The 57,215-nt window shown below is 60.8% G+C and carries 50 protein-coding genes (1 of these 50 running past the window's edge); 31 read left to right on the forward strand and 19 right to left on the reverse strand.

Annotation, left to right across the window (positions count from 1 at the left end):
• Nucleotides 1-83: 83 nt before the first annotated feature.
• The gene (locus PSCI_RS29260) at nt 84-827 is read left to right on the forward strand and encodes a hypothetical protein (protein WP_144403310.1); all 744 of its coding nucleotides are present in this window, start codon (nt 84-86) and stop codon (nt 825-827) included.
• A gap of 183 nt (nt 828-1,010) precedes the next feature.
• On the opposite strand, the gene PSCI_RS22655 is transcribed toward PSCI_RS29260, so the two are convergent.
• A complete protein-coding gene (locus tag PSCI_RS22655; RefSeq protein ID WP_045491312.1) occupies nt 1,011-1,952 on the reverse strand; it encodes a LysR family transcriptional regulator in 942 nt (313 codons plus the stop codon).
• A gap of 166 nt (nt 1,953-2,118) precedes the next feature.
• Here PSCI_RS22655 and PSCI_RS22660 point away from each other — a divergent pair, with 166 nt between their 5' ends.
• Nucleotides 2,119-3,618 (forward strand): CoA-acylating methylmalonate-semialdehyde dehydrogenase, encoded by a 1,500-nt coding sequence (locus tag PSCI_RS22660; protein ID WP_045491314.1) that lies wholly within the window; start codon nt 2,119-2,121, stop codon nt 3,616-3,618.
• A gap of 57 nt (nt 3,619-3,675) precedes the next feature.
• Here the strand turns inward: PSCI_RS22660 and PSCI_RS22665 are convergent, their stop codons facing one another.
• The gene (locus tag PSCI_RS22665) at nt 3,676-4,188 is read right to left on the reverse strand and encodes a MarR family winged helix-turn-helix transcriptional regulator (protein WP_045491316.1); all 513 of its coding nucleotides are present in this window, start codon (nt 4,186-4,188) and stop codon (nt 3,676-3,678) included.
• 63 nt (nt 4,189-4,251) lie between these two features.
• On the opposite strand from PSCI_RS22665, the gene PSCI_RS22670 reads away from it, so the two are divergent.
• From PSCI_RS22670 to PSCI_RS22685, 4 genes are all read left to right on the forward strand, one after another.
• A complete protein-coding gene (locus PSCI_RS22670) occupies nt 4,252-5,124 on the forward strand; it encodes an EamA family transporter (RefSeq protein ID WP_045491318.1) in 873 nt (290 codons plus the stop codon).
• A gap of 355 nt (nt 5,125-5,479) precedes the next feature.
• Nucleotides 5,480-6,874 (forward strand): amino acid permease, encoded by a 1,395-nt coding sequence (locus PSCI_RS22675; protein ID WP_045491320.1) that lies wholly within the window; start codon nt 5,480-5,482, stop codon nt 6,872-6,874.
• Nucleotides 6,875-6,882: 8 nt separating this feature from the next.
• The gene (locus PSCI_RS22680) at nt 6,883-8,253 is read left to right on the forward strand and encodes an NAD(P)/FAD-dependent oxidoreductase (protein ID WP_045491322.1); all 1,371 of its coding nucleotides are present in this window, start codon (nt 6,883-6,885) and stop codon (nt 8,251-8,253) included.
• Nucleotides 8,254-8,267: 14 nt separating this feature from the next.
• Entirely contained in the window at nt 8,268-8,618 is a 351-nt protein-coding gene (locus tag PSCI_RS22685; RefSeq protein ID WP_045491324.1) for a cupin domain-containing protein, read from the forward strand.
• On the opposite strand, the gene PSCI_RS22690 is transcribed toward PSCI_RS22685, so the two are convergent.
• A complete protein-coding gene (locus PSCI_RS22690) occupies nt 8,593-10,053 on the reverse strand; it encodes a PucR family transcriptional regulator (protein WP_045491326.1) in 1,461 nt (486 codons plus the stop codon). The two genes, PSCI_RS22685 and PSCI_RS22690, sit on opposite strands and share 26 nt — an antisense overlap.
• Nucleotides 10,054-10,206: 153 nt before the next feature.
• Here PSCI_RS22690 and imuA point away from each other — a divergent pair, with 153 nt between their 5' ends.
• From imuA to PSCI_RS22715, 5 genes are all read left to right on the forward strand, one after another.
• Entirely contained in the window at nt 10,207-10,839 is a 633-nt protein-coding gene (gene imuA / locus PSCI_RS22695) for a translesion DNA synthesis-associated protein ImuA (protein ID WP_045491328.1), read from the forward strand.
• 6 nt (nt 10,840-10,845) lie between these two features.
• A complete protein-coding gene (locus PSCI_RS22700) occupies nt 10,846-12,255 on the forward strand; it encodes a Y-family DNA polymerase (protein ID WP_045491330.1) in 1,410 nt (469 codons plus the stop codon).
• Nucleotides 12,252-15,320 carry an error-prone DNA polymerase gene (locus tag PSCI_RS22705; protein ID WP_045491332.1) on the forward strand — a complete coding sequence of 1,023 codons (3,069 nt, stop codon included), beginning with the start codon at nt 12,252-12,254 and terminating at the stop codon, nt 15,318-15,320. The genes PSCI_RS22700 and PSCI_RS22705 overlap by 4 nt, the downstream gene beginning before the upstream one ends.
• Before the next feature lie 227 nt (nt 15,321-15,547).
• Complete coding sequence (locus PSCI_RS22710) at nt 15,548-16,099, forward strand: hypothetical protein (protein ID WP_045491334.1); 552 nt, start codon at nt 15,548-15,550, stop codon at nt 16,097-16,099.
• Nucleotides 16,089-16,271, forward strand: a complete 183-nt coding sequence (locus PSCI_RS22715) for a hypothetical protein (RefSeq protein ID WP_045491336.1) — start codon at nt 16,089-16,091, stop codon at nt 16,269-16,271. The genes PSCI_RS22710 and PSCI_RS22715 overlap by 11 nt, the downstream gene beginning before the upstream one ends.
• A 99-nt stretch (nt 16,272-16,370) precedes the next feature.
• Here the strand turns inward: PSCI_RS22715 and nadE are convergent, their stop codons facing one another.
• The 3 genes from nadE to PSCI_RS22730 are packed head-to-tail and all read right to left on the reverse strand — an operon-like array spanning nt 16,371 to nt 19,087.
• Nucleotides 16,371-17,195, reverse strand: a complete 825-nt coding sequence (nadE, locus tag PSCI_RS22720) for an ammonia-dependent NAD(+) synthetase (RefSeq protein ID WP_045491338.1) — start codon at nt 17,193-17,195, stop codon at nt 16,371-16,373.
• Complete coding sequence (gene pncB / locus PSCI_RS22725) at nt 17,195-18,430, reverse strand: nicotinate phosphoribosyltransferase (RefSeq protein WP_045491340.1); 1,236 nt, start codon at nt 18,428-18,430, stop codon at nt 17,195-17,197. The genes nadE and pncB overlap by 1 nt, the downstream gene beginning before the upstream one ends.
• 9 nt (nt 18,431-18,439) lie before the next feature.
• Complete coding sequence (locus tag PSCI_RS22730) at nt 18,440-19,087, reverse strand: nicotinamidase (protein WP_045491342.1); 648 nt, start codon at nt 19,085-19,087, stop codon at nt 18,440-18,442.
• 195 nt (nt 19,088-19,282) lie between these two features.
• On the opposite strand from PSCI_RS22730, the gene PSCI_RS22735 reads away from it, so the two are divergent.
• Both PSCI_RS22735 and PSCI_RS22740 read left to right on the forward strand, forming a co-directional pair.
• The gene (locus PSCI_RS22735; protein WP_045491344.1) at nt 19,283-19,819 is read left to right on the forward strand and encodes an adenylyltransferase/cytidyltransferase family protein; all 537 of its coding nucleotides are present in this window, start codon (nt 19,283-19,285) and stop codon (nt 19,817-19,819) included.
• 1 nt (nt 19,820) lies between these two features.
• A complete protein-coding gene (locus tag PSCI_RS22740) occupies nt 19,821-20,528 on the forward strand; it encodes an NUDIX hydrolase (RefSeq protein ID WP_045491346.1) in 708 nt (235 codons plus the stop codon).
• A gap of 192 nt (nt 20,529-20,720) precedes the next feature.
• On the opposite strand, the gene PSCI_RS22745 is transcribed toward PSCI_RS22740, so the two are convergent.
• Nucleotides 20,721-23,237, reverse strand: coding sequence for a PAS domain-containing protein (locus PSCI_RS22745; RefSeq protein WP_045491348.1), 2,517 nt, complete (start codon nt 23,235-23,237; stop codon nt 20,721-20,723).
• 217 nt (nt 23,238-23,454) lie between these two features.
• On the opposite strand from PSCI_RS22745, the gene PSCI_RS22750 reads away from it, so the two are divergent.
• On the forward strand, nt 23,455-26,052 hold the full coding sequence (locus tag PSCI_RS22750; RefSeq protein WP_045491350.1) for a patatin-like phospholipase family protein: 2,598 nt from the start codon (nt 23,455-23,457) through the stop codon (nt 26,050-26,052).
• A 143-nt stretch (nt 26,053-26,195) separates the two neighbouring features.
• Nucleotides 26,196-27,158, forward strand: a complete 963-nt coding sequence (locus tag PSCI_RS22755) for an endonuclease (protein WP_045491353.1) — start codon at nt 26,196-26,198, stop codon at nt 27,156-27,158.
• An 11-nt stretch (nt 27,159-27,169) separates the two neighbouring features.
• On the opposite strand, the gene PSCI_RS22760 is transcribed toward PSCI_RS22755, so the two are convergent.
• The 4 genes from PSCI_RS22760 to PSCI_RS22770 all read right to left on the reverse strand — a co-directional run bounded on the left by PSCI_RS22760 (nt 27,170) and on the right by PSCI_RS22770 (nt 30,306).
• A complete protein-coding gene (locus PSCI_RS22760) occupies nt 27,170-28,123 on the reverse strand; it encodes a DUF559 domain-containing protein (RefSeq protein WP_045491355.1) in 954 nt (317 codons plus the stop codon).
• A 178-nt stretch (nt 28,124-28,301) separates the two neighbouring features.
• A complete protein-coding gene (locus PSCI_RS28825; protein WP_084710080.1) occupies nt 28,302-28,448 on the reverse strand; it encodes a DUF2256 domain-containing protein in 147 nt (48 codons plus the stop codon).
• The gene (locus PSCI_RS22765; protein WP_045491357.1) at nt 28,445-30,001 is read right to left on the reverse strand and encodes a cryptochrome/photolyase family protein; all 1,557 of its coding nucleotides are present in this window, start codon (nt 29,999-30,001) and stop codon (nt 28,445-28,447) included. Before PSCI_RS22765 ends, PSCI_RS28825 begins: the two co-directional genes overlap by 4 nt.
• Nucleotides 29,995-30,306, reverse strand: coding sequence for a DUF6482 family protein (locus PSCI_RS22770; protein WP_045491359.1), 312 nt, complete (start codon nt 30,304-30,306; stop codon nt 29,995-29,997). The genes PSCI_RS22765 and PSCI_RS22770 overlap by 7 nt, the downstream gene beginning before the upstream one ends.
• 334 nt (nt 30,307-30,640) lie before the next feature.
• On the opposite strand from PSCI_RS22770, the gene PSCI_RS22775 reads away from it, so the two are divergent.
• Together PSCI_RS22775 and PSCI_RS22780 are read left to right on the forward strand one after the other, a co-directional pair.
• Entirely contained in the window at nt 30,641-31,192 is a 552-nt protein-coding gene (locus PSCI_RS22775) for a lipocalin family protein (RefSeq protein ID WP_045491362.1), read from the forward strand.
• 45 nt (nt 31,193-31,237) lie between these two features.
• A complete protein-coding gene (locus PSCI_RS22780; protein WP_045494771.1) occupies nt 31,238-31,993 on the forward strand; it encodes an alpha/beta fold hydrolase in 756 nt (251 codons plus the stop codon).
• A gap of 58 nt (nt 31,994-32,051) precedes the next feature.
• Here the strand turns inward: PSCI_RS22780 and PSCI_RS22785 are convergent, their stop codons facing one another.
• The 3 genes from PSCI_RS22785 to PSCI_RS22795 are packed head-to-tail and all read right to left on the reverse strand — an operon-like array spanning nt 32,052 to nt 34,479.
• Complete coding sequence (locus PSCI_RS22785) at nt 32,052-32,927, reverse strand: metal ABC transporter substrate-binding protein (RefSeq protein ID WP_045491365.1); 876 nt, start codon at nt 32,925-32,927, stop codon at nt 32,052-32,054.
• Nucleotides 32,928-32,932: 5 nt separating this feature from the next.
• On the reverse strand, nt 32,933-33,793 hold the full coding sequence (locus PSCI_RS22790; protein WP_045491369.1) for a metal ABC transporter permease: 861 nt from the start codon (nt 33,791-33,793) through the stop codon (nt 32,933-32,935).
• On the reverse strand, nt 33,787-34,479 hold the full coding sequence (locus tag PSCI_RS22795; RefSeq protein ID WP_045491372.1) for a metal ABC transporter ATP-binding protein: 693 nt from the start codon (nt 34,477-34,479) through the stop codon (nt 33,787-33,789). The genes PSCI_RS22790 and PSCI_RS22795 overlap by 7 nt, the downstream gene beginning before the upstream one ends.
• Before the next feature lie 86 nt (nt 34,480-34,565).
• Here PSCI_RS22795 and PSCI_RS22800 point away from each other — a divergent pair, with 86 nt between their 5' ends.
• Entirely contained in the window at nt 34,566-35,708 is a 1,143-nt protein-coding gene (locus tag PSCI_RS22800) for an N-acetylmuramoyl-L-alanine amidase (protein WP_045491375.1), read from the forward strand.
• A 52-nt stretch (nt 35,709-35,760) separates the two neighbouring features.
• Here the strand turns inward: PSCI_RS22800 and PSCI_RS22805 are convergent, their stop codons facing one another.
• The 4 genes from PSCI_RS22805 to PSCI_RS22820 all read right to left on the reverse strand — a co-directional run bounded on the left by PSCI_RS22805 (nt 35,761) and on the right by PSCI_RS22820 (nt 39,153).
• Complete coding sequence (locus PSCI_RS22805; protein WP_231906477.1) at nt 35,761-36,051, reverse strand: hypothetical protein; 291 nt, start codon at nt 36,049-36,051, stop codon at nt 35,761-35,763.
• 134 nt (nt 36,052-36,185) lie between these two features.
• Nucleotides 36,186-37,481, reverse strand: a complete 1,296-nt coding sequence (locus PSCI_RS22810) for an NAD(P)/FAD-dependent oxidoreductase (RefSeq protein ID WP_045491381.1) — start codon at nt 37,479-37,481, stop codon at nt 36,186-36,188.
• A 33-nt stretch (nt 37,482-37,514) separates the two neighbouring features.
• Nucleotides 37,515-37,937: a RidA family protein gene (locus PSCI_RS22815; protein WP_045491384.1), complete on the reverse strand. Its 423-nt coding sequence runs from the start codon at nt 37,935-37,937 to the stop codon at nt 37,515-37,517.
• A 76-nt stretch (nt 37,938-38,013) separates the two neighbouring features.
• Nucleotides 38,014-39,153: a tyramine oxidase subunit B gene (locus tag PSCI_RS22820; protein ID WP_045494774.1), complete on the reverse strand. Its 1,140-nt coding sequence runs from the start codon at nt 39,151-39,153 to the stop codon at nt 38,014-38,016.
• A 115-nt stretch (nt 39,154-39,268) separates the two neighbouring features.
• Here PSCI_RS22820 and PSCI_RS22825 point away from each other — a divergent pair, with 115 nt between their 5' ends.
• From PSCI_RS22825 to PSCI_RS29265, 3 genes are all read left to right on the forward strand, one after another.
• Nucleotides 39,269-40,120 carry an AraC family transcriptional regulator gene (locus tag PSCI_RS22825; RefSeq protein ID WP_045491387.1) on the forward strand — a complete coding sequence of 284 codons (852 nt, stop codon included), beginning with the start codon at nt 39,269-39,271 and terminating at the stop codon, nt 40,118-40,120.
• Nucleotides 40,121-40,461: 341 nt separating this feature from the next.
• Nucleotides 40,462-43,863 carry a toxin VasX gene (locus tag PSCI_RS22830; protein WP_045491389.1) on the forward strand — a complete coding sequence of 1,134 codons (3,402 nt, stop codon included), beginning with the start codon at nt 40,462-40,464 and terminating at the stop codon, nt 43,861-43,863.
• 68 nt (nt 43,864-43,931) lie between these two features.
• Nucleotides 43,932-44,633, forward strand: coding sequence for a hypothetical protein (locus PSCI_RS29265; protein ID WP_144403311.1), 702 nt, complete (start codon nt 43,932-43,934; stop codon nt 44,631-44,633).
• Between the two features lie 96 nt (nt 44,634-44,729).
• On the opposite strand, the gene PSCI_RS22840 is transcribed toward PSCI_RS29265, so the two are convergent.
• Entirely contained in the window at nt 44,730-45,605 is an 876-nt protein-coding gene (locus PSCI_RS22840) for an AEC family transporter (RefSeq protein WP_045491391.1), read from the reverse strand.
• Nucleotides 45,606-45,827: 222 nt separating this feature from the next.
• On the opposite strand from PSCI_RS22840, the gene dapA reads away from it, so the two are divergent.
• The 10 genes from dapA to PSCI_RS22890 form a co-directional block, all read left to right on the forward strand.
• Nucleotides 45,828-46,703 carry a 4-hydroxy-tetrahydrodipicolinate synthase gene (gene dapA, locus PSCI_RS22845; protein ID WP_045491393.1) on the forward strand — a complete coding sequence of 292 codons (876 nt, stop codon included), beginning with the start codon at nt 45,828-45,830 and terminating at the stop codon, nt 46,701-46,703.
• 14 nt (nt 46,704-46,717) lie between these two features.
• Entirely contained in the window at nt 46,718-47,878 is a 1,161-nt protein-coding gene (locus tag PSCI_RS22850) for an iron-containing alcohol dehydrogenase (RefSeq protein WP_045491395.1), read from the forward strand.
• Nucleotides 47,875-49,155: a four-carbon acid sugar kinase family protein gene (locus PSCI_RS22855; RefSeq protein WP_045491398.1), complete on the forward strand. Its 1,281-nt coding sequence runs from the start codon at nt 47,875-47,877 to the stop codon at nt 49,153-49,155. The genes PSCI_RS22850 and PSCI_RS22855 overlap by 4 nt, the downstream gene beginning before the upstream one ends.
• The gene (pdxA, locus tag PSCI_RS22860) at nt 49,148-50,170 is read left to right on the forward strand and encodes a 4-hydroxythreonine-4-phosphate dehydrogenase PdxA (RefSeq protein WP_045491401.1); all 1,023 of its coding nucleotides are present in this window, start codon (nt 49,148-49,150) and stop codon (nt 50,168-50,170) included. The genes PSCI_RS22855 and pdxA overlap by 8 nt, the downstream gene beginning before the upstream one ends.
• Nucleotides 50,171-50,226: 56 nt before the next feature.
• Entirely contained in the window at nt 50,227-51,642 is a 1,416-nt protein-coding gene (locus tag PSCI_RS22865; protein ID WP_045491404.1) for a sodium:solute symporter family protein, read from the forward strand.
• Entirely contained in the window at nt 51,629-52,753 is a 1,125-nt protein-coding gene (locus PSCI_RS22870) for a sialidase family protein (RefSeq protein WP_045491406.1), read from the forward strand. Before PSCI_RS22865 ends, PSCI_RS22870 begins: the two co-directional genes overlap by 14 nt.
• A 307-nt stretch (nt 52,754-53,060) precedes the next feature.
• Nucleotides 53,061-53,747, forward strand: a complete 687-nt coding sequence (locus PSCI_RS22875; protein WP_084710082.1) for an SDR family NAD(P)-dependent oxidoreductase — start codon at nt 53,061-53,063, stop codon at nt 53,745-53,747.
• A gap of 83 nt (nt 53,748-53,830) precedes the next feature.
• Nucleotides 53,831-54,595, forward strand: a complete 765-nt coding sequence (locus PSCI_RS22880) for a DeoR/GlpR family DNA-binding transcription regulator (protein ID WP_045491410.1) — start codon at nt 53,831-53,833, stop codon at nt 54,593-54,595.
• A 71-nt stretch (nt 54,596-54,666) separates the two neighbouring features.
• Nucleotides 54,667-55,371 carry a metallophosphoesterase gene (locus PSCI_RS22885; RefSeq protein ID WP_052483487.1) on the forward strand — a complete coding sequence of 235 codons (705 nt, stop codon included), beginning with the start codon at nt 54,667-54,669 and terminating at the stop codon, nt 55,369-55,371.
• Between the two features lie 131 nt (nt 55,372-55,502).
• Nucleotides 55,503-57,215 carry the 5' portion of an ATP-binding protein gene (locus PSCI_RS22890; protein WP_045491412.1) on the forward strand. 1,140 nt of this gene lie beyond the right edge of the window, so only the first 1,713 of its 2,853 coding nucleotides appear in the window; it begins with the start codon at nt 55,503-55,505; the stop codon falls past the right edge of the window.

Genomic DNA, 57,215 nt, shown 5'->3' on the forward strand with positions numbered 1-57,215 from the left:
TTCATCAGAGGGGGAGAAAATTCCGATGACCGAAGAGCTTATGATTTCTGCTATTTGCTGGGAACTGCAGGGTAATGTGTCTGTTGAGTTTGCTCACGAGAATGACTTGTATTTTTTTCTGCCCCGATCAGCGTTGTCTCGCAGAAGTCATACCGGCAAAGAAAAAGAACTATTTCTTTCGCGCTCCCCAGTCTCATGCATCAGGATGCCGGAACGAAAAGAAGAAGACCGAATCAGGCTCCCTCTCTGGTGTGCGTAAGCAGTTTGCAGCAGATGAGCCAGTTTCAGTTGTTCCTAGTCATTTGGGGAAGCTACCGAAGCAAGACAAAAAATCCAGGCCGTCAGTCGAACAAATGCGGACGTTAGCCATACAGGTGCGTACGTCACCAATCCAGCATCCAGGTACGCTAGAGGAAGTGATTGATGCTTGGCACAGGATGAGCATCAACAAGCGTCACTCCACATCATTGGATATTGGTGGGCAGGCGCTCAATTATTTCAGTGCCTTTGCAGCTTTCAGTACATTGACAGACGACGTTGACAAACTGACAACCGGGCCGCATATCGCATTCGGCGATGCGAAGGTTAATCTTTTCAAAGGGGATTACTACGTTAAAAGCCTGTGCAAATTCAAAGACCATACACCTGCGAAACCCTTGATTTTCAGAGTGAGACAGGGGCACTCCCTGTTCAACGAGCTAAAAGACGGTCAAACGGTATCCTTATTTGTTCGGGGGCCGGTGAGCATCAGAAGTGCTGAGCGTAACTCTGTCGACTTGCAATGCCGCGATGCTTACAGCGGTATTGTGGTGCGCCCCAAGAACTGAATGGTCGTTAGCCCCCATAGACCGGTGGGAGCTGGCTTGCCAGCGAAGACGGCGGCACATCCGCAGCAGATGTAGTGTTTTTACTGGCCTCTTCGCGAGCAAGCTCGCTCCCACTGGGGGCTCACAGTACCTAAGTGACCAGTATTGGCGTTAGCCCGGATCCTCGGCGATGTACAGGTCTGTCTATGCGTGAAAACCTTTCCCTAGCCGCTCACGTAGATAACTGACCAGCGCCCCCACCGCCTTGGGCACGTGCGGCGAGTACGGGCGGATCAGGTGAATTTCGCCCGCAAATGCCCCTTTGAGCGTCCAGTCTGGCAGCACCCGTTGCAGCGAGCCCTGGGCCAGCGCCGCCTGAGCGCTGAAGTCGGGTAGCAGGGCTATCCCGGTGTCCTGCAAAGCGGCATCGCGCAGGGCTTCACTGTTATTGGTGGCGAAGTTGCCGGTGATCGGCACGCTAAGGCGCTCTGGCTCAGTGCTACCCCGCTTGGCGCGTTCGAAAGTCCACACCGGTTGATCACCGCCACGCGGGTAAAACAGGCAGTTATGGCTGGCCAGTTGTTCCGGGCTGTGTGGTTCCCCATGGCGTGCAATGTAGCCCTGACTGGCCACCAGCACTGAAGCGGTGTCGCACAGCTTCCAGGCCACATGGGTGTCGGGGATCTGAAAACTGTGGCGGATCGCCAGGTCGAAGCCTTCGGCGGCGATAGAGGTCAATGCGTCGGAGACTTCCAGTTGCACCCGCACTTGCGGGTAGCGTTCGAGAAACGCCGGCAGCAGCGGCACCAGTTGCTGGCGGGCGAAGGCCACTGGAGCGGTGAGGCGCAGCAAGCCACGCAGCGTGCCGGATGATTCGCGTACCGCCGAGAAGCTGCGGGCGATCTGCGCGTAGGCGTCGCGCACCTCGCGGGTCAGGGCTTCACCGGCCTGGGTCAGGCGCACACTGCGGGTGGTACGGTTTACCAGTTGCGTACCGGTGGCCTTTTCCAGTTCCGCAATTCGCTGGCTGACCACCGACTTGCTGACCCCCAGGCGCGTCGCTGCGGCGGTATAAGTGCCCTGCTCTTCCAGTACAGCCAGCCAGCGGATATGGGTCCAGAGGCCTTCGATTTCTGTATGTTCCATTGAGCACCTCTAAAATGACCTTCGTTGCCATCGCTGCGTTAAAACCGGATCCGACGATGCCTATTGTTCGCTATTCAAAACAATGAGTTCGCTATTCTGGTCTGGTTGCGAACAAATTCAAGGGTTATCGTGAATCCATCTTGCGAACAACAACCAAGAGGTACTCATGAGCCAGACCATCGAACATTACATCAATGACGCCCGTGTCAGCCGCGACGACCGCTATCAGGACGTTTACAACCCGGCTACCGGTGAAGTGACCGGCAAAGTTGCGCTCGGCAGCCGCAAGACGGTCGACGAAGCCGTTGCTGCGGCCAAGGCGGCATTCGCTGAATGGAGCGAGACGCCGCCAATCCGTCGCGCCCGGGTACTGTTCCGTTACCTGCAATTGCTGCAGGAACGTAAAGATGATCTGGCGCGCATCATCACCGCCGAACACGGCAAGGTGTTCACTGATGCCCAAGGCGAAGTCGAGCGCGGTATCGACATTATCGAATTCGCCTGTGGTATTCCGCACCTGATGAAGGGCGACCATACCGACCAGGTCTCCCGGGGTATCGATAACTGGACCGTACGCCAACCACTGGGCGTGGTGGCCGGCGTAACGCCGTTCAACTTCCCGGTGATGGTCCCGATGTGGATGTACCCGATCGCCCTGGCGGCTGGTAATACCTTCGTCCTCAAGCCAAGCCCGACCGACCCGAGCGCGTCGCTGTTCATGGCTGAGCTGCTGCGTGAGGCCGGTCTGCCCAAAGGCGTGTTCAACGTGGTGCAAGGCGACAAGGAGTCGGTCGACGCGCTGCTGGAGCACCCGGACGTCAAGGCACTGAGCTTCGTCGGCTCGACACCGATTGCCCAGTACATCTACGAGACCGGCGCCCGCAATGGCAAGCGTGTCCAGGGCCTGGGCGGTGCCAAGAACCACATGGTGGTGATGCCCGACGCCGATATCGAGAAAACCGTCGATGCCTTGATGGGCGCCGCTTACGGCAGTGCGGGTGAGCGCTGCATGGCGATCTCGGTGGCCGTATTGGTCGGTGATGTGGCCGACAAGATCATCCCGGCCCTGATCGAGCGCGCCAAGCAACTGCGCGTCACCGATGGCCGTGACCTGAAAGCCGAAATGGGCCCGATCGTCACTGATGTGGCCCGCAAGCGCATCACCGGCTACATCGCACAAGGTGTGGCTGCCGGTGCCAGGCTGCTGCTTGATGGCCGCGACTTCAAACCTGCCGAAGCCGGTCTGGAAAACGGTTTCTGGCTTGGCGCGACACTGTTCGACCATGTCACCCCGGAAATGTCCATCTACCGCGAAGAGATTTTCGGCCCGGTGTTGAGCTGCGTGCGCGTGGATGACTTCGGTCAGGCAGTGGAACTGGTCAACAACCACGAGTTCGGCAACGGCGTCAGCCTGTTCACCGCCGACGGCAACATCGCCCGTGAGTTCGGTCGCCGCATTGAAGTCGGCATGGTCGGTATCAACGTACCGATTCCAGTACCAATGGCCTGGCACGGTTTCGGCGGCTGGAAAAAGAGCCTGTTTGGCGACATGCACGCCTATGGCAGCGAAGGCGTACGCTTCTACACCAAACAGAAGTCGATCATGCAGCGCTGGCCGGAAAGCATCGAGAAAGGCGCTGAGTTCGCCATGCCGGTTGCCAAGTAATCTGCTTTCGCGGCTGAAGCGGATCACCGCTTCAGCCGCGAAAAACCGCAACTTGTTCTACCCCTCCAACACCCGCAACAACCGCGACAAGCTGGCATCCAGCTCAACCAGCACGTCAGCCGGCAATGTCTCCAGCAGGCGCCGCTCATTCTCCACATGGCTTTCAACTGCCCGATCAATCAACGCCAGGCCCTGCGCCGTCAACTGCACCAGCAGGCTGCGCGCGTCATCGGGGTTGGCCACGCGCTCGATCAACTGACGGGTTTCCAGACGCTTTAACCGGTGGGTCATGGTTCCGGAGGTCACCATCAGGGTCGAGAACAACGCCGTGGGGCTCAGGCAATACGGCGCGCCGGAGCGACGCAGGGTGGCGAGCATGTCGAACTCCCAGACGCTCAGGTCGTAAGCGGCGTAACCTGCTTCCAGGCGCGGGGTCAGCAGCGCTGCGCAGCGATTGATCCGCCCGATCGGCCCCATGGGCGTGGTGTCCAGCTCGGGGCGTTCGCGGTGCCACTGTTCCAGGATGGTGTCCACCGCATCGCGGGGTCGTTGCTTGGCCGAATCTGTCATTTATCTTGACTTCAAGGTAGTTGTTGAGCAACGATCATATTACCTTGAGTTGAAGATAAAATCATGACCGCAACCCATACTCACCCACAATGGCGCGATATCCTGCTGACCGCTCTGGCACCCGCCATCTGGGGCTCGACCTATATCGTGACTTCAGAAATCCTGCCGCCTGACCGGCCCTTCACCGCAGCGCTCATCCGGGTATTGCCGGCGGGTCTGTTGTTGCTGCTCTACACCCGGCAAATGCCCTCCCGGCAAAACGTCTGGCGCCTTCTGGTGCTGGGTGCGCTGAATATCGGGGTGTTCCAGGCCCTGTTGTTCGTCGCAGCCTATCGCTTGCCGGGTGGTTTGGCGGCGGTATTGGGTGCGATCCAACCGTTACTGGTCATGCTGCTGGCCTGGGCGGTGGAGCGCCGTTCACCCGCATTGGCGACCTGGTGTTCGGCGCTGCTCGGCGTCATGGGCATGGCTGTACTGCTGCTGTCGCCGCAGACGATCTTTGAACCGGTGGGTATGGCCGCTGCCTTGCTGGGCGCCACGTGTATGGCGCTGGGTGTATGGCTGACCCGGCGCTGGCAGTTGCAGATGCCAGTCCTGGCCCTCACCGGCTGGCAACTGGTGATTGGCGGCGTACTGCTGGCACCGGTCGCCTGGCTGGCCGATGCCCCTCTGCCGCCGTTGACCCTCGCGCAATACGCGGCCTACGCCTACCTCAGCCTGGCCGGTAGTCTGCTCGGTTATGTGCTGTGGTTTCGCGGGGTAATCCGCCTGCCGACCGTGGCGGTGGCATCACTGGGCCTGCTGAGCCCATTGTCGGCAGTGTTGCTGGGCTGGGCACTGCTTGGCCAGTCAATGACCGGCAGCGCCCTGATCGGCCTGGTCATCGTGCTGGCCAGTGTGTTTGCGGTGCAATGGACGGCGGCACGGGGGCGTTAAACCGTCCTCGGCCAACTGCGCTCTGCCGCCGGGCGCATCGTCAATCTTTCGACCTCATCGGTTCGCAGGAAGAGGCAGCACGTGAATCGGTGCGCCTGCCCCTGCTGGGACCGACAGCCGGTCGTGGACTTTCTCCAATGTCGAGGGCTACTGGCCTGGTAATGATTGCAGCCCATGGGCGATGAGTGCCAAGGATGGCACCCCGTTCGACTCTCAAGCACCACCTGCACGTATACATTCATACATTTGTACAAGTCCTCTCCCCGCACTGCGCATTTTTACGCTATTCCCCTCGTTGCAACCGCCCTAGTCTCCTGTTCCAGGCAAGCACCAATAACAACAACGGAGACGCCCCATGCCTGTTCAACACGAGCACGACCCGCGGTTGAAGAAATCCTTGAAAACCCGCCATATCAGCATGCTGGCCCTTGGCGGAGTCATCGGTGCCGGACTGTTCGTCGGCTCCAGCGCAGTGATTGCGTCCACAGGCCCTGGCGCCTTTCTGACCTATATCGTGACCGGCATCATCGTTGCGCTGGTCATGCGCATGCTCGGCGAAATGGCCGCCGCCCATCCCAGCAAAGGCTCCTTCGTCGATTACGCGCGCATGGCCTATGGCAACGCCGCCGGCTACGCCACGGGCTGGCTGTACTGGTACTTCTGGGTCATTGTCGTCGGCTTCGAAGCCGTAGTCGGAGGGCAGATCATCAATGAGTGGCTGCCGGGCTTTCCTGTGTGGGCCATCGCCTTGGGGTTGATGGTTATCATGACCCTGCTCAACCTGATGTCAGTGCATTCCTTCGGTGAGGCAGAATACTGGTTCGCTGGGGTCAAGGTCGCTGCCATCGTTGCCTTTCTGGTGGTCACCGGCGCTTACATCAGCGGTGGCTGGCCTGACTCCCAGGCAAGTTTCAACCATCTCACAGACCACGGCGGCCTGTTCCCGAACGGCATTGCTTCGCTGTTTTCCGGCGTGGTGGTAGTGATTTTCTCGATGACCGGGGTCGAGGTGGCGACCATCGCAGCGGCTGAGTCTGAACACCCGGCGCAGAATATACGCCGTGCAGTCAACACTGTAATGGCCCGGATTCTGGTGTTCTTTGCGCTTTCAACCCTGTTCATCGTCGTGGCCCAACCGTGGACCGACATCGTGCCGGGCAAGTCGCCGTTCGTGACTACTCTGGAACACATCGGTATTCCCGGTGCAGCGCTGGTGCTCAAGGTGGTGATCCTGATCGCCGTACTGTCGGTGCTCAATGCCGGGCTGTACACCTCCTCACGCTTGCTATTCGTGCTGGCCAGTAATGGCGAGGCTCCGGCCAGTATCGCCAGCGTGAGTAAACGCGGTGTACCAGCACGGGGCGTCATCACTTCAACGCTGGTGGGTTACGGCTGTGTGGTGATTGCAGCAATCTGGCCAGACACCGTATTCCAGTTCCTGCTCAACTCTTCCGGCGCGGTGTTTCTGTTCGTTTACCTGATGATTTGCCTGTCGCAAATCAAACTGCGCCCGCGCTGGGTTGCCGCAGGCAGCCTCAAATTCCGCATGTGGGGCCACCCTTGGCTGCCATTGCTAGTGACCGCCGCCATTATCGCCGTGCTGGTCAGCATGGCGCTTGACGCCACCAGCCGGGCCAGCCTGCTGCAATGTCTGGTGGCAATCGCCGTGATCCTTCTGTCGTATGCCGTGCTGGGCCGGGTGCGTGCCCGTCAGGCGGCCGCTGCATCTTCCCCGACCCAACCTGTATAGAGATAACCATGGACCTGACCCAATTGCCCAATCGGCCGCTCTGGTACGAGCCAACCCCGGCTCGTGAGCGGCTGGAGCACGCCATCAACGCCGACGTGGTGATTGTCGGCGCCGGCTACACCGGCCTGTGGACGGCCTACTACCTGCTCAAAAGCGCACCGACATTACGTGTGGTGCTGTTGGAGCGCAAAACCGTCGGCTTCGGCGCTTCGGGGCGCAATGGCGGCTGGGCTTCGGCGATCTTCCCGATCTCGCTGCACCATCTGGCGCAGATGTCCAGCCATGCAGCAGCACTGGCCTTACAGATGGCAATGAATGACACGGTCGATGAAATCGGCCGGGTGCTGGCTGCAGAAGGAATCGAGGCTGATTACAGCAAACAGGGTTTTCTGTCCGTGGCACGCAGCCCGGCGCAGTGGGCCAGGGCCAATAGCGCGGTGCAGGCTTCAAAAGAGTTCGGCCTGCCCGAACAATGGCACGCCCTGAATACCGCCAAAGCCCGTGCGCTACTGGACGTCGAAAACGTACAAGGCGGCCTGTTCACCGAGCATTGCGCACTGATCCATCCCGGCAAGCTGGTGCGCGGCCTGGCCAGTCTGGTCGAACGCATGGGGGCGAAGATTTATGAGCACAGCGAAGTCCTGCAGATCCATCCCGGCCGGGTACAAACGATCGCAGGCGAGGTCAAGGCCGAGACCGTGGTACGGGCAACCGAGGCGTTCAGCGCCCAACAGCCGGGCCTGCAACGTTCGGTGATCCCGCTGTATTCGCTGGTACTGGCCACCGAGCCGCTGCCGCTCGGCTTGCGTCAGCAACTGGGTCTGGATGTGCGCCGGGCCTTCAATGACATGCGCCACCTGCGTGTGTATGGCCAGGTCACCGCCGAGGGGCGCCTGGTTTTCGGCGGGCGCGGCGCGCCTTATCAATGGGGCTCGAAAATGCCCGAGAGCGCCGATCTGGTAGACAGTACCCACCAGAAGATTCATGCCGCGTTGCTGGAGTTCTTCCCGGCCCTGGTCGATGCACGAATCACTCACCGCTGGGGCGGCGCTTTGGGCGTGGCCCGTGACTGGTGTCCAACCGTCAGCCTTGACCCTCAAACCCGTATGGCCTGGGCCGGCAACTATGTCGGTGATGGCGTGGCCACCAGCAACCTGGCTGGTCGCCTGCTGCGCAACCTGATCCTCGGCGAGGACCATGAACTTAACCGCCTGCCCCTTGTTAACCATCGCTCGCCGGCCTGGGAGCCTGAGCCCTTGCGCTGGTTGGGCATCAACAGCGGCCTGGCCGCCGCCAACTTCAGTGACCTCGAAGAGCGCTGGACCCGTAAACCCTCGCGTACCGCCATGCTGCTGGAACGGCTGACGGGCGCTCATTGAAAAAGGAACGCACCATGCCTGTTTTTACCATTCTCAAGGCCGCCGAACTGTCTACCGCCGCGCTGGAACCCAAAGGACAACGGGGCGGCGCTGACCGGGGCGATCCGCAGATCGCCATACAGACCCTGGCGCCACTGGCCACCGGCAACCTCGGCATCTGGGAGTGCCGGCCCGGTGGCTGGCCGGTGATTGATCGTCCCGATACCGAATTCACATACATCCTGGCCGGCCGCGCCACGCTGACCGACGACGCCAGCGGTGAAGTCAAGGAGGTCGGCGCCGGAGACCTGATCATCCTGCCGCCAGGCTGGACCGGCCGCTGGGATGTTATCGAAACAGTCAGGAAGGTCTATGCCATTTACTGAAACCTTCCAGCAGGCCGGTGCTGATCCCGGCCTGCAAGGCAATCCACAGCTGCGCACTGCCATGGGTGGTCGTAGCTGAGAAACCGCTGAGCTGTTCGATCCGTTTGATCCGGTAGACCAGTGTCTGGCGATGAATGCCCAGCTCAAAGGCGCTGGCTTTCCAGTTGCCATCGTTGCCAAGAAATGCGGCCAGGGTCTTGAGCAGTTCACCGTCCTGGCTGCGGTCATGCTCGATCAACGCCCCCAGGTAATGCCCCAGCAAGGCGCGGGCTTCGGCGAGGGATTTGGGCGCCATGCCGGTGACACGCTGCGCCTCACCATAGCGCTGCATGCTCTGGCCTGACTCACGTGCCTGAGCCAGTGCCAGACGTGCCTGGCGAAGGCTTTCAGTGACTCCGGCCGCGACACTGGCCGGCCCGCTGATGCCTATCCGGGTACCCGCACCCAGATTTGCCAGGCATTGCTCGAACAGTGCCGGTGAATCATTGGCCAGCATCAGCAATAGCCCCTCGTCAGCCAGCAGTAAGGGCGCCGGCTGATGCAAACCAGGCGCATGATGCAGTGTCTCTGTATGCCAGACCCCCTGCTGCCCCGGCTCCAGTGCGATACACACCAGCGTCCCGCTCAGGCCACGGCGTTCCAGCATTGGCCGGGCTGCTGACAGTTCGATCTGGCCAGTGATCAAATTGCGCAACAGAGTGGCGCCAGCTTCGCGCTGTTCGTCACGCGCAATCGCCAGACGCTCCAGTTCGATACTCAGCAGGCCGACCAGTGAGCGCACCAGCAAAGGGTCACCCCAGACCTTTTTGCCATGAGCAATGATGACCAGATTGGCCGACACAATGCCTGGAATGGCGACCCGCTCCAGCAACCTTGAGACTGCCACTTGCCGCGATGCGACGATGGGGACCCCGCTGGCCGCATCCTCGACCAGCAGATCAAGACCCAGGCTATCGGCCAGCAGCGTCAGGCGGCCCTCGAAATCCGGTTTCTTGCGCAGCACCTGGGCATAAGTCTGAAACAAGCGCTCACTGGTGCTCAGGCGCTCACGCTGGGTATGCAGCACGCTCTCGATAATCAACTGAGACAGCTTGACGAAGGCCAGTTCGAAGCTGGCCGAGAGCAGCGCAAAACCCAGCTGCTCGGCACATTCGAGCAACTCTGGGGTGAGCGCCGGAGAATCCGCACGCGGGGCCACCAGTAACGCACAGGCCTGGCTGTCGGCCAGTTGCTCCAGCCAGCGCACCTGTTGCCCGGCATCTGTGGGCAGGCCGATGCCGGTGGTCATCACCAGATTGCCAGCGGCCACCCATTTCCAGGGATCGCACAGATCGACCGTATGTGCCCAGGTGATCGTGCGGTCTACGCCCGCGAAGCCGGCCAGTGCGCTGATGCCAAGGGATTCGTTCAATAGCAGATCGCGGACCGTCAGCATGCGTGGCTCCAGCAGGGTAAGTCGCGCACTATAACAAGATCACGGCCGCGGCTTCACAGTCGCCATCATGGCAATCTGTCGCTTGCGGCTTGACCTGGACCGGGGCTGAGACAAATACTGTATGTAAATACAGTGTCCGGGGTTTCCACCACCATGCCCTCAGTTGTCTCACTTGAAAGTCTCTTCGACAGCCGTCGTATCTGGCGCGGGCAGGCCAGCGACAGTGCGGCGTCGGCTTGTCCATCGACCGGCCATGCGGCGCTGGACAACCTGTTGCCCGGCGGCGGCTGGCCGGTCGCGGCGTTGAGTGAACTGCTGGTGGCGGCCCAGGGCATCGGTGAGTTGCGCCTGCTCTGGCCCACCCTCGCCCGGCTGACTCAACGCGCTGAACGGGTGGTGCTGGTTGGCCCGCCACATTTGCCTTACCCCCGCGCCTGGGCGGCGGCCGGTATCGAGCTGGGTTACCTGAGCCTGGTGCAGGCCCAGGGGCGTGACGCGCTGTGGGCTGCCGAGCAAAGCCTGCGCTCGGGCAGTTGTGGTGCGGTTGTGTGCTGGTTGCGTCAGGCCGACGACCGCTCATTGCGGCGCTTGCAGGTGGCGGCAGAAACCGGACAGACCCTGGCGTTTGCCTATCGGCCACTGGAAGAGGCCATCAATCCCTCCCCGGCGGCCTTGCGCCTGGCGGTAGAGGCTGCGCCTGATCAACTGCGGGTGCTCAAGTGCCGTGGGGGTATCGCGCCACCCAAGCCGATCCCGTTGAGTGCTCTAGCATTGGCCTGGCAGTAAGCGGTCATGCTCTGGGCCTGCATTCTGTTCCCGCAACTGGCCATGGACGGCGTGCTACGCCAGCGTGCCGATAGCGATCAGCCGCTGGTGCTGCTCAGTGGGCCTGCGCAGCGCCGGGTGCTGCAAGCGGTCAACCCGGCAGCGCGGGCTCTGGGCTTGCGAGCGGGCCAGTCACTGACCGCCGCGCAAAGCCTGGCCAGCGGCTTTGCCATGGCCGATTACGATGTTTCACAGATTGAAGCTTCGCAGCAATTTCTGGCGGCCTGGGCCTATGGTTTCAGTGCGCAGGTCAGCCTGCATTATCCGCGTTGCCTGCTGCTGGAAGTGCAGTCGAGCCTGGGTCTGTTCGGCCCCTGGCCAAAACTGCAAGCGCGCCTGCGTGAAGAGTTGGCTGCGTTGGGTTTTGTCCATCGCATAAGTGCCGCGCCCAACCCGGCCGCCGCCCGGGTACTGGCCAATGGCCGAGACGGTCTGGCGGTTTGGGACGCACAACGGCTGGCGCAGACCCTCGACCTGCTGCCCATAGAGCGCGTCGGCCTGCCCATTGATGCCGTCAATACCCTCGCGCGCATGGGGTTGCGCCAGCTTCGTCAGGTGCTGGCCTTGCCGCGTGACGGCCTGGCCCGCCGTTTTGCCCCCGAGGTGCTGCAGCAACTCGACCGGCTAAGCGGTCGGCGCGCCCTGGCCTTGACCTTCTATAGCCCCCCGGATGTGTTCGATGCGCGCATCGAGTTGAATTTCGAGGTCGACTCCCATCAGGCCTTGCTGTTCCCGTTACGCCGCCTGACCGGTGACCTGGCGGCCTATCTTGCCGGTCGCGACTGTGGCGTGCAGCGCTTCGTACTGCATCTTGAGCATCGCAGCCACCCGGCTACACAGGTGCCGGTCGGTTTGCTCAGTGCCGAACGCGACGCAGGCATGCTCTTCGAGCTGACCCGTGGCCGGCTGGAGCAGCAACGGCTACCCGCCGCGGTGCTGGCGGTGCGTTTGCTGGCCGAACAATTGCCGACATTTGCCCCGCAACATCAGCCGCTGTTCAACGAGCGGCCCCAGCAGTTGCAAGCCTGGGAGCCCTTGCGCGAGCGGCTACGGGCGCGGCTTGGCGACGGCTCGGTACGGGAGCTGCACCCGCGCGCCGATCATCGTCCCGAGCATGCCTGGTCTGTCGAACCGGGCGCCCTGCCCTCAGCCATTGATGCGCCGCGTCCTGGCTGGCTGCTTAGCGAACCCTCAACCCTGAACGATGACAGCGTGCAGATCCTGGCCGGCCCTGAACGTATCGAGTCCGGCTGGTGGGACGGCGGCGATGTGCGCCGCGACTATTACGTGGTGCAAACCCGCGATGGCCAGCGTGGCTGGGCTTTTCGTGACGCAGGCTGTGAGGGGCCGCTGCAACTGCACGGCTGGTTTTCATGAGCCGCTATGCCGAGCTGCACTGCCTGTCCAACTTCAGCTTTCAGCGTGGCGCTTCCAGTGCCAAAGAGCTGTTCGAGCGGGCTGCCCAGCTTGGTTACCAGGCCCTGGCCATCACCGATGAGTGTTCACTGGCCGGTATTGTGCGTGCCTGGCAGGCGGCCAAAGCCAGTGGCGTGCAGTTGATCACCGGCATCGAAGTGCAACTCAGCGAAGGCATCAAACTTGTGCTGCTGGCCCGTGACCTGACCGGTTACCAGAACATCTGCAAGCTGGTCACGCTGGCCCGGCGGCGTAGCCGCAAGGGCTGCTATGCACTGGGCCAGGCCGATTTTGCCGCGACCACTGAGGGCATCATTACGCTGTGGGTGCCAGGCCCGCGGGCCTGTGAGGCACACGGACGATGGGTCGCGTCGATGTTTCCTGACGCTTGCTGGATCAGTGTGCAACTGCACCACGGCGCAGATGATGCGCGGCAACTGGCCGACCTGCAGCAGTTGGGGGCGCGACTGCAACTGCCGCTGGTGGCCAGCGGCGATGTGCATATGCATGCCCGCGGCCGACGGGCGCTGCAAGACACCCTGACTGCCATCGGCCAGCACTGTACGGTCAGCGAGGCCGGCTATCGGCTGTTCCCGAATGGCGAACGCCACCTGCGGGCAGTACCGGTGCTGCAGAGTCTTTACCCTCAGGCATTATTGGACGAGTCGGTCAAAATCGCCGCGCAGTGCACTTTTCAGCTCGATGAGCTGCGTTACGAATATCCCCATGAAGTGGTGCCGCAGGGCAAGACCGCTGCCAGTTGGTTACGCGAGCTGACCTGGAACGGCTGTCAATGGCGTTGGCCAGCCGGCGTACCTGAACCGATCAGTCAACAGATCGACAAAGAACTCGAGCTGATCATCGAACTGCAATACGAGAGTTACTTTCTCACGGTGCACGACATTGTTCACTTTGCCCGTGGCCAGAACATTCTCTGCCAGGGGCGTGGCTCGGCGGCCAACTCGGCGGTCTGTTACGCCTTGGGCATCACCGAACTGGACCCCACGCGCATGGAGATGCTGTTCGAGCGGTTCATCTCCCGCGAGCGCAATGAACCGCCGGATATCGACGTGGATTTCGAGCACGAACGCCGCGAAGAGGTGATCCAGTACGTGTTCAATCGCTACGGCCGCGAACGCGCCGCCCTCACCGCCGTGGCCAGCACTTACCATGTCACCGGAGCCATTCGGGATGTGGCCAAGGCGCTGGGCTGGCCTGCCGATCAGATCGCCGCCCTGGCTAAATGCTGCAGCCGCTGGAGTGACAGCCTGCCGCCGCTGGAGCGCTTCATTGAGGCCGGCTTCGACCCGCAGAACCGCCAGGTGCGCATGGTCCTGGCATTGACCGAACAACTGATCGGTTTTCCTCGGCACCTGTCGCAGCATCCGGGCGGCTTTGTGATCTCGCAGCAGCCACTCTCGACGCTGGTGCCGGTGGAAAATGCGGCAATGCCCGACCGGACCATCATTCAGTGGGACAAGGATGACATCGACGCCCTGGGGCTGATGAAAGTCGATGTGCTGGCGCTGGGTATGCTCAGTGCGATTCGCCGTTGCCTGGAATTGCTGCATCGTCATCAACGTCATGATCTGACGCTGGCGACGATTCCAAAGGAAGACCCGGCAACCTACGACATGATCAGCCGTGCTGACACGTTGGGCGTGTTCCAGATCGAGTCACGGGCGCAGATGGCTATGCTGCCGCGTCTGCGGCCACGCAAGTTCTATGACCTGGTGATTCAGGTAGCGATCGTGCGACCGGGACCGATCCAGGGCGATATGGTGCATCCTTATCTGCGTCGGCGTCACAAAAAGGAAAAAGTCACCTATCCCAAACCCGAATTGATACCCGTGTTTGAACGCACCCTGGGCGTGCCGCTGTTCCAGGAACAGGTCATGAGCCTGGCTATCGTCGCCGCCGGCTACACCCCCGGCGAGGCCGATGAACTGCGCCGTTCCATGGCCGCCTGGAAACGCCATGGCGGGCTGGAGCCGCACCAGATACGGTTGCGTGAAGGGATGCTCAACAATGGCTATACCGAAGAATTCGCCGCACGCATCTTCGAGCAGATCAAGGGCTTTGGCAGTTACGGCTTTCCCGAGTCCCACGCCGCCAGCTTTGCCCTGCTTACCTACGCCAGTTGCTGGCTCAAGTGCCATGAACCGGCGGCCTACGCCTGCGCCCTGATCAATAGCTGGCCGATGGGGTTTTATTCTCCTGACCAGGTGCTGCAAGACGCCCGCCGCCACGGCATTGAAGTACGTCCGGTGGATGTCACGGTCAGCAGTTGGGATTGCAGCCTTGAACAACTTGACCAGCCGCAACCCGCAATTCGGCTGGGCTTGCGTATGGTGCGCGGCCTGCCAGAACCCGTCGCCCGGCAGATCGAACAGGCTCGCAAGGCCAGCGCTTTCAGGGATATCAGCGACCTGTGCCTGCGCGCTCAACTGGATCACAAGGCCCGCCACTGCCTGGCCGAAGCCAACGCCTTGCGCCAGTTGGCCGACAACCGCCACCTGGCGCTCTGGGCTATTGCCGCCGTGCAACCCTCACTGCCGCTGTTCGACAGTCCGGTGCCGGAGGACCCTGTGGTCATTCCGGCCCCCAGTGTGGTGCAGAACATGTACGCCGACTACGCCCGCACCGGCACCACCCTTGGCCCACACCCACTGGCGCTGCTACGCGATACCTTGCGTAGCCTGCGGGCCAGAAGCTCCCGCGACCTGAGCCACACAGAGCCCAGCAGCCATGTCACCGTGATCGGCATCGTCACCGGCCGCCAACGCCCCGGCACCGCTTCGGGGGTGACTTTCGTGACCCTGGAAGACGAGTTCGGCATGATCAATGTGCTGGTCTGGCGCGACCTGGCCGAGCGCTACCGGACCACGCTGGTCCATTCGCGGTTGCTGCAGGTCAAGGGCAGGCTTGAAGTGGAATCCGGAGTTCGGCATCTGATTGCCGGGCATTTGCTGGACCGGAGCGATTTGCTCGAAGGACTCGATGTCCGCAGCCGCGACTTCCATTGAAATGGGCACCGGCAGCGCCCTCTCGAGTCTACTCGTAGATGATCTAATGAAGCTTTAATGCTCAAGATTCCCGCCAGCTTGTAGGGCAAATCTGAATTTCTCCGATATTCCTTGGCCTGCTTGTAAGCGAGAAATGGCATGGCTAAGTTCGCTGTTGGTGGTCACTGACCATCAACTCAGAACATAGCGCTCGGGAAACAGCCTGCTCCGGCTGACTGGAATCACACATGGATCTTGAAACACTCAGAAGCTTACAGGAGGCAGCTCGTTTGCATGCCGTCAGGGCATTCATTGGTAAAGATACTCAGTACAACCCTCACCTTCTAAATATCACTGAAATCAATGAATGCGCTATATCCCAATACGAAACCTGGCTTACCCAATATGACTTCGGCTGGGAACGTGTTCTGAAATGGGAGCAGCGTAGTGCCCACTTCGCCGCCATTGACGTCGCCATCTGGTATGACGGCCGCCTGGCAGGGTTGTGCTGGGCGACACCTAAACAAAGCCGAGAAAAAGTCTTTGTACTGTATCTGGAGCGCAATCCAGATAACGCATTACCTACCAAGGGCTATATTGCTCCATTAGGACTACGGGCAGTTTGCAGTTATGGCCTGCTGCTGGATATGCGGTATATCGTGGTCAACGATCCCGATCCTGGAGCACGTCGGGCTTATCAGACAGAGGGCTTTCACTTCATCCCGGGCATAGGTCTTGCCTACGACCTGACCCGGGAATACGATGGCCACAACCGGGAGGCAGATTCATATGAGCAATAATGTCAATCTCAAAATCAGGGACGAAGCGCTTGCCAGACTTGAGCGCATCCAGCGCTCTGGCAATTTCCGCGATTTCTTCGATGCAGCAGCCATCGAGGCTTTCAGCGAGGTGGAAAGCCCGGTGCTTGCAGGCAAGCCTCGTAAACGCAAGCCAGATGCCAAAGTGTCTTGAAGTAATCCGGCTTCAGTCTTCAGGATCAGCACGGCGACCTGAAAACCAGCCGGTTCGCACCCACGATGATGCAGTAGCCATCATGGCTGCAAGAGAAGTTCAAGGCACCCTCGGCAACGCTCGCTTGTGCGCGGTACGCCTGAAGGCTGTCTCGATAATCCCACGGGTGTCAGCACTGACCTCTTCGCCCATCAAATAAGCATCAATCTCGGCATAGCTACAGCCATACGCCGCTTCATCCAGCCTGCCCGGCTGCAAGTCTTCCAGATCCGCTGTCGGCGCCTTGAACACCAGTGCCTCTGGCGCTCCCAGTGCTTTGGCTACTTGTCTGACCTGGCCTTTGGTCAGGCCAGACAGCGGCGCCAGGTCGCAGGCACCATCGCCGAACTTGGTGAAAAAGCCCATCAGTGCCTCGGCGGCGTGATCCGTGCCGACCACCAGACCGTTGCAGAAGTTGGCAATCGCGTATTGCGCCACCATCCGTGTTCGAGCCTTGACGTTGCCTTTGGTGAAGTCGGTCTGCTCCGGGGTCGGCTGCAAGCCTTCAATGCTGATCGAGTCCATCAGGCCATCGACCGCAGCAGCGATATTGCTGGTGGTGATCTGATCCGGACGGATGAAGTCCAGCGCGGCCTGAGCATCACGCTCGTCGGCCTGGCTGCGGTATGGCAGGCGCACGGCGATAAACCGGGCGTCAACGCCCTCCTCGCGCAGTTGCTCCACCGCCAACTGGCACAAGCGCCCGGCGGTCAGCGAGTCGACACCGCCACTGATCCCCAGCACCAGAGTCTTGCAGCCCGACTCGCGCAGCACCTGCTTGATGAATCCGGTGCGCCGGGTGATCTCACTGGCTTCGGTGCCAGGCTGCCATTGCCGGTCGATACCCAGTTGCAGGGCAATGTCGCGTTGCAGTTGCGTGCTCATCAAAGATTCTCCTGCTGTGACTGATTGTTCAGGTCGACGTTGAACACCTGCGCTGCGTATTGCAGGAACGAGGCGTCTTCGCAGACGTTCTTCACCGGGTCGTCGGAAAACTTCACCACCGGTTCGCCATGCACCCGCACCAGTTTCATGACAATGCTCAGCGGCTCTACGCCTTCAACATCACACGCCAGGCTGGTGCCCATGCCGAAGCCGACTTTGGCCTTGCCCCGCACGTGGCGCAGGATCGGCAGGCATTTTTCGAAATTCAGCCCGTCGGAGAACATCAGGTCTTTGCTGCGCGGGTCGATGCCCAGTTCCTGGTAGCGCGCCAGCACCTTGTCGGCCCAGACGATGGGGTTGCCGGAGTCCTGGCGCAGGCCGTCGTACAGCTTGGCGAAGTACAGGTCGAAGTCCTTGAGGAAAAAGTCGGTGCTGATGCAGTCAGTCAGCGCGATCCCCAACCGGCCACGGTATTCACGCACCCAGTTTTCCAGCGCCGCGCTCTGGCTCTCGCGCAACCGGCCCATTTGCTGGTGGACCATCAGCCACTGGTGAGCCATGGTGCCGATCAGCGGCAGGTCGAATTCATAAGCCAGGTGCGCGTTGCTGGTCCCGACAAATACCCCTGGAAAGTCGCGGCGCATGATGTCGACCATTTCTCGCTGGGCACGGAACGACAAGCGCCGCCGGGTCGAAAAGTCTGAAACCCGAAGTTCGGCCAGCTCATCGGCGCTGGCATTTTTCTCCAGCCACTCGAATTTCTGATAGAGCCGACGGGTAACGTCTTCCAGCTCGACATCCGGGTATTTGTCGCGGTTGCGCAGTTCGCTGACCATCGCCAGCACCGGTTGCTCGAACATGATGCAGTGCAGCATCGGCCCGCGAACCCGGATATTCAGTTGGCCATCAACCTCCGAGACATGGATGTAGCGCAGGTTGAAGCGAAACAGGCCCAGGAACTGCTCGAAGTCCGGGGTCAGGTATTCACGAAAGCGCCGGTTGAACAGAAAGCGCTGCTCGCCCTCACGCATCTGCAGATCGGCCAGACGCTCCAGTTCGACGCGGATCTCGGGGATCAGGTGGCCGAGTTTTTCCTGCGAGCGAACAATAAACAGGTATTCCACATCCACATTGGGGTGCTGGTGCAGCACCGCCTGCATCATGGTGAAGGTGTAGTAGTCAGTGTCCAGCAGGCTCTGGATGACACCGGTGTCGCGGTCAAATGCGCTGTCCATGATCGTGCCTTATTCGCTGGCCAGTCTGGCGGTCTGTTCCCGGGTGGTGCCGATGGCAATGCCCGCTTGTTGCATCTCGTGGATCGCTTGCGCAGCACCCGCCTCACTGATAGCGCGGCAGGCCGGCAGGTGAATGATCACCTTGAAGCCGGCAGCGACCAGTTGCAGCGCGGTGGTCTTGACGCAGAAGTCCAGAGCCAGGCCACCGACAATCACTTGTTTGATCCCCCGGCTGTCCAGGTACTGCGCCACCCCGGTGGACAGTTTGCCGTGCAGGTCGTGGTACAGCGCGCCGTACGGGTGAAAGTCCGGCTCCACGCCCTTCCAGACGAAGTAGTCGTAGTCATAGGGCGCGGGCAGTTCGTCGAGCAAGTCAAAACCTTCAGTGCCCGGTACGCAGTGGCTGACCCAAGTCAGGTCGGCATGCGCAAGCCCCGTGGGTTGCAGCATCTGCTCATGGCCGCTAACCACCCAAGGGGCGTTGGGGCTGTGTGCATCCTTGCTGCCGACCCGCACGCTGGCCAGGGTTGCGATGAAGTTCAGATCGCTGGCGATCTGATCACCACCGGCTACCGGTAGTTCAGCGGGGCAAAGCGGCGTGAAGCCCTTCTGGGCGTCAACATCGAAAGAAGCGGTAGTGCTGAAGGAGCGGTTCATGTCGTGTACCTCCTGTTCGTGAAACCAAAGGTACACGTCATGTACTCTTTATGCAATCCGTTTTTTCATCCACCGCAGTCTTGGCGTACGAAACACTCCATTCTGAGGCAGGGTTCTCATTTCATCCGCCTGGCTTACGCAGCGCGTGAAACTGCTATAAGGTATATGACGTGTACTCACAAAAGGTAACCAGGCATGTACGAGATCGCAGTCTATGGCGGCGCCTTCAACCCGCCTCACATCGGCCATGTAAACGTCATGCTGGAAGCCGCGCGTCTGGCGCGCCGGGTGTTGGTGGTGCCCAGCTTCAGGCACCCGGATGGCAAGCAGATGGCCGATCACGCATTGCGCGTGGACTGGCTGCAGCGCATCGTCACGCATTTGCAGGCAGCGGCAATCAGCGTCAGCGACGTGGAGCAGCAACTGGCAGCCGATCAACCAGGGCCGGTCTACAGCTATGCGTTACTCGACCACCTGGCCGCCAGCCTGGGCGTCGCTGACCGGCAACTGGCCCTGGTGGTCGGCCCGGATGTGCTGCAACAACTGCCCCGTTTCTACCAGGGCGAAGCCTTACTGCGCAGGTTTGCAGTGATCAGCATTGCCGAACAGGCCCCGGTGCGCAGCAGCCTTCTGCGTGAACGCCTGCTGCAAGGAGAAGCATTGCCTGAACACTGGCTGGCCCCCGGCCTCAATCCGTTAAACTATCGCCACTACGCCGTTGCCGGACATTGACATGCAAGCCCCTACCCCCCCAAGAGCCGCTTACCTGCACACCATCGACCTGTGTGTGCTGCGCTACTGTCGCACCAGCCAGACCTTGCAGATCCTGCTCAATCAGCGCGACAACGAACCCTACGCCGGGCACTGGGCGCTGCCCGGTATCGTGGTCAATGGCGATGTCGAAGACCGCACTCTGGACGATGCGCTGGAGCGTCTGCGCAGCTCCAGCAAGGTCGCCATGCCGCTGGCCTGGAGTGAACAGGTCGGCACCGTGGGCGATGCGTTTCGTGATCCGCGTTGCTGGTCTTCATCGACTTACTATCTGGCGATTGTCAGCAGCAGCGTTGAACCGGGCGAAGGGCAACGCTTTGTGTCGTTGCAAGAGGCTGCCTCCGGGGTCTTCAAACTGCCTTTTGACCACAACAGGCTGGTTGCCGGCTGTCATGAGCGGCTGTTGTCCAAATCGATGTACAGCAGCCTGCCGCTGATGTTTCTGGGGGCGGAATTCAGCGCGCCGGAGGCGGTAAACATTTTCTCGCTGGTGCTGCAACGCCCGGTGCTCAAGACCAGCATCCGCCAGCGTTTGCTGAAAATGACTGAGGCCGGTTACCTGCGTGAATCAGGGCGCAAAAAGAACGGCGACGGCGGCCGGCCGCAGGCGACCCTGGACAACCTCAGGCCCGAGAGTCTGTACCTGTTTGATCGCAGCTTTTTGGACTGATCGGTCGCTCAGGCATCGCCACGGCATCTGTAGGAGCCGCTTTAGCGGCGAAGCGTATGCGAAACCGTTCGCAGCTAAAGCCAATACGGGTCACTTGGGTACTGTATGCCCCCGGTGGTAGCGACCTTGGTCGCGAAAGGGCCAGGAAAGTCACTGCATCTGCTGGGAATGTATTGAAAGCTAAAACTGCCGCTACGAGCCGATCAATTCCCGTACCCGTGTGGCCAGGGCTTCGGTGGTGAAGGGTTTGGTCAGGACCAGCCGGCCTTCGCCCAAATCCCCGCAGCCAATCGCGGCGCTTTCGGCGTAGCCGGTGATGAACAAGGTCTTGAGGCCTGGACGTACTTCCTGCCCGGCGTCGGCCATTTGCCGGCCGTTCATCCCGCCGGGCAGGCCCACGTCGGTAATCAACAGGTCGATGCGCATATCCGAGCGAAGCAGTTTCAGCCCGGCCATGCTGTCGTTGGCTTCAATGACCGTATAGCCCAGTTCGCCAAGCACATCGGCCAGCAGCATGCGCACGGTGGGTTCGTCATCGACGATCAGAATCGCCTCGTCGGATGAGGCAGTGGCCGTGAACTCGCGTTCGGCATCGCCCTCCTCCTTTTGCGCCTCGCCCAGATGCCTGGGCAGGTACAAGCGCACCGTGGCGCCTTGTCCGGGTACCGAGTAAATCCGCGCCTGGCCGCCAGACTGCCTGGCAAAGCCGTAGATCATCGACAGGCCAAGGCCGGTGCCCTGGCCAATCGGTTTGGTGGTAAAGAATGGATCGAAAGCCTTGGCGATCACTTCCGGCGGCATGCCGGTACCGGTGTCGGTGACGCTGAGGGCGACATAGTCGCCTGCGCCAACCTCATAGGCAGCGGCCGTGACGGCATCAAGCTCACGGTTGGCCGTTTCGATGGTAATCCGCCCGCCATCGGGCATCGCATCGCGGGCGTTGATGCACAGATTGAGCAAGGCATTCTCAAGCTGACTGATATCCACCAGGGTCGGCCAAAGTTCATCCTGGCCCAAGGCTTCGATCTCGATGCCCGGCCCGACAGTGCGCTGGATCATCTCGGTCATACCGGCCACCAGCGTGTTGATATCGGTGGGCCGCGGGTCGAGGGTCTGACGCCGCGAGAAGGCAAGCAGCCGGTGGGTCAGTGAGGCCGCGCGCTTGGCTGCACCCTGAGCGGCGCTGATGTACTTGCTGACATCCTTGAGCCGCCCCTGGGCGATGCGCATATCCATCAGTTCCAGCGCGCCGGAGATACCGGCCAGCAGGTTATTGAAGTCGTGAGCCAGGCCACCGGTCAATTGACCGACCGCCTCCATCTTCTGCGACTGACGCAGCTTTTCTTCGGCTTGCATCAGTTCTGCGGTGCGTTCGGCCACGCGCAATTCCAGCGTGTCGTTGATGGCCCGCAAAGCGGCGGTGGCGCGATCACGCTCGGCCTCTACCGTGCGCCGCTCCTGCACGTCGATAAGCACCCCGGGAAAACTCAGCGGCGTGCCGTCCGCTGCGTGGTCGACCCGGCCATTGGCTTCGATCCAGTAATATTTGCCGTCAGCGCGGCGCACCCGGTACTGGTGGGCATAAGCCCCGCCGCGAGCGACCACTTCGTTGATTGCCTCGATCAGCCCGTCAGTGTCGTCCGGGTGCACGGTGTCGATCACCTGACGCAGGCTCAGCCCGACCCGGCCCAATGCCGGATCAAGGCCAAAGCCCTTGGCAAACCCTTCGTCGACCGTGAACCGATCGGTGGGCAAGTCCCAGTGCCAAGTGCCAATGATGGCCCCGGCAGCCAGAGCCAGTTGCACGCGCTCGACGTTTTCCCGCGCCACAGCCTCACTGAGCCGCAGGCGTTCCTGGGCAGTGCGGCGCGCGGTGACATCGCTGAAAAAGATCCCGATCTGGCGCTGCGCAGGGTCACCGACCCGCACCGCACGTACGTCGAACCAACGCTGGAAGGCTTCGGCGAAGTTCTCGAAGTTGGCCGGCTCACCGGTTTTGGCCACATGGCCGTAGGTTTGAAACCAGAACGGCTCAAGGTTCGGCGCGAATTCGGTCACCCACTTGCCGCGCAGGTTGACGCCGGCCTGACGTTCAAAGGCCGCGTTGACCTCGACGAAGCGATAGTCCACCGGTTGGTCCTGCTCGTTGAACTTCACCTGGACGATGGCAAAGGCCGTTTCGATGGTTTCCAGAATGGTCCGGTAGCGCTCTTCGCTCTCGCGCAAGGCGGTTTCGGCGCTGCGCATATGGCTCAGGTCGAGCATCGCGCCAATCATCCGCGTGGCCTGGCCGTCAGCATTACGGATCACATGACCACGATCGAGCACTTCGGCGTAGGAGCCATCGGCGCGGACAAAACGGTATTCATCGGTCCAGGAGGTTGCGCTGCCGTCGATCACCGCATGGATCGAGTGATCGATGCGCTGGCGGTCATCGGGGTGGATCTGCGCGATCCACCACTCGCCGGTCATGTCGTCAGGCCCAGGGCAATGGCCATAGGCTTGTTGCAGTGCGTCGTTCCACTGCACGTGGTTGCCCTGCAGGTCCCAGTCCCAGATTGCGTCGTTGGTGGCCTTGGCCACCAGCCGGTAGCGCTCCTGAGTCTCTTCGATGGCACGCGCGGTCGCGCAGCTTTCGGACTTGCGCGCGCCTGCGCAAGCACCCGGGGCGTGAAGGCCAGCTTCGGCCAGGGCCGCCCGCAGGCGCATCACCTCGGCTTCCAGCGCTGTACGGTCAAGATCTTTCAGGATTGCAACTACCTATGCAGGGTGTTTAGACGATCAGGCACCGTTCGGGCGCGGGTACAACAAGTGACTTCGACAGGAACGATGAACAATCGTGCCGTTCGATGCTGGCAAATGGCTGCCGCCATGCATTATCTTCCGGCTCAACAAGGACCACCACTCATATTCAACGGGATGGCACATGGACGCGCAACAACCGGCTTCGCCTGAGCAGCAAGCGCAATTCAACGCCGAGCACGCGCGCATCACCGAGCGCCGCCGCCTGCTGGGCCTGGCGCCGAAAAACGGCCGCTACTGGGCGCTGGCCCTGTCCGGTGGCGGGATCCGTAGCGCGACATTCAACCTTGGCGTGCTGCAAGCCCTGGCCAGGGCCAAGGCGCCCGATGCTTCGCCAGGCCAACCAGACGCTGGCAAACGCCTGCTGAGCCGCTTCGATTACTTGTCGACGGTCAGCGGCGGCGGCTATCTGGGCTCGTTCTTTGGCAGTCTGTTCGTGCCGGGCCGCCTGCGTGGCAACGAGGCGCCTGAAGCCTCTGCCAACCCGCCAGTCACAGCGGCCGAACAGGCTTATGAGGTACTGGACTACGAACCTCCAGGGCGTATTCATACCAGCACCGATTATGCCCGTGCGCCGGCAGGTGCAGCGCCGCTGGCCTGGTTGCGGGAAAACGGCCGTTACCTGACCCCTACCGGGGCCGGTGACCTGTTCTATTTGCTGGGCATCTCGCTGCGCAATCTGATGGCCGTGCATCTGGTCATCGGCATGCCGTTGCTGTTTGCCCTGGCCATGGCGACGCTGCTACAGGTCGCCGTGGCCGGGAGTTCGTTGTGCGCTGCCAATAGCGTCTTGAGCGCAGTGCTGTGCAATTCGCTCTGGTGGTTGCCGGCCGGGTCCGTGCTGCTTGCGGTGATACCGCTGATGCTGGCGTTCTGGATGGTCTACGCCCGCGACAATCAAAACGACCCGGTAAATCTGTGCAATTGGGCGGTTCTCGCCACGCTGGGTGCCGGTGCGTTGCTGCTGGGCCTGGGGTTGCTCGCGCCAGGCCTTGCGCCGCCGTTGTCGGCGGTTCTGCTCGGCAGTGGCGGGCTGTCCTGGCTGGGTGTCGTGATGTGTGTTGCAGTCGCACTGCATCTGCGCTGCAAGCGCAACAAAGACCCGGCTTTACCGGTCTGGGGCAGCGTGGGCACCTATCGGGTGATGGTCACCCGTTACCTGGCTCAAGCCTTGATCCTGACCCTGGCGCTGGGCTTTCTCGCGCTGGTGCCGTGGCTGGCTCAGGCGCTGTATGACAGCGAGTACCGCGCCTCGTTGGTGGTGTTGCCGGCACTGATTGCCGCCGTTCGCGGGTTGGCCGGGCTGTTGGACGGCAAAGCCGTGCTGGGCTGGCTGAGCCGTCTGCCACTGGGGCTGATCGCGGGCGTGGCCGGCCTTGCAATTTTTCTACTGGTAGCGCTGATCTGGGGCTTGCTGGTGGAATTCGTACGAGCCGAAGGCCCAGCGTCCGGGACTCTGCTGCGCCTGACCGGGCTGGCCGCCGTTGCCTTGGTCTTGAGCCTGGTGGCCGGGCGGTTTGTCGGTTTTCTCAACCAGTCTTCGTTGCAGTCGTTCTATAGCAGCCGCCTGGCGCGGGCCTACCTTGGCGCCTCCAACGGCCTGCGCTTTGCCGGCGCAAGCGGCAAGATTCGTCGCCAGCGCCTCAGTGTTGCCGAAGCACTGCCCGGTGACGATATCGCTATCGAGGACTATTACAGCGCCACCACCTGTGCGCCGGTGCACCTGATCAACGTGACCATGAACCTCACTGTCGACCCGGCCGAGCAGTTGGTACAGCGTGACCGCAAAGGCATGCCCCTGTGCCTGGCGCCGAGCGGGCGCGCAGGTGCCGACAGTGTCAGTTATGTGCTCGACGGCTACCCGCGTGCCCGCTCGCAGCAGAGCCGTTGGGGCAGCGAGATCCAGCAGCCGTTGGGCCTGGCGCACTGGGTGGCGACCTCGGGGGCGGCGGTCTCCACCGGCCTGGGCCGGGCCACGACACTGGGCACCTCGTTGTGTCTGGGCTTGAGCAACCTGCGCCTGGGCACCTGGTGGCCGAGCAACTTCCTTGAACCCGGCGAACAGCCCAGGGATGACCGCGTCTGGCGTGACAAGGGCTGGAGCCGCGTGTTTGCGACCCAGACCTACCTGTTCTACGAGCTGAGCGCGCATTTTCATGGCGTACGTCGCGATTACCAGTATCTGTCTGACGGCGGCCATTTTGAGAACACTGCAACCTACGAGCTGATCCGCGAAGGGCGTGATATCGAGCTGATCGTCACCTGCGACTGCGGCGCTGATCCGGACTTCGCGTTCAATGACCTGGCCAACCTGATCCGCCTGGCCCGCATCGATCAGGCGCTGGAAATCGTCGAGGACCAAGGCGTGCACGGGGTCGCTGCGCTGGCGCCCTACTTCGGCCATGCCGGCAGCTTCGCCAGCACGGCACCTGAAGACAGCCGCCGCTGCGCGATGCTGTTCAATGTGCTCGACCAAAAGGGCAATACCAGCGCACGCATCCTGCTGCTCAAACCCAGAGTCATTACTGGCCTGCCGGTGGATGTGTTCAATTACGCCAACGCGCATCCGACCTTTCCCAACGAAAGCACCGCGGACCAGTTCTTCAACGAAGCGCAGTTCGAAAGCTATCGGCAACTGGGCCTGCAGATCGGCCAAACCCTGTTCGGTAACGGCCAGCCGAGCGACGTGAGTGATGCGCTGTGGGGTTATTTGCAGCAATGATCCACCCGCACAGCCCGGTGTCCTGACTCTGGATACCGGGTTCTGACGCTTTGGCGCAAGGAAATCGCATTGACGGTCACCCTGGCGCCGCGAGCTGCGTATAATCGCGCGCCCATTCTTCTGCCCGGTGCCGATAAACGCCCATGAAAAAACTGCTTCTGCTGTTGAGTCTTGTCCTGTCCTGCAATGCGCCCGCCCTGGCCGCGCCACCTTCGAACTTCTCCGAGGCCAAAGTCGTGGCCAAGGAAAAGATCTACAACGACCAGGCCAATAGCGCCCTTGGCGAACTGTATTGCGGTTGCCAGTGGGAGTGGGAAGGCAAGTCCGGTGGCAAACTCAATCCGAAAGCGTGCGGCTACCAGCCACGTAACCAGAACGAACGTGCCGAACGCACCGAGTGGGAGCATATCGTCCCCGCCTGGACCTTCGGCCATCAGCGCCAGTGCTGGCAGAAAGGCGGCCGCGAGTTTTGTGAAAAGGACGACCCGGTGTTCCGTGTCATGGAAGCCAACCTGTTCAACCTCTACCCCGCAGTGGGTGAAGTGAACGGCGACCGCGGCAACTTCAGCTACGGTATGGTCACCTCGAAAAAACCGCAGTACGGCCAGTGCCAGACCAAAGTGGACTTCGCCCAGAAAGTCGCCGAACCCCGTGATGAGGTCAAGGGGCTGGTAGCCCGGACCACTTTCTATATGTTCGATCGCTACAACCTGAACATGTCGCGCCAGCAGCAGCAACTGCTGATGGCCTGGAACAAAGAGCACCCGGTCAAGCCTTGGGAAAAGCTGCGTGATCAACGCATCGCAGCGATCATGGGCCACAGCAATCCATTCGTGACCGGCGAGCGTGTCTGGACAGACGGCTACAAACCGGTGGGTGATGGCGTGGTCAGTGCTATTGCTGCAAAGCCTGCCACTGTCAGTGAGCCGGCTGCGGCAACAGCCAGCACTTCAGGCGCGATCATCGCCAGCAAGAACGGCAATAGCTATCACTTGCCCGAAGGCTGCCCAAGCTATAGCGCGATCAAGGAAAAAAATCGGGTCTATTTCGAAACCGAAGCGCAAGCCTTGGCCGCGGGTTACAAGAAAGCCGGCAACTGCAAGTAACGCTGGGAACTCTAGCGCTGCTGAAGCTGGCTGGCGTGTTTAAGCTCGATCTGCGACACGCCCTTGTAACGCTCAAGCATGCCAATCGCGCAAACCACCTTGCCTTCGAGTGTCGAGGACAACTGTGAACCGAATGCTTCGCGGTCCGGACCCCAGACAATCAGCACCAACCGCGAGCTGTTCGGGTAGGCGGCCCCTACTTCAATCCAGGTTGGCTGGCCTTTCACGTTGTCCTTTTGAGTAACGCGGATGACCGGCCCGGTGATGGCAGCGACCTGACCGATATTGTCGGAAGCCGCTCGCCAGTCTAACGGGCTATCACAGGTAGCCCCTGAGGGCGCGCCCAGCGCAGGAGCTGCCTGACTGACCGCTACGGCACGAGCTTCGGAGCCGCTGTCCTTGAAAAAAAACGCCAACATGAACACACCCACCAGGACCGTGAGCGACGTGATTGAGTACTTCATGATCGAGGTTTCCCTTGCAAGCGTGTCTATTTCACTTTTCTGAGCCGCCGCCAGGGTTTCAAGCCTGCGGTGTTCCTCAGCGTTCAATGTTTCGTCCCTGGCCTTTGCCCGCTGGCGCTTGAGCAAGAGACCAATGTGCTCGGCACAGCGGCCTGGCTGGTCACGGACATCCCGATTGGCGAATCGCAAGACGAACCAGCCCTGCGACGTCAGGGATGACTGGCGTCGCTGCCAGTCCACAAACTCAGCATGCGACATCCCCGAACCGGTGCCGCGCTTGTCATACCCGTCCACTTCAATCGCGATGCGAACATCGCCATCTTCCTCGATCACGAAATCGCAAAATCGCGGCTTGCCGTTGCTGTCTTTGAACGGGAACTGAACGTTGATGGTCGAGAAATCAATGCCGGGAACCAAGGGAAGAACGCTGTGCGCGAACAATTGTTCAAATTGCCCGCCGAATGCCGCTTCGTGTTTTTTCAACCAATCCTGGTGGGTCATAGCGCCTGCCTGGCTATGCAAAATCAGCGAGATAGGTTTGACGCAAAAGGCGATGTAGCAACCTTTGCAGCAATAACTCGGCCGTTTCGTGCGTAATATCAAAATGAATCGCCAATTCTGGCCAAGTCTGTAGGAAAAGTCGACTTACGCTGTATGTATCAGAGCTATTGAGTTCTGGTTATCGGGGTTTTGCATGCCGCCGACAGCGCTCGGAGCAATACTTCACATCATCCCAGCAACGCTCCCAGCGCTTGCGCCAACTGAACGGTCTGCCGCACACGACACAGATTTTGTGCGGCAGGTCAGCTTTGCTGACCCCTTTCATAACGCCTCCCCGGCATCCAGCCTGGCCAGCAGATTTTCGCCGCGCTGCCAGAGCCGCTGCTTGCGTGTCTCGTCCATGTCATCGAGATTGCGGTAGATGACCGCCATGCGAGGATTGCTGGCGAACTGCGCCTGATGACGCATCAGAAAATGCCAGTACAGCGCATTGAACGGACAGCCATCCTCTTCAACGCTGCGCTCTACCGAGTACTGGCAAGCCCCGCAGTAGTCAGACATGCGCTGAATATAGCGGCCACTGGCGCAGTACGGTTTGGAGCCCAGGTAGCCGCCGTCGGCGTGCATCACCATGCCCAGCGTGTTGGGCAGTTCCACCCAGTCGAAGGCGTCCATGTACACCGCCAGATACCACTGGCAGATGGCTGACGGGGCAATGCCGGCCAGTAACGCGAAGTTGCCGGTAATCATCAGCCGCTGGATGTGATGCGCGTAACCCAGCTCCAGGGTCTGGCCGATGGTCTGGGCCATGCAGCGCATGCCGGTGGCGGCGGTCCAGTAGAAGTCTGGCAAAGCGCGCTGATTGCCCAGCGCATTGAGCCCGGCGTATTCGGGCATGCGCAGCCAGTAGATGCCGCGCACGTATTCACGCCAGCCGATCAACTGGCGAATGAAGCCCTCGGCGGCGTTGAGCGGTACCCGGCCCTGGCGGTAGGCCTGTTCGACGTCATCGCACAACTGGCGCACATCGAGCAGGCCGATGTTCAGCGCCGCGCTGATCCGCGCATGAAACAGAAACGGCTCGCCTTCGGCCATGGCGTCCTGGTAGTCGCCGAAAGCGGCCAGGGCAAAATCCATGAAGTGCTGCCACAGTTCCTGCGCCTGGCCGTGAGTGACGGGATAATCGAACCCCTCGACGCTGCCGTAGTGGTCAGTGAAATGCTCGCGCACCAGGCCAATGACCTCAGCGGTCATGCGGTCGTGGGCAAACCGCGCGGCAAAGGGGCCGCGTAGCCCTCGGGGGAGCGACTTGCGATTGTCGCTGTCGAAATTCCACGCCCCGCCTGTCGGGCTGCCGTCGGGTTCCAGCAACCAGCCGCCACGCTGACGCATCAGCCGGTAGAACGACTCCATGCGCAACTGGCTGCGGCCTGCCGCCCAACCGGCGAAGTAGTGCCGCGAGCAGAGAAAACGCCGGTCCTTGTGCCAGACCAGCGGCAGGCCGCTGTCGTGCAGCGCCTGTTCCAGCCGCCATTCACCGCACTCGGTGACATGCACCTGGCTGGCATTGAGGTGCGCCTGCCAGCGCAGCAGTTCGCCGGCAATGCTGCCGCTGTTGTCGGCATCGTCCAGCTTCACGTACACCAGTTGCCAGCCGCGCTGACGCAGCGCTTCGGCAAAATGGCGCATGGCGCTGAAAATCAGCACGATCTTTTGCGGGTGATGCGGCACGTAACGGGTCTCGTCACGCACTTCAGCCATCAGCAGCACGTCACGGCGCCGGTCCAGGGTCTGCAACAGATCAAGCTCGAAGGACAACTGATCGCCCAGAATCAGACCCAGCTTCGGGTGCGCCGTGGTATGAGGCGCCTCTACCACTGGCGCTCCAGGTTCAATGGCAGGCGCAAGGGCTCGACCGGACCGTCGCGGCGTCCACACATTTCGTCATGCACCACATGCTGGATCAGCACACAGGGCAGCGGCGGTAACTGGTGGTCATGCAACAAATCACGCAAATGCGTGGTGGAACGCAAATGCATGACCCGGCCCCGGCCGTCGAGCAAGTCGTGACTGCCCAACTGCGATTTGACCCGCAACATGTAAATGCCACCCTCCAGCGAGTACAGCTCCAGTTCATCGACCTCGCCAGCCTTGGCCAGGCTGACCAACGTGTTCAGGTTCATGGAGAAAGCTCCGCAAAGTTGTACGGCCAATAGAGCTTGTACAGGAATTTTAATTCCATACTCAAGTTCGCGCTAACTTTTGGCCGATTAGCGACTCCGATACTTAACAGGCCGTTGAAAAACGTTGGCGAGGCAGCCAGTGCAAGGCAAAAACAGGCGAAAAACGGTCGGAGTCGCGCTCGACTTTACAAGTTGTAAATGAGCATTTTGACCGGGCTGGCGTTCCAGCCTGTTTTTAACGCAGCAATGGCGCGCGTAGCGCCGAAGGCGCCCAGCCAGCAGATAGTTTTGCAACAGCCTGTTAGACCCGCTCTGATCAATCAAGGAGACTCCCATGACCCTGCGCACCACCCTGCTCTGCTCCTGCCTGTTGCTGACCCTGACCGGTTGCGCGGGGTCCGGCGATGAACAGCACAATGCGCCTGCGACCATGCAGGTTGATCTGCAGCGCTACCAGGGCACCTGGTATGAACTGGCGCGCCTGCCGATGTTCTTCCAGCGCAACTGCGTACAGTCCCAAGCCCAGTATGGCTTGCGGGCCGATGGCAAGATCGATGTCACCAATAGCTGCACCGACGCCGATGGCCAGTCGCAACAGGTCCAAGGCGTTGCCGAGCCGCAGGTTGCCGGCAAGACCGACAAACTCTGGGTGACTTTCGATAACTGGTTCAGCCGGCTGTTCCCCAGCGTAAGCCGCGGCCAGTATTGGGTGCTGTACCACGACAAGGACTATCGCGTGGCGCTGGTGGGCCATCCCGACCGCGACTACCTGTGGCTGTTGTCACGTACCCCGGCAGTGACTGACGAGACCCGCAATCATTTGCTGGAGATCGCCCGCCAACAGGGCTATGACACCCGCGAACTGGTCTGGCGCCAGGAACCTTGAAGCATCCAGACAGTTGTGATGAATAATCCGGACAAGGCCATTGATATGCTTCCACATAGCCGACAAGGTCAGGGCTCTCCTGCTCTGGTTCTCATGCATTTTCTCGGTGGCTCACACCGTACCTGGTCAGCGGCTTTACCGTTTCTCGACCGTCACCATCATTGTGTTGCCCTCGATACCCCAGGCTTTGGTGATGCCGCCGAGGTCAGCGGCTACAGCGTGAGCGAGATGGCCGATCATCTGGATGCCACGATACGCAGCCTGGGGTTGCAACGCTGCATTCTGGTCGGCCATTCGATGACCGGCAAAGTGGCGGTGGTGCTGGCTTCACGGCGGCCGGCGTATCTCGCCGGGCTGATTCTGGTCGCGCCCTCACCGCCCGGCCCGCAGCCAATGAGCGAGCAGGACCGCGATCGCCAGCGTGGCTATCAGTGCACACGCCAGCAGGCAGAAGCCTTCATCGATGAGTCCAGCGCGCACCGGTTACCCGATGCCTTGCGCGAGGTGGCAATTGCCGACGCCCGGCAGGTCAACCTGGACGCCTGGCGCGCCTGGGTCGACCATGGCAGCCGCGAAGACTGGAGCGACCTGATCGGCAACCTGGCCTACCCGGTGCTGCTGGTATGCGGTGCTGATGACCAGCAGGTGCCGGGGCCGCAGGAACAGGCACGGACCACCCTCGCGCATTTTCCTGACAGCCGTATTAAGGTGATGCCCGGCGCCGGGCATCTGATGCCTTTGCAGACACCCCAGGCACTGGCGGAACTGATGCTGGGGTTTGCTGCGTCATTGCGGGTTTGATTGATCCGGCGCTCAAGATTGCCTCTACAAAGGGCATTATGAGTCGACAGCTCATGCATCAGTTACCCAACGCCTTGCCGAGGGTTTCGATGTTGTGTTGGTACATGCCCAGATAGGTCGACGCCGGGCCATGGGCAGCCAGTGCATCGGAATACAGAATACCGCCGATCCGCGCCCCGCTCTCTTCGGCGATCTGCTTGAGCAGCCGGCCATCCTTGATGTTCTCGACAAATAGCGCCTTGATGTTTTCGGCGCGAATCTGACGGATCAGCGTGGCCACTTCTGCCGCCGACGGTTCACGCTCGGTCGACAGCCCTTGCGGCGCCGAGAAGCGAATGCCATAGGCCTGGCCCAGATAAGCGAAAGCGTCATGAGAGGTCACTACATGGCGGCTGCCGGGCGGCAGCTTGTCGAAGGTCTGGCGGGCCACGACCAGCAGCGCTTCGATCTTGCCGATGTACGCCTGGTAGTTACGCTCGTAGGCCTCGCTGTTGTCCGGGTCGGCCTGTAACAAGGCACGCTTGATGTTGGACGCGTAGATCTTGGCATTGGCCAGATTGTTCCAGGCGTGCGGGTCGGCAATCAACTGCCCGTCTTCGTCCATGCTGCGCGGGATAACCCCGTCACTGGCGCGGATAACCAGTGCCTTGGTCTGTGTGCTGCTAATCAGCCGGTCAAGCCAGGGCTCAAAATGCAGACCGTTACTGATTACCAGTGCCGCGCGCTGGATGTGCCGCGCATCTTCAGGCGTGGGTTCGAAGGTATGCGCATCGGCATCCGGGCCGACGATATTGCTCAACTCAATATGCTGACCGCCGATCTGCCGGGTCATATCAGCCAGGATACTGAAGCTGGTCACCACCTTGATTGGCTCAGCGGCATTGAGGGTCAGAGGTAAAAACAGGCAGAGCCAGAAAATCAGGCGCACGAACATCTCCTTTAAACAGGCACAGGCGAGGTGGAATGCCGTAGCAGGCCATGAACCGGCCCGACGACCACAGAAAACAGATAAGCCACACCGGCGGCGGCAACGATGGCCGGCCCGCTGGGCAGTGCGGCGTAATAGGAAACCAGTAGCCCGCTGTACACCGCTGCCGCGCCGATGGCGGCGGCGCAGAGCAACTGGCTGAGCAGTCGGCGACTCCAGAAGCGTGCTGCAGCGGCCGGCAACATCATCAGGCCGACCATCATCAGTGCGCCTATAGCCTGAAAGCCGACCACCAGATTGAGCACCACCAAGGCCAGAAACACACCGTGGGCCAACGGGCCGACGCGGCTGACGCTGCGCAAAAAGGCAGCGTCCAGGCAGTCGAGCCACAGTGCCCGGTAAATCACCGCCAGCAGCACGGTACTGAGCAAGGCCACGCCGAGCATGGCGTTGAGGGTGGTCTGGTCCACCGCCAGTGCTGAACCGAACAACAACCCCAGCAAGTCCAGACGCCGCCCCGCCAACCCCAGCAGCAACACCCCACACGCCAGAGAAATCGGATACAACGCCGCCAGGCTGGCGTCTTCGCGCAGGCCGGTCTTGCGGGTGATCCACGCCGATAAGCCAGCGACGCCGAGCCCGGCGCTCAGGCCACCGAGGGTCAATGCCGGCAGCGACAAACCGGCGATCCAGAACCCCACGGCTGCGCCAGGCAAAATGCCATGGGCGATCGCATCACCAATCAGGCTCATGCGCCGCAGAATCAGAAATACCCCCAGCGGCGCGGCACTGGCCGCCAGCAGCATGCCGCCGAGCAAGGCGCGGCGCATGAAAGCGAACTCGACAAAAGGCTGCCACAGCAGATCTAGCATGCCAGCCTCCGCTGAGAAACCTGAGCATCGGTATCTGCCTGCCAGCTACAGCCCTGAGGATTGATGATCAGGCAGCGGTCAGTGTGGTCGCGCACTTTCGCCAGGTCATGGCAGACCAGCAATAGGGTTTTGCCGGCGGTTTGCCAGCCGCGGATCTGCTGCCAGAGCAGCTGTTGGCCGGCCTGATCCAGCGAAGCGTCCGGCTCGTCGAGCAGCAACAGCGGTGCATCCAGCAGACTCAGGCGCGCCAGCAGCGCCCGTTGCAGTTGTCCGCCTGACAGCTCACTGAGGCTGTAACCGGCCAGGCTTTCTAGGTGCCAGGTCGCCAATGCCGCGTCGAGCCGTTCCCGCCGCGCAGTACCTGACAAGCGCGCGCCCCAACAACCGGTCTGCACCAACTGCGCGAGGTTGATCGGAAACTGCCGGTCGATCGCCTGTTGCTGTTGAACAAACCCGACCGGCGTGCGCCGCGGCAGGTTGACGGTGACCGTTCCCGACAATGGCTTTTGCACACCGGCAATTACCCGTAGCAGGCTGGTTTTACCCACGCCGTTGCCGCCCACAATGGCGGTCAGCGAGCCGTAAGCAACCTCCAGGTCAAGCGGCGCCGTCAACGGGCGACCCTGTGGCCCCCATTGCAAGGCTCGAAAACAGATTACGGTGGACAGCGCAGGAGCAAATTTCATGTACGAGTCATGGCCTGGACAGTGAACCCAAGTGTTACATTATAACAATTCAATGTCACTAGTCCTTTTTACCCAGGCCCCACGCCATGCAACGACGCCACCTCCTGCAACTGCTGCTGGCCAGCATCACCCTGCCCTTGAGTCTGAGCGCGCAAGCCTCGCAACAACTGTTGGCCGCCCGCGTCGAATCGGGTCTGGACAGTCTGCGCCTGGCATTCGAACTCAGCGGCCCGAGTCGCTATCGGACCTTCAGCCTGCAAGCGCCGCAGCGGCTGATCATCGACCTGGAGCAGACGCAACTGGCGACCCGGCTCGATGACTTGCCGCTGCCCAACACCTTGCTCAAAGCCATACGCAGTGGTGCACAGGGCCAAGGGATGCGTCTGGTGCTGGACCTGCAGGACGCCGTTGAACTGCACAGCATCACCCTGCAACCAGGGCCGGGTAATCGTCAGTCGTTGCAACTGGAACTGCGCAGCCTGGCAGTGCCAGGCCTCAAGCAACCGGCCATGGCTGGCAAATCAGTCAGCCGCGACATTGTGGTGGTGATCGATCCTGGGCACGGCGGCAAAGACCCCGGCGCACTGGGACCCAAAGGCGAGCAGGAAAAGCAGGTGGCGCTGGCCATCGCCCGGTTACTGGCGCAAAAGCTCAATCGCCAGGCCGGCTTCAAAGCCCATCTGGTGCGCAATGACGATGTGTTCATCCCGCTGCGCAAACGTGTCGAGGTCGCGCGCAAACGCAATGCCGACATGTTCATTTCGGTGCATGCCGACGCCGCGCCGCGCAAGACCGCCTCAGGCGCTTCGGTATTTGCCCTGTCGCAAAACGGCGCCACCTCGACCACCGCGCGGTGGCTGGCCGACCGGGAAAACCAGGCTGACCTGATCGGCGCCCGCGACCTGCTGAGCCTCAAGGACAAAGACCCGATGCTCGCCGGGGTGATCCTGGATATGTCGCTGACCTCAACCATTACCAGCAGCCTGAGCCTGGGCAAAACCATCCTCGATAACGTTGGCCAGGTAGCCGGTACTCATCAGAAACGCGTTGAACAGGCCGGCTTTGCCGTGCTCAAGTCACCGGACATTCCGTCGATTCTGGTAGAGACCGGGTTTATCTCCAACCCCAACGACTGCCGCCAGTTGTGTGACCCGCGTCATCAGAACCGGGTGGCCCAGGCCATCTACGAGGGCATCCAGCAGCACTTCAAGAACAATCGATTGGCCTGACGGAGCCTGTATTCAACGCTGCATCACCGAGCGCGGTCGTTATCGCCCAGACTCAACGCCGGGCCATTTCATGGCGCAGACAGCCCTGATAGTAGGTGTCCTTGATTTCCTTGGGGTTCATCCGGCTGCGGCTGGCGAAGGTCTGTTCGGTGATGCCCACCGCCATTTTCTTCATCCAGGGTCTGGAATACTGGCGGTTCTCGATTGCTTTGCGCGTGCTGTACAGGGTCTTGCCGGAAAGCTTGAACTGCTGGGCATTCTTCGCCACCTCCGAACCCCAGCGGCACATCTGCGCCTGGTTCTGGGTCACCGGCCTGGCCTGCGCCGTTGTGGCCAATCCCATCAATACTCCAACCATCATCAACAAAGGGGCACACCGCATAACGCTCAGCTTCCAGGCTCAAAATGGCGAGCATCATAGGGAGCGTTATCCGTTCAGGGGGCCAGTATCCTGCCATACCGGCATCTCTTCAGCGCTCAGGCCAAACGCTCGAAGCGGTACGGCGCCGGGTCGATGATCGGTGTGTGCCCCGACAGCAAATCCGCCGCCAGTTGCCCCGCCGCCGGTGAGGTACCGAAGCCATGCCCGGAAAAGCCGCTGGCCAGGGTCAGGCCGGGAAGCCTGGCCACCGGACCGATCACCGGGTTGGAGTCCGGTGTCACATCAATAGTACCGGCCCAGGCCTGAGCGATTTGCGCGTTTTTGAACATCGGCCAGGCAGCGCTCAGATTACGCAACGCATCGTTATTGAGCTCGTTGTTGGCCGCCGGGTCCTGGACCCGCACCTTCTCGAACGGGCTGACCGAATCGGCGCGCCAGCGACGCCCCAGCTTCAGGTCATCGAAGAAGTGCTTGCCCAGCGAAATGCGCAAAAAGTCCCGCTGCGCCTTGAGCTGCGGCAAGAACCGGGTGCCCAGCAGCGCATGATCCAGGGTCAGGAAGGCATCGAGCTTGCCGCGCTGGGTGATGATGAACCCGCCATCGATGTGCTTGCGAAACGAAAAGTCCGGCGCGCCTACTGCGATATCGGTCGGCCCCTCCATCGGCGTGGTGCGCAGCACCGAACAGGTCAGCGGCAATGTCGGCAGGTTGACGCCATGGTTGCCAAGCAAGCGCCGTGACCACAGCCCGCCAGCCAACAGCACCTGCTCACAGCGCAGCTCGCCGCGCTCGGTCACCACCCCGCTGACCCGCCCGGCGCTGGTGGTCAGGCCTCGCACGGCGCAGTTCTCCAGGATCACCGCGCCCTTGGCGATGGCGGCATTGGCAATCGCGCTACAGGCCAGCGTCGGCTCGGCACGACCGTCCGATGGGGTATAGATGCCGCCCTGCCAGTCGCCCTGCCCGTGCGGCACATGGCGGGCAATCTGCTGCTTGCTCAGCAGCTGCGAATCCAGCCCCACAGACTCGACGCTTTTCAGCCAGTTCTCGTGCATCGCCAGTTGCGCTTCAGTGCGAGCAATGAACATGATCCCGGCCTGCCGGTAACCCACATCCACGCCAACCCGCTCAGCCATTTGTGCCCACAGCCGGTCGGCGGCCTGGGCCATCGGCAAATCGGCGGCGTGCCGATTGGTTTTGCGAATCCAGCCCAGATTACGTGACGACTGCTCGCCGCCAACCCGGCCCTTTTCCAGCACCACCACCGGAATCTTGCGCTCCGCCAGCGTCAGGGCGGCGGTCAGGCCGATAATGCCAGCGCCGATGATCACCACCGTGGTCGATGCTGGAAGCTCAGTGAAAGTACGCACGGGTGCAATAGTGGGAGCCATGGCAAGAAATTCGCTTGAAGTGAAAGACACCGGTCACCGGGACTGGGTAATGCGTTGCTGTTGTGCACTGGCTGCGCCGCGAAACGCAGTCACTTCCAGCTCCACCTTATAGACCGTGGAGCCCAACGGCGGGCAGGTCACGGTGGTTGCCGGGTCGATACCGCGGAATTTCTCACCGACGATGCCCATCACCGTTTCGACATCCTTGGGCTCCTGCACGTAAACGCGCGAGAACACCACGTCGGCCAAGCTGGAGTCGACCGCCGCCAGGGCTGCTTCGATGTTGGCGAACACTTGGTGGGTCTGCTCGGTCAGGTCTTCGGCAATCAGCTTGGTCTGCGGATTGCGGCCGGCGGTATTGGACACGTAGATCCAGTTGTCTACCGCGACCAGTCGCGAGTAGCTGCCCATTTCTTCGAATTTCGAACCGGTTTTGAGCTTGATGATTTGTGTCATGGGTATTCCTTAATGAACCGGGTACGGGAAATCCCGGCAGGAGCAGCTTTAGCTGCGAATATTCGTTAGCCGGTTTTCAGCTCAGCACCGGGGTATCCCACAGGTTGAGCTTCACGCCGATGCCGCGCGCGATGGCGTTGCGGTACACCACGGTGCCCCAGGCCACGTCTTCGACCGGCATGCCGCCCACCGACATCAGGATGATCTCTGCATCATCGAGGCGGCCAGGCGCGTCACCGGCGATGATCTTGCCGATGTCCTCGACCTGCTCAGGCCTGAGCAGCCCCTCGGCGATCATGTCCATAAACCGCACGCCGATTACCGGCACGCAGTGGTGCGCAGGTTTAGGCAACTCGTGGAACCAGGCCTGGTACAAGCCGGTGTTGTCGACGACCTTGCGCACATCGGCCTGCTCCATGCCTGCATCGATATTGCAGGCCGCCGGCATGGCCAGAAATGCCCCCGGTTTGACCCACTCGCGCTTGACCATCGGGTACAGCGCCGGGTCGCCCACCTCGCCCGAACTGCAATAGGTCACCAGGTCCGAACCGCGCACCACCTCTTCGAGGGTCTCGACCACCTGGATGTTGACGATCTGCGGGAAGGTCACTTGCACCCAGGTGATGAAGTCATCCAGGCTCTTTTGCCCACGGCCCTTGATCTTGATCGTGTCAATCTGCGGACACACGGCCATGAACGCGGCGACCGAGGTCTTGCCCATCACCCCCGGCCCGAGCAGCCCAATAACCTTCGAGTCTTTACGCGCCAGGTGCCGTGCGCCGACGCCGGGAATCGCCCCGGTGCGGTAGGCCGACAGCAGGTTGGCCGACATGTGGGCCAAAGGGGCACCGGTGTCGGCGTCGTTGAGGGTGAACATCAGGATCGAACGCGGCAGGCCCTTGTCGCGGTTGGCGATGTTGGAGCCGTACCACTTGACCCCGGCGGTGCAGAAGTTACCGCCCAGGTAGGCCGGCATGGCCATCATGCGTCGGTCGGCGGTGGGCTTGGGCATGTTCGGAAAGGGCGAGTTTTCCGGGAAGGTCACCATGGCGCCATGGGAGTCGTTGTTCGGCCCGGCCATGCGATAGTCGCCCTGATACAGCAGGCCGAACATCTCTTCCATGGTATCGACGCAGGACGGCATGTCGGTGACGCCAGCGCGAATCATGTCCGGCTCAGACAAGTAAATGAAATCGATCTTCGTATTATTGGTCATGTTGATCTCGAAGCACGGCGACAAAGTGGCTTCGAGTCTAGGGAGCGGGTTCAAGGGCGTATTGTAAAAATCGGACAGGCCCGGTCCTGACAGCAGACTTGTCTGAGTAGCATCAATGACGACCACCACCAGCACCTGCGAGCAACCCTGGTTCGTCCTCAACTCATCGGGCTACTGGGTGATGCATGACGCGCATTCGGCGATCTCGCACTTTTATGCGCTGGAGGTGGACCAGCCGGCCGACCTGACCTACGCGGTGCCCGACGGCTGCGTCGATATCCTCTTTGATTGCGACAGCCATCGGCCCACCGCAAGGGTCTGCGGCACGCCACTGCGCGCCAAGCGGGTCGAGTTATTGAACCGGCATCGTTACTTCGGCGTGCGTTTTCAGCCCGGTGTGATTCCCGGCTTCGTCGCCAATCTGACCGGGGAACTGGCGGAGCAGGAAGTGGATCTGTGTGATGTGTTGCCCTGCGCCCAACAACTGATCGAGCAGATTGCCCAGGCCACGGCATTGGGCAACCAGGCCGCCGTCTTCAGCCGCCTCGCCGGCCAGTCCCTGGCCCGGCGAACCTCAGGGCTGAGCGGCAAGCTGGTCGAGTTCATCATCGCCCGACGCGGCGATATCCGCGTCCACCAGCTTGAAGCCATGAGTGGCTACACAAGCCGGACCTTACAGCGTCAGTTCCGTGAAGACACCGGCATTGCCCCGAAGACCTTCTGCCGCATCATTCGCTGCCAGGCGGCGCTAAGTAGCCTGACAGCGGACGGCACATTGCCGTGTTCGGAGCTGGCGCTGGAGTTGGGGTTTACCGATCAGTCGCACTTTATGCGCGACTTCAAGGCACTGGTCAGCACCACACCCAATGACTATCAAAGGCGGGTAACTCAGGGGGCGTACAACGGCAGGATCCGGGTACTTGGAAGAAATGACGCGTCCCTCAAAGAAGCGCTACATAACGCTTGATTCTAATCAGCATATTGAAATTCATTGTCCCTTCATGAGTAAACCGCGCTTGGGTACAGCGGATCGTAAACTGCGCAACGAATGACCGGCCCTTACGTAAAAATTTCTGCTTTTACCCTGCTAAAGGCCATATCACGTGACGCCACCCGGTGCGCAACCGCCTGCACGGCAGAACGCAACAAGCTGCGCGATTGTTGTGGATTTTTTGCACAAAAATTCTGTAAAGCCCCAGCGTTAATGATCTATCTAACTGATAAATAAGAAAAATATTATTTACGGCACATTCTTTGATTTGTCTGCCCCACTGCCTGGCGCGATTCGCCGGGCCAAGGACCGGACAGATGAATCAGAAACTCGGCACCCCACGCCAGCGCTGCGCCAACGAATTTTCCAGAACCCCGCTCAGCGGCACCAGCCTCTGCCCGTTCAAGGGGCCGGAAATTGCCATCGTGCCGGTGCGCTATGCCCTGGATCGCTCGCGCTATGACGTTAATCCCAATATGCTGAAACCGCTGGCCCGGCATGCTCGATGGGCACGCCTGCCGCCGCTGAAAAGCCGCAGTTACACCTTGCGCCAGTTGCACGAGGGTTTTGTCTACGTGTTCGACGAGACCGCAGGCACTCTACACGAGTACGCCTACAGCGCACACAATGCACACCTGCAACGCATCAAGTGGACCAGCGCCCACATAGGCCAGAACGAGCGCAGCGGCAGCGATGCCGGGCAGCCCTACCTCTCCTACCCGCGCGACCATGTGCTGCACATTGCCTTTGCGCCAATCCAATGGACCTGGCGCATCTGCGAACATCTGCGCTCGCACGAGGACAGCCGCAAGCGCTGGATGAAGCGCCTGGACCTGGGCAGTTACAGCCTCACCATGAATGAGCCGGGTACCCTGCCGCTGGGCGAGTTGGCCACCGCCGTGGCCGATATTGATGCTGGCCAGGTCACCGATGACGGGCGCTTCGACGACACGGCCATTCCTTCCCGAGAACCCGACCGCACACCTGAAGAACCGACCCAGGACGAGTGGGTGACGCTGGGCGCGGACGTGCATTGGCTGGGCAACGTGCCGGACAAGGACAGCGCCCTGCTGATTGCCCTGGACGATCCGCTGACACTGGTCCGTGATCTGGGCATGCAGATGGCAGGCGACATCGCCGCCTTGCAGCACTGGGAGGCGGAGTATGAGCATCGGTTGAAGATTGCCGGGGACGTTATACACCTGTGCGGTACTACAGCTGCCTTGTCGAAAGCCGAAGAGGCAGATCCTTATCTCGCGCAGCAATACCTGATAGACGCCGAAGGCTATCTGGAACAGTACGAACTGGAAGAGCGTATCTACGAAGAGAACGCCACCGTGGCCCCTGAAGCCGTGGAGATGTTCAGAGGCCCCCACCACCGAAACCGACGCAGCGCCACACTGCTTCAGGGCCTGATAGAGAAATACGGCAAGGCACCGAATCAGGCAGATATTGATACCTGGCTGGAGCGCAGCAAGTGGCGCCGCGAGATTGACCTCAAGGCAGCGCGGCAGTGCCTGCAACAGCAGCAGCCTGTGCATGAGCAATTGCTGCAGCGAGTGCGCGACACACGCACGGATATTCAAAACTGGGCACTACACATTGGCCTTGAGCCAGACGCCCTGTTCATAGATACCGGTTATCCAAAGACCCTGCTGTACCTGCAAACCATCAAGGAAAACCTCACCACCATCCTGGAGCAAGACAAGGAGACCCTCAAATGGCTTACCGCACAGGAAAATAAAGCCACCACCCTGTTTGGCACCCAGCGCTACGGCTTCTCCCCCGCGATCAAGGCGGCGCTGGACACAGAGGCCAACAAACTGCTCGCCGGCATGGGCGACGTGACCAACCTCGGTACGCGCATTGGCGAACTCAACAACGCCCTCAACCACCGGGATTTTGCCAACAGCGCCTGGTACAAAGCGCTCGATGCCACTGCCCAGGCGACGCTCAAGGCCATGCGAGAGCTAGCCAGTGGCGCTGGCAAAGCCATCGCCCAAGGCATGCTCAGCGCCGCCATGATCACCAATACCCAGCTATCCAGAACAGAGCCCCAGACCCTGCCGATTCTGTTGCGCAACCTGCTGATCGGCCAGCTGTTGGGCAACACGCCCGAAGGACTGGCCATCGACCGCCAGTTCATGGCGCGCATCAACGAATGGAGGCGCCTTACAGCCTTGTATGAGCAGCAACTGCGCAGCCTGCAACAAGCCTGGTACTACGCTGCCAACCGCCATGATCGGCACAGCCTGGGCATCCAGCTACAGGCACAGAACGACCGTATTCGTGCTCATGCCATGGCCCTGCCTGACCTTCTGGACTTCAGCCATCAACGCTATGCCGAGCAGTTCAAGCGCGAGATGTACAACTTCTTCCAGGCCGGCAAAAACGTGGCCAAAGACTGGAGCCAGCACGTACGCCAGTGGAGCCAGCGCCTGGGCATTCATGGCGCCGGTATCAGTTGGACGGTGATCACCCTCAACCTCTTCAACACCGCCTTTGTCTGGAGCGATATCACTCGTGACGGGAAGATTGACGGTAAAGACCTGAGGAAGCTGGGTTACAACATGGGGTACAGCCTCAACCTGATGATGGTGCTGTATCTGGAAGCGCCTTGGGAGGTGGTGAGGAATGCCAAGCCGGTCGTTATCAATACGAAAAGCATATCCATAATGGGCAGATCGGCTGCGTATTGGAAAACTCAGGGGAATCATGGCTGGGCGAATGCAGTGCGTGGTTTTCGTGTTCGGGCTTTTGCCGCAGGCATATTTGGAGGGTTGGCTGCCTTTCTAGAAGTGCGAGAACTACAAGATGAGATAGAGAAAGCCAAAACCCTGACAGACAAAACATTACTTAAAATAAAAGCTGCTGGCGTGATCATTATGGGGGCTGTTGCGGCCGCCCCAATCTTATCGGCGCTGCTTACCGGAACCCTGGCTTTAAGTGCAGCCACAGTAGCGCTCAGTGGGTGGGCTGCTGTGATCTCAATGATAGGCGGTGTTATATATCTAATGGCCAGCAAACTCATAAACCACTTAAAGCAAGATAACATCGGATCCTGGCTACGCCGTTGTTGCTGGTCCATCACCTCCGAGAACCGCTATGCCGACACTTTCGAAGGTCAACAAGAGGAGATACGTGCACTCCTAGAGGTCCAATTATGCCCGCAGATACTCGTAAAGAGCACTTGGTCCTGCCGTTTTGTCCAAATAGGAAAAAGCCACATGCCGCACATCACGCAAAACGGCGCATGGGTACAAATCCGCTTTCCAGGGCGGGTCAGAGGCAGCAGCGTTCTGTTCGATATTATCAGCAGCAGAAAACCCCTACGGCTATTTCCAGCCGTGAAAGTGGACACCTCAATTCAGACAAGCTTTATCAGTAACGGAATCTACATGCCCATCAGTGAATGGGGAAACATTACCAACCAACGTCCTTCACACGACTACCGAGCTCCGTTCATACCTGAAATAAAAGAAAATCACGACATTCTCTGGCAAACCTGGATACCACTAGACCAAGAGGCGACCTATTTAGAGCTACAGATATGGTATCCGGTCGATGTTGCGCATCCATCACCGGCAGACACAGGGTACCTTTATCAAATTGAGTTAAAAGCGTCCGTCACAGAAAGCACTGATGGATTAAGCGAAACTGAATTGCTGGTCAAAAACTCAGATCGCACCAAAGCCAAACAAATATTTTTCACACTTTAAAGCGCGTGACCGATTCACGCTCAAGCCTCATTTGCCTTGTATTATTTATCTTGCTCCGGACGCACAGCATGTCATCCAAAATCGACGAATACGCACCAATATTAAGTTCTACACCGATGCTACGGCAGGGAAATAGCAACCCCATTTTTGAATGGAAAGTAAAACGGATCAACCTTCGCAGAAAAAACATTTGGCTAATCCCTCTCATATTGTCAGTTTGGCCTGCCTGTATAGGAATCTCGGCTTTAGATTTTCTGAGCGCCGACCCAAGCACGTTTTATTGGTTGTTTGGAGTAGCTCTTGCAACGACATTTTATTATCTCTATTTCATGCTGCGCCCTTCAGTATTCGAGTATCGAATCTATCCAGAATGCGGAGAAGTAGACGTTCAGCCTTACTACGCAAAATACACAAAACACGTATTTAATGGCGTTGCGATAATAGCCATCATCGTTCTACTCGGACTGGCAGCCTTCGTCGGCTCATTACTATTTCTACTGGGGCCAGTGGCCCTCATGATCATATCTGCCCTGAACATCATGGAATGGAAGCCACCGCCCTGCGAACTGGAAACCAGTATGGTTTGGGAGAAATACAACGCCGTCACCGTAGACCGCCGCTACCGCATCATCGTGATCCACAGAACAGACCTGACCATAGGCTTCGAAGCCCGCCTGCCAAACAAGGCGCTGTTCGAGCAGTACCTGGCGTTCTTGCGCACTGTACTGCCTGAGGTAACAACGTACCGGGAAGAAGTTTGGAAATGGTGACGGACACCATAGGGCTTGGCCGCTGCGCAGATCTGGGAATGCATCATCCGGCGTCGCTTATCTAGCTGGCAAAAAATATTGCGCCTGCGCAGTTAGTCACATCAACGCCGCCAGCACCACCGGCAACCATGCAAATGACAGCACGGTCGAACACATCACCAGGTTCGCCACCTTCTCCGGCGACTGGTTGGCGCGCATTGCCAACAGGTAATTAAACACCGCCACCGGCATCGAGCATTGGGCGACCAGCACCGCGTGGGCCAGTGGCTGCATGCCCAATGCCAGACCGATCAGCCAGCCCACCGCCGCACCCAGCACAATTCGTAGACCACCCTGCAGCATGCCACTGGCTACGTGATGCAAGCGGATACTGGCCAGCGACACCCCCAGGGTCAGCAGCATCAACGGGATGGTCATGCCGCCGAGCAGATCGACGGTGTTGATCAGCCAACGCGGCAGTTGCAGGCCAAAGAAAATGATCGGCATGGCCAGCGCCAGGCTGATGATGATCGGATTGCGCAGCAGGTCTTTGAATGAAGCGGCGCCCCCTGATAGCGCCAGCCCCAACGTGAACTGAAACAACGACAGGGTCAGGAAGAACGCCACTGCCAGCGCCAGGCCCTGGTCGCCAAACGCGTACAGGCTGATCGGCAGGCCCATGTTGCCGGTGTTGGGAAACATGAACGCCGGGACCAGTACGCGCCAATGCTGGCGAAACACCTTGCTCAGCAGCAGACCGATCATGGCCATGGCAAACATGCTCAATACGCAGGCCAGCGCCATGCTGGTAAAGGCTGCCGGGTCAAGCTGGGTCCGGCTCAGGGTCGAGAGCACCAGCGCTGGCGTGCCGATGGTCATCACCACCCGGGCGATAAAGTCGGTCGGATAGCTATGCCCTTTGCGCGCCCAACCATAGCCGATGGCCGCAACGATAAACACTGGGGCCAATACCGCAAACAGCGAAGCGAGCATGAAGGGTTCCTCCTTGAAAAGGCGTTCATGCTAGGGCTTGTACCGGTTGACCCGCAACCGCGCTTGCCCTGCATCCGAAAAATGAACGAATCAGTCACGACCAAAGCGATATTTTGATTGAAAAAATACTTTTAAGCGCTGAATTTTGCGTATAGGATCGCCATTAATGATCGATTCAATCATTCAATGATGATGACAAGACCAATAACATGGAGATCACCGATGAAGTTCACTGGAATCGTTCCAGCCCTCGTGACCCCCTTCGATGCCCGTCAGCAAATCGACGAGCAGGCCTTCGGCAACCTGATCGAAAGCCTGATTGACGCCGGTGTTCACGGGCTTTTTGTGCTGGGCACCAATGGTGAGTTCTTTGCCCTGAGCGAGGCCGAGAAAGTCCGCATCGCCCGGCTCACCGTGGAAGCGGCCCGCGGCCGGGTACCGGTGATTGCCGGAACCGGCGCCTTCGCCACCCGCGATGTGATTGAACTGAACAAAAAAATGACTGATGTGGGCGTTCAGGCCCTGTCGGTCATTACGCCGTTTTTCAATGCGGTCAGCCAGGCCGAACTGATCAACCACTACAGCGCGATTGGTGATGCTTCGCCACTGCCGATCATGCTTTACAACATCCCGGCCAAAACCGGCATGTCGATCGGCATCCCGGCAGTCGCCACCCTGTCGCAGCATCCGCAAATCAAGGGCATCAAAGACAGCGCCGGCAACTTCGACAGCCTGGTGCAGATGCTGCGCTACCGCAGTGACGACTTCGCCGTGTTTGCCGGCACCGACTCACTGATCTACTGGAACCTGCTGGCCGGTGGCGACGGTGCGGTGGCAGCCACCGCCAACGCGGTACCGCAGGTGGTGATGGATATCTGGAATCGCTTCCAGGCCGGCGACCACGATGGCGCCCGCGCGGCCCAGGAAGCCCTGCGGCCACTGCGCGATGCTTTTGCGCTGGGGACCATGCCTTCGGTGCTGAAAAAGGCCACCGACCTGCTCAACGTGCGCGTCGGCCCATGCCGCGCCCCGACTGCCGAACTCGATGCGCAGACCGTGCACAAGCTCGAAGGTCTGCTGTCTGTCTACCGCGCCTGAGCCGGAGGATCACCATGTACCACTTTCAAACCGTCAAGCATGTCATCCACGGCCCCGACAGCCTGGCCAGCCTGGGCGAGCGCCTGCATCTGCTCGACACCCCGCTCAAGCGTGTGGTGCTGGTCACCCAGGACGCCATGCATCGTCTGGGCGTCACCGAACAGGTGGTCGCGCAACTGCAAGCGCAGTCGATTGCGGTCACCGTGATCGATAACGTCGAGATTGAGCCGACCCTGGAGAATATCGAAGGGGTGTTCCGCAGCGCCATCGCCCCTGCCGCGCCGGATGCGCTGATCGCCATTGGCGGCGGCAGTGTGCTGGATGCCGCCAAGCTGTTTTCAGTGATGCTCAGCAACGACACCCCGCTCAAGGACATGCTCGGCATCGACAAGGTTGCCCACCCCGGCAGGCCGACCGTGCTGGTCCCCACCACCTCCGGGACCGGCTCGGAAGTCACCCCTAATGCCATCGTCACCCTGCCCGACGAAGAACTGAAAATCGGCGTGGTCAGCCGTCATCTGCTGCCAACCCTGGTGATTCTCGATGCCAACCTGACCCTGGGCCTGCCCAAGCCGATTACCGCTGCGACCGGTATGGACGCTTTTACCCATGCGCTGGAGTCGTTTATCTCGACCAAGGCCAACCCGATCAGCGACGCCTTTGCTCTGGAGTCGATGCGGCTGATCGCCGGCAGCATCGTCGAGGCCTATCAGCAGCCTGGCTCGGTGCAGGCGCGCAGCGACATGCTGCTTGGCTCGATGTACGGCGGCCTGGCGTTGACCGCGGCCGGCACTGCGGCGGTGCATGCACTGGCCTATCCGCTGGGCGGCAAGTTCCATGTCACCCACGGGGTGGCCAATGCCATGCTGTTGCCGCATGTCATGGCGTTCAACATGGACAGCTGCGCAGCACGCCTGAAGCGGGCGGCCTGCGTGTGCGACATCGCGCAACCCGGCGACAGCGACACGCTCGCGGCCGGCAAGTTGATCGAGCAGATCAAGCAATGGACCCGGATCCTGGAGATTCCGCAGAACCTGCGCGACTTCGGAGTGGCCGAAGAGCATCTGGCCGACATGGCGGTCGCCGCCTCGAAAGTCACCCGGCTGATGATCAATAACCCCAAGGCCCTGAGCCTGGATGATATTGAGCAGTTGTATCGGTGCCTGCTGCCATGAGTGCCGAAGCTCGCCAGGTCGGGCTATTGGTCATCGCCGACGATCTGTCCGGTGCGGCCGATTGCGCCGCCGGCTTCGCCCGCCACCTGCCGACCCGCGTGTTGCTCGAGCAGACCGCCGATCATTCAGGCTGCCCGGTCATTGCGCTGGACCTCGACACCCGCCGCCTGGCGCCGCAGCCCGCTGCCCGGCTCAATCGCTCGGTACTCGGCAACCCGGCCCTGCGCGGTCGTTACCTTTACAAGAAAATTGACTCGACCCTGCGCGGCAACCTGCCGAGCGAGGTCAGCGCCCTGCTGGAACATGGCATGGCTCTGGTAGCACCGGCGTTCCCGGCGCTGCGCAGGACCACCCGCGACAGTATTCAGTACCTCGACGGTGTACCGGTCAACGATAGTGATGTGTGGCGCAACGAGGGTCTGACCGGCACCGCCAACCTGCTGGAGCTGTTCAGCGGCGAGGGTCTGAACTGTGCGGCTCTGGATTTGCTGCAGGTGCGTGGCGGTAATCTGGCCGGGCAGCTGCACCAGCACTTGCTCGACGGTACCCAGGTGCTGATCTGCGATGCCGAGCAGGATGCTGACCTGCACAGCCTGGCACTCGCTTCGGCCGCTTTCGCCGACCGGTTGTTCTGGGTCGGCTCGGCCGGGCTGGCCCTGCACCTGCCTGCCGCCCTCGGGTTACCCGCCGCAGGCGAGCCTTGCCGGCCGCAGGCAGCACAAGGCGGGCCGATCCTGACCGTGGTCGGCAGCATGTCGCGTCACTCCCAGGCCCAGACAGCTTTGCTGGCCGAGCGTACCGGGCAACGCTGGGCGCGGGTCGAACCACGGCTGCTGCTCGATGGCAGTGCCCACAGTGAACGGCAGGCGCTGGCAATTCATCTGGCCAGTGTGCTGGACAGCGGCAGCGACCTGCTGGTCAGCCTTGATCAGGCGCAGCGAGCCCCTGAACAGGCCGCGCAGCTCAGCCAGGCGCTGGCCGGGCTGTTGGCTGCCCTGCCAGCCAAGGCCGCTGCGCTGATCGCCACCGGCGGTGAAACCGCCCGCGCCCTGCTGACTGTCGCTGAGCTCAATGCGCTGCAACTGCATGGCGAACTGGCGCCTGGGGTGGTGTTGTCCAGCGCCCTCCATCAGGGCCGCACGTTACCTGTCGTCACCAAGGCCGGCGGCTTCGGCCAGCCCGACACCCTCTATCAGGCCTGGGAGCATCTGTGCCAGGCCCGCGACTCACGCTCTGAGCCCACACCACCTAATAACGAGGAACCCCAGCATGTCTGAGCGTCCTGTGATCGGCATCACCATGGGTGATGCGGCCGGCGTCGGTCCGGAAATCATCATGAAATCCCTGCAACACGACAGCGTCTATGCCATGTGCCGGCCGCTGGTGATTGGCGATGCCAAGCGGCTGGTCGATGCCAATCGGATCGTCGCTGGCACGCTGCAAGTCAACGCCATCGAACAGCCCGAGCAGGCCCGCTTTCAGCCAGGCGTGGTGGATTGTATCGATCTGGGGCTGATCCCCCATGACCTGCCCTACGGCCAGTTGTCGGCGGTGGCCGGTGATGCGGCCTTTCGTTATATCGAGCGCACCGTGCAACTGACCGAGGCCGGTGCCCTGGACGCGATATGCACCGCGCCACTGAACAAGGAAGCACTGCACGCCGGCGGGCATATCTTCCCCGGCCACACCGAAATGCTCGCGCACCTGACCGGCATCGAAGAGGTGTCGATGATGCTCATGACCCCGACGCTGCGGGTCATTCATGTCACGACCCACATCGGCATCATCGACGCCATTGCGCGCATCGAGCCAGGTCTGGTGCGCCGCACCATCGAACGTGCCCATGAAACCCTGAGCCGCGCCGGGATCGACAACCCGTTGATCGCGGTGTGCGGCATCAACCCGCATGCCGGTGAAAACGGCCTGTTCGGCTACGGCGAAGAGGCGACCAAGATCCAGCCGGCGATTGACGAGCTGCGCGCCCGTGGCTGGCGCGTCGAAGGCCCGCTGCCGGCCGACACGCTGTTTTTCCGCGCCGGGCGCGGCGACTTCGATGCGGTGGTGGCCATGTATCACGACCAGGGCCACGGCCCGGTCAAGGTCATGGGGCTGGAAGCCGGGGTCAACGTCACGGTCGGCCTGCCGGTGATCCGCACATCCGTGGACCACGGCACCGCTTTCGATATCGCCGGCAAGGGCATCGCCGACGAGCGCAGCCTGATCGAGGCACTGCGTCAGGCGGTCGAGCTGGCGACCCGCAAACGCACCCTGGAGCAACCCGCGCACGCCTGAACCTCAATGCATCTTTTCCTCAAGCAAGCCCTGAATAACAACAATTGGAGCGAATGATGGAAACTTTTGACTCTCAAGCGACGTTAATCATCGTCGGGATGGTTGTCGTCTACGTCCTGTTCACCACCTGGCTGACCCTGCGCATGCGCAGCAAGAACAGCGAGCAGTACATGGTGGCGGCGCGCAGCATGCCGGCGTTTATCGTTGGCGTGCTGATGATGTCCGAATACATCGGTGCCAAGTCCACCATCGGCACCGCGCAGGCCGCCTTCGAAAGTGGCATGGCCGCTGCCTGGGCAGTGGTGGCGGCGGCGATCGGCTTTCCGTTGTTCGGCATCCTGATGGCGAGAAAGCTCTACAGCTCAGGCGAATACACCATCTCCGGGTTCATTGAGCGCAAATACGGCTACTCGGCCAAACTGATGGTGTCGATCATCATGATCTATGCCCTGCTGCTGGTGAACGTCGGCAACTACATCAGCGGCGCGGCGGCGATCTCCACGGTGATGCACATCAACCTGCCCACCGCAGCCTTTATCACTGCCGTCGTCAGTACCCTTTACTACGCCTTTGGCGGCCTCAAGAGCGTGGCTTACATCAGTGTCCTGCACACCGTGGTCAAGTATGCCGGGGTGATGATCGTACTGTGGGTGGCAGTCAAGCTCGCCGGCGGTTTCGACAAGGTCCATCAGGGCCTGCCAGAGCACTACTTCACCTGGACCGGCGCCATCGGCGGCTCCAAGGTCATGGCCTGGATCATCGGTACGGTGGGCGCGATCTTCTCCACCCAGTACATCATGCAGGCGATCAGTTCGACCAAAAACCCCAACGCGGCGCGCAATTCAGCACTGTGGGCGGGCCTGCTGTGCCTGCCGATCTCGATTGCTCTGGGGCTGATCGGCGTCGTCGCCAAGTACCTGCACCCCGATATGAACAGCCTGTATGCGATGCCGGTGTTCCTGCATTCGATGAGCCCTTGGCTGGCCGGTGTCGTGACCATCTCGCTGGTGGCTTCGGTGTTCGTCGGCGTCAGCGCGGTGGCCCTGGCGATCACCTCGCTGGTGGTGCGCGACTTCTATGTACCGCTGTGCAAACCTTCGGCTGAACGCGAATTCAAGATGACCAAGCTCATCAGCCTGGTGATCGGTTTCCTGCCGCTGGTGTTCGTCTTTGCCGTGCCGGAAATCCTCAGCCTGTCGTTCTTCACCCGCGCCCTGCGCCTGTCGATCACCGTGATTGCCCTGGTCGCCATCTACCTGCCGCTGTTCGCCACCGGTCGCGGTGCCACCTGGGGGCTGGGCGCGGCGACCGTGACCACCAGCCTGTGGTATGTACTGGGTAACCCGTACGGTGTCGACAACATGTACATCGCCTTGGTGACCCCTGCCCTGGTCATCTGCATCGAACGTCTGCTGCCACGCAGCAACAAGCCCGCTACCCAGTCTTCGGAGGCCAGCAATGTCAACAATTGAGCAACGCCAGGACGCCTACCTGCCGACCCCTTACGCGCAGAATCACGCCGCCAACCTGCATGAACTGGCTGATGGCACGTTGCTGTGCACCTGGTTTGCCGGCACCCAGGAAGGCATGGCCGACATCTTCGTGCTGCTGTCACGCCGCGACCCGCACAGCGGTGTCTGGAGCGAGGCCGAGCAACTGTCGGATGACCCTGCCCGCTCCGAGCAGAACCCGATCCTGTTCCAGGCCCCCGATGGCCCACTGTGGCTGATCTGGACCGCGCAGATTTCCGGTAATCAGGAAACCGCCGTGGTACGCCGCCGCCTGTCTGAGGATGGCGGCAAGACCTGGGGGCCAATCGCTGACCTATTTGAAGAGGCCGGTACTTTCGTGCGCCATCCGCCCGAAGTGCTTAGCAACGGCGACTGGGTATTGCCGGTCTGGTATTGCATCACCCTGCCTGGCGAAAAATGGGTCGGCACCCATGACATCAGCGCGGTGATGATCAGCAGCGACCATGGCCGCACCTGGAGCCGTCACGACGTGCCGCACAGCACCGGCTGCGTGCACATGAACGTCCATGAACTGGCCGACGGCAGCCTGCTGGGGCTGTTCCGCAGCCGCTGGGCCGATCATGTTTATTCCAGCCGCTCCACCGATCAGGGCCGGACCTGGAGCGCACCTGCGCCGACCGAGCTACCCAACAACAACTCATCGATCCAGTACGTGCGCCTGGCCAGCGGTGAATTGGCGCTGGTCTACAACCCGATCAACGCCGAAGGCATCGAGCAGCGGCGGCTGTCGTTGTACGACGAAATCGAGGACGAGGGTGATGAGCGTGTCACCCCCGGCGCCAACGCCGACGGGCGCAGCGCGGTGTGGGGCATCCCCAGGGCGCCGATGAGCCTGGCGATTTCTCGCGATGAAGGCCGTAGCTGGCCGCTGCGCCTGGATATCGAGCTGGGAGACGGCTTTTGCATGACCAACAACTCCAAAGAGAAGCTCAATCGCGAGTACTCCTACCCGAGCATCATCCAGGCCCGTGACGGCAGTCTGCATGTCGCGTTCACTTACTTCCGGCAGAAGATCAAGCACGTGCACATCCCGCTGGCGGCGATCCGCTGAAGCAGACCTGGAGGTCTAAACCGCCGTAGGAGCTGCTTCAGCAGCGATGCTTTTCGCGGCTAAAGCCGCTCCTACGGGGTAATGCCGATCAGTTAAGAGCATTGAGATCTTTGTGGGAGGCAGCTCTGCTGGCGAATACAGAAGTACATCTACAACAGATGTGCCGGTTTTACTGGCCCTGTCGCGAGCAGACCGGGGCGCCGGCCGGCCCCTCCCACGGGGCCCAACCAGACCCACTAATCGCTTAACTGATCGGCATTGCTCCTACGGGGCAGTGCGTCTGGCCAACTTTATGGAGAACCCTTCAATGCCTGAAAATTCCCCCATCGCCCTGGTCACCGGGGTCAGCTCCGGTATCGGTGAGGCCATTGCCAGCCGTCTGCTGGACGATGGCTGGCAGGTCATCGGTCTGAGCCGTAGCCGTCCTGCACTGGAGCATCCGCAACTGCGCTGGGTCGCTGCTGACATGGCTGACAATCAAGCACTTGAGCACGCCCTTGAACAGGTCGGTGAACTGGACGCCATCGTGCATGCTGCAGGTTTCATGCGCACTGCACCGCTGGGTGAGCTACTGGCCAAAGACGGCGCGGCCATGTGGCAGGTGCATGTCGCCGCCGCCACGCAACTGGTCGACAGCCTGCTCGGACGCCTGCGGGTGCCCGGACGCATTGTGCTGATCGGCAGCCGAACCATGAACGGCGCCAGTGGGCGTAGCCAATACGCAGCGACCAAGGCCGCGCTGGTCGGGCTGGTGCGTTCCTGGGCCATCGAACTGGCACCGCAAGGCATCACCGTCAATCTGGTCGCCCCCGGCGCCACCGCGACACCGATGCTCAGCGCCCCCGGCCGGCAAGGCACGCCGCCGCGCAAACCACCGATCGGCCGCTTCATTCAACCCGAGGAAGTCGCCGCGATGACCGCGTTCCTGCTCGGCCCGCAGGCCGGGGCCATTACCGGCCAGAGCCTGGTGATCTGTGGAGGGGCGTCGTTGTAAGCCGTTGCCGAGCGCCCAAAGATGATTCAATGGGCCCCCGGCAACAAATGCTAAAGTGTCGCCTCACCCCCTGAAGGATCGCCATGAAAGTCGCCAAACGCCGCCAGGCCATTCTGGAGCTGGTGCTTGCCAACCACGGCAATATGAACGTCGAGAGTCTGTGCTCGATCATGCAGGTCTCCGAAGCCACGGTACGCCGTGACCTCACCGCGCTGGCCGAGCAAGGCATGATCATGCGTACCTATGGCGGTGCAACGCATATCGGCAAGCAGGCGCCAGAGACCTCGCTGGAAGAGCGCAGCATCCAGTCCGGCCCGGAAAAAAGCCGGATTGCCCGCACCGCACTGGCGCACATCCAGGATAACGACACCATCGTACTGGACAGCGGCACCACCACCGCGACCCTGGCGCAACTGCTCAAGGAGCGGCGCGGCCTGCATGTGATCACCAACAACATTCTTGCCCTGCCGGCCTTGCGCGAGCTGCCCGAAGGGCGGGTTACCCTGCTCGGCGGCGACCTGCGCCCCGGCAGCATGGCCACCTTCGGCGCCGCGGCCCTCGCCGCTCTGGAGCGCTTGACTGCCAACAAGGTGTTCGTCAGCGCCGACGGCGTGGTCGCCGGGCGCGGTTTGTGCGAAGCCAATGCCGACCAGGCCTGGCTGAAAGAAAAAATGCTGCAGCAGGCTGCCGAAGTGTTCGTGCTGGCCGACGCCAGCAAGATCGGTCGCGATCAGCAGCAACACTGGACACCGCTCAACACGCACTGGACCTTGATCACCACCGCACGCCGTGAAGCACTGCTGGAGTTCGAGGCCGATACCCGCATCACCCTGCTCCAGGCTGACTGAGCGGTCTTGTTTGACCTGCGCCAGCACATGGCGCACCCTCAGGGCCCCTCAGTTGCAGATCGCTCGCGTTCATGGATCAGAAACTTCTCAGACTGCCCCGCAACACAAAGGGCCGAGACCTGGTGGTCGGCGATATCCACTTCAAACTGCAGGAATTGTTCGAAGGTCTTGAAGCGCTGGACTTCAATCCAGAGCGCGACCGCCTGATCAGTGTGGGCGACCTGATCGACCGCGGCCCTGGCGTGCTGCAAGGACTCAGGCTGCTGGGCGAGCCCTGGTTCTACATGGTGCAAGGCAACCATGAGCGCATGCTCATCGACGCCTGGCTGCGCAACCCCCACGCGCCCTACTCGGCCCACGGTGCCGAGTGGTGGCTGTATATCGATGACGACTCAAAAGCAATGATCGTGCGCAAGCTGCAAAGCCTGCCGATTGTGATCGAGATCGACACCGTCAACGGGATGGTCGGCGTCCTGCATGCCGACGTGCCGGCGCAACTGAGCTGGCAAGCCTTTACCGGCGCCCTGGATGCACCACGGGTCAGCGAGACCGCGCTGTGGGGCCGCGAGCGCATCCGCCGTGGCAACCACCATGGCGTGACCGGGGTCTGGCGGGTGTGCACCGGGCATACCCGGGTCGACACGCCGCAGCGACTGGGCAACGTGCTGGCTCTGGACTGTACGGGGGGTGGTGCGGGCCCGCTGGCTTACTACTGTGCGCAAGACGATACCCTGCACTACGCTGATACCCGACGATCCCCTACGACCAAAGCATGAACATTGGCGCCTGCCATACTTCGTAAAACCCTACTAATATGTGTAGATTGATGTCAAAGTGATATCACCCATTATCAGCACTTCTGCCCCCCACACCTTCAGCCTCAATTCGTCGCCTGACGAGGTCGGCCATGAATGACAAGACTATCAGCCTGCGGCATTGGATGTGGAAGGCATTGGCCAGTACTGCCCTGATCCCATTGATCGCCGTGGAGCTGGTATTGATCGGCATCTATCTGTTTACCAACCAGTCGATCCGCAACACGCAGATCGACTACCTGCATGAAACCGCCGTTAGCGACCTGACCGAATCAGTCGGGCAAAATACCCACATTATCAATACCGAACTCAGCCAGCTGGGCAACGACGCCAACCTGTTTGCCCGGCTGACCGAACACGCCCTGCAGGGCGAGCAGCACGCCCCTGCAATCCTCGCCACCTCGGCAGACGGTGTGCGCTATGACAACGGTGCTGATGATCAGGTGGCATCGTTCTATTCCAGCCATACCCCGCTGGCCAGCCAAGACCTTGGCAAGGTCACACGCCTGGCGACACTGGACCCATTGATCAAGCAACTCAAAGACCGCAACCCGCTGATCGCCAGCGTTTACTTCAACAGTTGGGACAGCTACAACAGAATCTATCCGGGCTTCGATATCCTGCAACAGTACCCCCACAACATGAATATCCCGGAGTACAACTTCTATTACCTGGCCGATGCCAGCAATAACCCGCAGCGCAGTAGCCGCTGGACCGAGGTTTATCTGGACCCGGCCGGTAACGGCTGGATGATGTCGGCCATCGCCCCGGTGTATAGCGGCGATTTTCTCGAGGGTGTGGTCGGTCTGGACATCACGGTCAGCGGCATCCTCAAGCAGATCGGCGAACTCAAGGTGCCTTGGGATGGCTACCTGATGCTTGTGGCCCCGGACCTGACCATCATGGTCATGCCTGAGGCCGGTGAGCATGATTTCAAACTCATTGAGTTGACCGCGCATGCCTACACCCAGGCCGTGTCCAACGAGATGCTCAAGCCGCAGACCTTCAACCTGCGTTATAACGACGCCCATGACGCCCTGGCCAACGCTATCGAAAGCCAACCACGTGGCGTGCTGACCACCCGCTTCGAGGGGCGTGCGCATCTGGTGGCCTGGGATACGGTGGCCAACACAGGCTGGCATTTGCTGGCAGTGGTAGATGAAGCTGCGATTACGGCCACCACCGATACCTTGGCCACCCATTATCGCCAAGTGGGTTATTGGCTCATTGGCGGTCTGGTGATCTTTTATCTGGGTTTTTTCCTGTTCATCTGGTGGCGGGTCAAGCACCTCAGCCAGGCCCTGGTTCACCCCCTGGCCGGGGTTTCGCAGATGATGGCGCAGATCGGCCAAGGGCACTGGCAACCCGACAGGCCGCAGACCGACATCGACGAACTGGCCAGTATGGCGCGAAGCGCCAGCTCGATGGGTGAGCAGCTCAATGAAGCACAAGACTCACGTCACGTGGCCCAGCAACGTCTAACGGTGGTAATGGAAAGTTCCACTGAAGGGCTGTGGGAGTTCGATGTTGCAAAGCGCGAACTGAACCTGCGCGGCAGCCTGTGTCATCGCTTTAACCTGCCGGAAAAAATAAGCGACCACCGGCTGCTGCATGATCGCCTGCAGCCAGCCGACAGCGAGGCCTTGATCCGTTTTATCAAGGACCTGGAAAAGGGCCGATATCACAACGGATGCGAGTTGCGCCTTGTCGATCATCACGGCAAAACCGTATGGCTGCAGTGCCGCGGGCGAGTGTTGGCACGTGATCCAGACAACGGCAAGCCACTGTTGCTGGCCGGCACCTGC

This window comes from Pseudomonas sp. StFLB209, assembly GCF_000829415.1.
In the GTDB taxonomy this organism is placed as follows: Bacteria; Pseudomonadota; Gammaproteobacteria; order Pseudomonadales; family Pseudomonadaceae; genus Aquipseudomonas.

What these genes read in the sequence shown, in the direction of transcription:
- PSCI_RS22655 (WP_045491312.1), bottom strand. Translation starts at nt 1,952, where the DNA reads ATGGAACATACAGAAATCGAAGGCCTCTGGACCCATATCCGCTGGCTG.
- PSCI_RS22660 (WP_045491314.1), top strand. Translation starts at nt 2,119, where the DNA reads ATGAGCCAGACCATCGAACATTACATCAATGACGCCCGTGTCAGCCGC.
- PSCI_RS22665 (WP_045491316.1), bottom strand. Translation starts at nt 4,188, where the DNA reads ATGACAGATTCGGCCAAGCAACGACCCCGCGATGCGGTGGACACCATC.
- PSCI_RS22670 (WP_045491318.1), top strand. Translation starts at nt 4,252, where the DNA reads ATGACCGCAACCCATACTCACCCACAATGGCGCGATATCCTGCTGACC.
- PSCI_RS22675 (WP_045491320.1), top strand. Translation starts at nt 5,480, where the DNA reads ATGCCTGTTCAACACGAGCACGACCCGCGGTTGAAGAAATCCTTGAAA.
- PSCI_RS22680 (WP_045491322.1), top strand. Translation starts at nt 6,883, where the DNA reads ATGGACCTGACCCAATTGCCCAATCGGCCGCTCTGGTACGAGCCAACC.
- PSCI_RS22685 (WP_045491324.1), top strand. Translation starts at nt 8,268, where the DNA reads ATGCCTGTTTTTACCATTCTCAAGGCCGCCGAACTGTCTACCGCCGCG.
- PSCI_RS22690 (WP_045491326.1), bottom strand. Translation starts at nt 10,053, where the DNA reads ATGCTGACGGTCCGCGATCTGCTATTGAACGAATCCCTTGGCATCAGC.
- imuA (WP_045491328.1), top strand. Translation starts at nt 10,207, where the DNA reads ATGCCCTCAGTTGTCTCACTTGAAAGTCTCTTCGACAGCCGTCGTATC.
- PSCI_RS22700 (WP_045491330.1), top strand. Translation starts at nt 10,846, where the DNA reads ATGCTCTGGGCCTGCATTCTGTTCCCGCAACTGGCCATGGACGGCGTG.
- PSCI_RS22705 (WP_045491332.1), top strand. Translation starts at nt 12,252, where the DNA reads ATGAGCCGCTATGCCGAGCTGCACTGCCTGTCCAACTTCAGCTTTCAG.
- PSCI_RS22710 (WP_045491334.1), top strand. Translation starts at nt 15,548, where the DNA reads ATGGATCTTGAAACACTCAGAAGCTTACAGGAGGCAGCTCGTTTGCAT.
- PSCI_RS22715 (WP_045491336.1), top strand. Translation starts at nt 16,089, where the DNA reads ATGAGCAATAATGTCAATCTCAAAATCAGGGACGAAGCGCTTGCCAGA.
- nadE (WP_045491338.1), bottom strand. Translation starts at nt 17,195, where the DNA reads ATGAGCACGCAACTGCAACGCGACATTGCCCTGCAACTGGGTATCGAC.
- pncB (WP_045491340.1), bottom strand. Translation starts at nt 18,430, where the DNA reads ATGGACAGCGCATTTGACCGCGACACCGGTGTCATCCAGAGCCTGCTG.
- PSCI_RS22730 (WP_045491342.1), bottom strand. Translation starts at nt 19,087, where the DNA reads ATGAACCGCTCCTTCAGCACTACCGCTTCTTTCGATGTTGACGCCCAG.
- PSCI_RS22735 (WP_045491344.1), top strand. Translation starts at nt 19,283, where the DNA reads ATGTACGAGATCGCAGTCTATGGCGGCGCCTTCAACCCGCCTCACATC.
- PSCI_RS22740 (WP_045491346.1), top strand. Translation starts at nt 19,821, where the DNA reads ATGCAAGCCCCTACCCCCCCAAGAGCCGCTTACCTGCACACCATCGAC.
- PSCI_RS22745 (WP_045491348.1), bottom strand. Translation starts at nt 23,237, where the DNA reads ATGCGCCTGCGGGCGGCCCTGGCCGAAGCTGGCCTTCACGCCCCGGGT.
- PSCI_RS22750 (WP_045491350.1), top strand. Translation starts at nt 23,455, where the DNA reads ATGGACGCGCAACAACCGGCTTCGCCTGAGCAGCAAGCGCAATTCAAC.
- PSCI_RS22755 (WP_045491353.1), top strand. Translation starts at nt 26,196, where the DNA reads ATGAAAAAACTGCTTCTGCTGTTGAGTCTTGTCCTGTCCTGCAATGCG.
- PSCI_RS22760 (WP_045491355.1), bottom strand. Translation starts at nt 28,123, where the DNA reads ATGACCCACCAGGATTGGTTGAAAAAACACGAAGCGGCATTCGGCGGG.
- PSCI_RS28825 (WP_084710080.1), bottom strand. Translation starts at nt 28,448, where the DNA reads ATGAAAGGGGTCAGCAAAGCTGACCTGCCGCACAAAATCTGTGTCGTG.
- PSCI_RS22770 (WP_045491359.1), bottom strand. Translation starts at nt 30,306, where the DNA reads ATGAACCTGAACACGTTGGTCAGCCTGGCCAAGGCTGGCGAGGTCGAT.
- PSCI_RS22775 (WP_045491362.1), top strand. Translation starts at nt 30,641, where the DNA reads ATGACCCTGCGCACCACCCTGCTCTGCTCCTGCCTGTTGCTGACCCTG.
- PSCI_RS22780 (WP_045494771.1), top strand. Translation starts at nt 31,238, where the DNA reads ATGCTTCCACATAGCCGACAAGGTCAGGGCTCTCCTGCTCTGGTTCTC.
- PSCI_RS22785 (WP_045491365.1), bottom strand. Translation starts at nt 32,927, where the DNA reads ATGTTCGTGCGCCTGATTTTCTGGCTCTGCCTGTTTTTACCTCTGACC.
- PSCI_RS22790 (WP_045491369.1), bottom strand. Translation starts at nt 33,793, where the DNA reads ATGCTAGATCTGCTGTGGCAGCCTTTTGTCGAGTTCGCTTTCATGCGC.
- PSCI_RS22795 (WP_045491372.1), bottom strand. Translation starts at nt 34,479, where the DNA reads ATGAAATTTGCTCCTGCGCTGTCCACCGTAATCTGTTTTCGAGCCTTG.
- PSCI_RS22800 (WP_045491375.1), top strand. Translation starts at nt 34,566, where the DNA reads ATGCAACGACGCCACCTCCTGCAACTGCTGCTGGCCAGCATCACCCTG.
- PSCI_RS22805 (WP_231906477.1), bottom strand. Translation starts at nt 36,051, where the DNA reads ATGGGATTGGCCACAACGGCGCAGGCCAGGCCGGTGACCCAGAACCAG.
- PSCI_RS22810 (WP_045491381.1), bottom strand. Translation starts at nt 37,481, where the DNA reads ATGGCTCCCACTATTGCACCCGTGCGTACTTTCACTGAGCTTCCAGCA.
- PSCI_RS22815 (WP_045491384.1), bottom strand. Translation starts at nt 37,937, where the DNA reads ATGACACAAATCATCAAGCTCAAAACCGGTTCGAAATTCGAAGAAATG.
- PSCI_RS22820 (WP_045494774.1), bottom strand. Translation starts at nt 39,153, where the DNA reads ATGACCAATAATACGAAGATCGATTTCATTTACTTGTCTGAGCCGGAC.
- PSCI_RS22825 (WP_045491387.1), top strand. Translation starts at nt 39,269, where the DNA reads ATGACGACCACCACCAGCACCTGCGAGCAACCCTGGTTCGTCCTCAAC.
- PSCI_RS22830 (WP_045491389.1), top strand. Translation starts at nt 40,462, where the DNA reads ATGAATCAGAAACTCGGCACCCCACGCCAGCGCTGCGCCAACGAATTT.
- PSCI_RS29265 (WP_144403311.1), top strand. Translation starts at nt 43,932, where the DNA reads ATGTCATCCAAAATCGACGAATACGCACCAATATTAAGTTCTACACCG.
- PSCI_RS22840 (WP_045491391.1), bottom strand. Translation starts at nt 45,605, where the DNA reads ATGCTCGCTTCGCTGTTTGCGGTATTGGCCCCAGTGTTTATCGTTGCG.
- dapA (WP_045491393.1), top strand. Translation starts at nt 45,828, where the DNA reads ATGAAGTTCACTGGAATCGTTCCAGCCCTCGTGACCCCCTTCGATGCC.
- PSCI_RS22850 (WP_045491395.1), top strand. Translation starts at nt 46,718, where the DNA reads ATGTACCACTTTCAAACCGTCAAGCATGTCATCCACGGCCCCGACAGC.
- PSCI_RS22855 (WP_045491398.1), top strand. Translation starts at nt 47,875, where the DNA reads ATGAGTGCCGAAGCTCGCCAGGTCGGGCTATTGGTCATCGCCGACGAT.
- pdxA (WP_045491401.1), top strand. Translation starts at nt 49,148, where the DNA reads ATGTCTGAGCGTCCTGTGATCGGCATCACCATGGGTGATGCGGCCGGC.
- PSCI_RS22865 (WP_045491404.1), top strand. Translation starts at nt 50,227, where the DNA reads ATGGAAACTTTTGACTCTCAAGCGACGTTAATCATCGTCGGGATGGTT.
- PSCI_RS22870 (WP_045491406.1), top strand. Translation starts at nt 51,629, where the DNA reads ATGTCAACAATTGAGCAACGCCAGGACGCCTACCTGCCGACCCCTTAC.
- PSCI_RS22875 (WP_084710082.1), top strand. Translation starts at nt 53,061, where the DNA reads ATGCCTGAAAATTCCCCCATCGCCCTGGTCACCGGGGTCAGCTCCGGT.
- PSCI_RS22880 (WP_045491410.1), top strand. Translation starts at nt 53,831, where the DNA reads ATGAAAGTCGCCAAACGCCGCCAGGCCATTCTGGAGCTGGTGCTTGCC.
- PSCI_RS22885 (WP_052483487.1), top strand. Translation starts at nt 54,667, where the DNA reads ATGGATCAGAAACTTCTCAGACTGCCCCGCAACACAAAGGGCCGAGAC.